The organism is Pseudomonas sp. FBCC-B545 (assembly GCF_059134095.1).
The window spans coordinates 3,023,371-3,078,189 of sequence record NZ_CP101441.1 but is presented as its reverse complement, the minus strand read 5'-3'; the positions used below and the strand labels follow the sequence as shown (position 1 = coordinate 3,078,189).

Below are 54,819 nucleotides of genomic sequence, written 5' to 3'. Positions count from 1 at the left end.
CATGGGCGGCACGCGCTTGATGGTCGATACCGGCGGTGTAGCCGATGTGCCGGTGCGCGGCTACGGCACGCCGACCCGCAGCAACGCCTTCGGCAAAGCAGTAATTGCCGATCTGAGCAGCTACCAGCGCACGGCGGCCAGCGTGGATCTGGAGCGTCTGCCGAAGAACGTCGAGGCCACCCAATCGGTCACGCAGGTGACCCTCACCGAAGGCGCCATCGGCTACCGGTCCCTGGAGGTGATTTCCGGTGAGAAAGCCATGGCTGTGCTGCGCCTATCAGACGGCAGTGCGCCGCCCTTCGGCGCGCAGGTCAAGAACGCCAAACAGCAGGACACCGGCATTGTGAATGATGGCGGCAGCGTCTACCTGAGCGGTATCCAGGCCGGCGAGCAAATGTTCGTCAGCTGGGGCGAACGCTCACGCTGCGTCCTCACACTGCCGCAGGCCTTGCCGGTCGATGGCTTGACCCATGCCCTGCAACTGGACTGCCGGATGGTAGCCACTGATCAAACCTTGTCCTCGCCGGCAGAGCTGACCGGCAAGCCCACCGCCACGGAGCACACATCCTCATGAGCCTTAACACCCGCCTTACCCTTTCGTCCCTCGCATTGCTGGCCCTCAGCCTGAGCCAGGGCACCAATGCCGCGATCGCGCTGGACCGTACCCGCGTGATCTTCGATGGCGGCAAGGACGCCACCAGCGTGAACATCACCAACAACAACACCCAGTTGCCGTACCTGGCCCAGGGCTGGATTGAAGATGAACAAGGCCAGAAAATCACCGCGCCGCTGATCGTCCTGCCACCGGTGCAGCGCGTGGAGCCTGGAAAACAAAGCCAGGTGAAAGTCCAGGCGCTGCCCGCGGCCAAAGCCTTGCCCCAGGATCGAGAGACGGTCTACTACTTCAACCTGCGGGAAATTCCGCCGCGCAGCGATAAAGCCAACACCCTGCAAATCGCGCTGCAGACCCGCATCAAGTTGTTCTACCGACCGCAAGCCATCACGCCGAGCCAGCAAGACCTGTCCAACCCCTGGCAGGAAAAACTGACCCTCTCCCGGCAGGGCGAACATTACCAGGTGAACAACCCGACGCCTTACTTCGTGACCCTGGTGGATGCGCGCAGCACCAAGGACGGCAAGACCGTTCCGGGTTTCGAGCCGCTGATGGTACCGCCTAAAGGCTCGCTGGCCCTGGGCCCGACGGCCAAGGCACTCGGCACCGCCCCTTACCTGGCCTACGTGAATGACTACGGCGGACGTCCGCTGCTGGCGTTCACCTGCAGCGGCGAGACTTGCAAGGTGAACCCGCAAGCAGCCCCGCTCACACAGTAACGCCCGCCGGAGTCAGTGATGAAATCGCATTATGTGAAGGTCTTGGGCGGCCTGCTACTGGCCGTTGTCGGCAGCGCACAGGCCCAGGACGAAGACGATATAGAAGGCATGAGCGGACGGCTGAATATTTCCGGGTCCATGCATGAAACCCCATGCAGCCTGGAGATGACCTCGCTGCATCAGACCATTGACCTGGGCGATGTTTCCACCAGCCAGTTGCGCCGGCCCGGGGACCAGGCAAGGGCGGTGCCTTTCCAACTGCGCTTTACCGATTGCAACCGCATCGCCGGCAGCATCCGCAGCGAACGCACGGGGAACCTGACCTGGAGTGCCTTTCAACCGGTGCTGTCGGTGGCGTTCCTGGCACCGGCCCACCCCGATGATCCACGCCTGGTCAAGGTGCAAGGCATCACTGGGATGGGCCTGCAGTTAACCGATGTGCTTGGGCGCGATGTCAACCTGGGCCAACGGGGCGAACCTTTGTTCCTGCCTCTGGGCGGCAACACCCAGACCTGGAAGGTTAGACCTACGCGCACCTCAGCGCCGTTGACCAGCGGGGCGTTCCGGGCAGTGGTGGATTTCAGGCTCAATTATGAGTAAGGGCAGAATAATGGCTAAGTCAAACGGCCCATGGGCCGTGTTTATGGGCGGCCTGCTGTGGGCCGCCAGCCAGGCGGTACAGGCCGAGACCAGCCTGACGATCCGCGCGGTGATCATTGCGCCACCGCCGTGTGTCATCAACAGCGGCAGTACGCTCAACGTGCCGTTTGGCAATGACCTGCTGACCTCACGGATCGACGGGGTCAACTACCGCCGCGGTGTGCCCTACACCGTCACCTGTGATGCGCCGTACAGCAATGCACTGACACTGGAGCTCAAGGGCACCGGCGCCGCGTTCGACAATCGGGTGCTGGTGACGCGCAAGCCCGATCTCGGGGTGAAGCTGTTCGTCAATGGCGCTGACTGGCCTTTGAACACGGCGGTGAGGTTTACCTATCCCAACTTTCCAGTGGTACAGGCTGTGCCGGTCAAACGCCCAGGCAGCAAATTGACCGGTGGCGCCTTCGATGCGACCGCCACCCTGGTGGTGGATTACCAATGAAGCCGATCAACCATGAAGAGAAACGCACCATGACTTTTTGGCCGCAGAGAACGTTGCTCGCCCTGTGTGCCATCGGCCTGTGCAATGTCGCCTCGGCCAACCTGACGTTCAGCGGCACATTGAACGAGCCGCCGCCCTGCACCATCGATGCCGGCAACACCATTGAAGTGGATTTTGGCGATGTCGGGGTAAAACGTGTCGACGGTGTGAAATACCGCCAGGGCCTCAGTTACACCATCAGCTGTGGCACCGATACCCTGCCCTGGATGCTGAAGTTGAGCGTCAACGGCACTGCGACGACGTTCGATGGCGCAGCCGTGCAGACCAGTGTGCCGGCGCTGGGCATCCGGGTGTTCCAGAACAACCAGCCGTTTGCCCTCAATACGCCGCTTGAAATCAGCCTGTCGTCGCCACCGGTATTGGAAGTGGTGCCGGTCAAACGACCCGGCGCAACCCTGACCCCCGCCCGGTTTAACGCGGTGGCCACGTTGTTGGCCGAATACCAGTAGGAGTTGGAGAACCATGGGACATACACCTATCCACAAGGGTTGGACCTACGCTGCACTGGTACTTGGTGTGGGCTTGATCGCCGACGTCGAGGCTGCGGACAACCTCAGTTTCAAAGGCAACCTGGTTGAAGAAGCTTGCACCATTCGTCCCGGGGACGAGGCCATCACCCTGGAACTCTGGGACCTGACCAGCAAGTACCTGTACCTCAACACGCGATCATTGGGCAAGGCATTCAAGCTTCACTTGGTGGACTGCGACACCTCGGTGGGCAATACCGTCACGATCACCTTCGGTGGCAGGGAAAACCCGGCGCTGCCGGGATTGCTCGCGCTCGATGGTGGCAGCGGCGCCTCCGGCATCGGCGTGGGTATCGAGACACTGGCTAACAAGCCTCTGCCCCTTAATACGGTGAGCGACAGACAGGCGTTGAGCGATGGCAACAATGTGATCGAACTCAAGGCCTATGTGAAGGGAGAGCCGCGGGCCATCCAGGACCAGACCATCGGGCATGGCGCATACACGGTGACATCCACGTTCACGCTGGACTATCCGTAGTCATTCCCAGGCTGAGAACAGCTGGGAAACCTTTGAATCTCTTCCGGGCGGCGCAACACGGGGCTGGATACCTGTGGTCGCTGTTCGGATAGAGGAGCAACGAGAGAAAACCATGAAACGACTCTACGGCGCTATTTTGCTTCTCGTCCTGCTGAGTGCTTCCACCGTCGCGCGAGCGGCTGATTGCCGCGTGAATGGCGGAGGTTGGCAATATGTCGGAGACGGCGGGATCCTGAATCTACAGGTTCCGGTCACTGTCCGCGTGGGTTCGGACAGTACCCGTCTGATCCTTGAAGGGGCATGGTTGGAGTGCCGATTCACCCCCTCGCCTGCTCACCCTACGCGCATTGACTATTGGGGAACATCTGCGCAAGCCGGCCCCCCTTGGGTGCCCGGCCCGAAATTTTCCCATCAAGCTACCGGCCTGCGCATAAACGGTGCGTTTCATAATACGCCTGTGCCTTTTAACATCCGGATCGCGACCATGCCTAATAACAGCGGGGCGTATCTCATCAATGTAGCTCCCTATATCCTGCTGCGAAACGACCCTAGCAACCCTATCGATGTTCGAATAGGGGATACCCTGGGCGCGTTGAATCTCCACCAGACCAACAATTACAGTTCGGGAAGTACGAGGCTCGTACTGACGTACACCGCCGCAAACAACTTCGACATCTCCCCCTCGACCTGCACGATTAACAATAACAACCCCATCGAGATCAACTTCGGCGATGTACCGCAGCGGGCGATCGGCAGCGATCCCTTGACAAGTGCCATCCGCACCAACCGCAGGCTTACCTACTCTTGCCCGGATGGCGGCATCACCACCCCTATAACCATTACCTACAAAGGCATCCCGTCGTCGTTCGACAACCGGTTGCTGACCATGACCAATCCGGACGTGGGGACCGCCTTGGTCCGTGCGGGGGCCGCCGTTCAAGTCAACGGTTCATTCCGTACCCAGATTACCAACAGCGTGGGCGGCGACGATGTGACGTTCGCCCTGGTTCGCCGCGCGGGATCACTCCCCACGGCAGGGGCAATGAGCGGCAGCGGCGTGCTGGTGATGGGTGTGCCATGAAACAGGCAAAAGAAGTGGGAATAGCCATAGTGGAGCAACGAGAGAACACAATGAAACGATTGCATGGAGCCGCTGGGCTTCTCATCTTCATGGGTACGATATCGAACGCGCTGGCCGTCGATTGCCGGGTCAATGGTGGCAACTGGCAGACGGGTAATCCCAACTTGCGCGTTCCGGTTATGGTGACCTTAAGCTCGGACCGTCAGAGGATCATGATGGAGGGTGCCAGGTTGGAATGCATGTATTCCCCTGGCCAGGGCCCTGCCTGGGGGGAGGATTACTGGGCAACGGGGAACGCCTCAGGGACACCCTGGACCCCCGGCCCTCTTTTCGGTAACGAAAGGGCCGGTTTGCGTATCAACGGATCGTTTCTGAACAATCCGGTGCCGTCGGGTATCCGCGTGGCGACAATGCCCAATAACCGTGTCGTTTACCCCATCAATATCACCCCGTACATTCTGATGCGCAACAGTCCGTCCAACCCGATCAACGTCGTCGCCAATGACCTACTCGGTATGTTGCGCATCAGCAGCTCGAACAACTGGGACAACACCCGACCGCAAGTGACCGTTACCTATATCGCTGCCAACAACTTCACCGTGTCGCCGTCGACCTGCACGATCAACAATAACAACCCGATCGAGATCAACTTCGGCGACGTCCCTCAGCGCGCCTTGGGCAGCGATCCCCTGACCACCCCCATTCGCGTCAACCGCAGGCTCAACTACTCGTGCCCGGATGGCGGAATTGACTCGCCCATCACCATTACCTACAAAGGCATACAGTCGTCGTTCGACAATCGACTGCTGATGATGACCAATCCGAACTTGGGAACCGCCCTCGTGCGTGCGGGCTCTGCGGTTTCGGTCAATGGCTCATTCCTCACTCGGATCACCAACAGCGTAGGCGGCGATGACGTGACGTTTTCACTGGTTCGGCGTGCGGGTTCCCTACCCGCCACCGGGGCCACAAGCGGCAGTGGAGTACTGGTGATGGGGGTGCCATGACGCACCGGTGGGGCTGAGGAAAAAAGGGGCGCGGGCGAAGATCTTGTATCAGGGACTGTGCACTTGGTGGCAGTTCGCTATAATCCGCGCCAACGCCCCACGACAGTGTCAGCGCCCTCCACTTCTCTTAACGATGACCCACTATGAACAAGATCCTGGCACTGACTGCGGTACTGGCGCTGGCCGGTTGCACCACCACATCCGACACCCTGCTGAAAAATGGCGAACAAGGCCTGACCATCGACTGTTCGGGCGAGGCCAACTCTTGGGCCAGTTGCTACGAGAAAGCCGACGCGTCCTGCGCGGGCACCGGCTACCGTATCGTCGGCACCAATGGCACGCCTGCCCTCAAGGAGAGTGACAAGACCCTGGGTCAGGATGTGGGCAATTTCAAGGGCCGTAGCGTCGTGGTGGTCTGCAAATAAGCCGGCGTGCTACAGATGCACTTCGGCGAACTTGATCCCCAGGCCACGCAGTATTTCGATCAGGTCATCCAGGCGCGGGAATGACTCGACTTCATCCTGGTCGTCCACCAGGAAGTAGCTGCGACCGCCGCTTTTCTTGAAGAATACAATCCACTCGCCCAGGTCGGCGGGGTTCTGGATGACATGGGTCGCCGCAATCTGACCTTCAGCATGGCGGGCTTTGACGAGTTCGCGTTTCATAACAGGCTTTCCAGAAAAAACAAATGCCGCTCAAACCCAAGGTCTGAGCGGCATCTTTATAGTGAATGCCCAACAGTTTAACGGATGCCCTGCCCCAAATGCATGTCGCCACTGACGGGTGATAGCTTTTTTATCGGCTCCGGTGCGCAGGATAGGCCTGGGGCTCAGCCAGAAATGCATTCTTCCCCGGCTTTCTTCACGTCGCCGGGACGAATCGGCACATTGGACATGCTCTCATAGAGCTTGATGCTGCTCCCACTGGAGCGGTCTTCGATTACGAAGATCGCCGAAGGATCCGCCGAGAATTTCTGCGGCACAATCACCTGAATACCGTCTTTATGGGGCTCGATCTGCGGTGGCCGGCGGGTCGCCTCCAATTTACGCACTACACACGCCGCATATTCCTGCGGCTTCTTGCCCGAGATGACCACCAATGTTGGCGGGGTCTGCTTGATATCTGCAACCGAAGCACACCCACCTATCGCCAAGGCCAGCACCAACACACTCCACTTCATACAAAAACCTCCGATAAAGACCCTACGACAGCGGGGATGGTAAATTTCTCCCACCAACGTAGGATTTATCTCTGATTACAGGGTAAATAACTGTTTTAAATTGTCGAAGACGTCGACGACGGCCCGATAATAAACGCGCTGGGGCTGATAAACTCCATCTTAACCTACGTATCATTCTGATTTTTCAGAAAAAGCCCTTCTGGAGACACCCCATGAAATTCATCCACCAGCGTGAGCACCTCAACGAGGGAGACATTGTCGTCATCGAATGCTCGCAAACCTGCAACATTCGCCTGATGAGCGACGCGAACTTCCGCAGCTTCAAAAATGGTGGCCGCCATACCTATCATGGTGGCGCATTCGATAAGTTCCCAGCCAAGATCACCGCGCCCAGCACCGGGTTCTGGAACATCACGCTCGATGTGGTGACCCGTCGTGCCATCAGCGTGACCCGCAAGCCGGCGCTGTCCCACAAGATTCGCATCGTTCGTCGCACCAGCACCAAGTTGAGCTGATCCGAACACCTGAAAGGAAGAAAGCTGTGACCTCTACAACCAAATACGTCATCAAGTACAAACTCAACGGCGAGCGCCGCTTTGAATTTGCCCAATTGCAAACCGACAGCGTCGACGAGGCCAAGCAAGCTCTGGCGAAAATTCATGATGCCAGTGACGAAATCACCGACATCAATGTGAGCAAGGCGCTGTAAGACATGTCGGGGCCGACTGCCGATTTATTCGCCGATGGCGCCCTGCAACAACCCCCAGGGCGCGAGCAGATTGGCGAAGAGTCCTACGTACTCCGGGGCTACGCCCTGCCCTGGATTGAGCGCTTATTGCCTGAACTACGGCGTGTCCTGGCGCAATCTCCGTTTCGGCAGATGGTCACACCCGGTGGTTTCACCATGTCGGCAGCGCTGAGCAGTTGCGGCGAGCTGGGCTGGACCACCGACACCCGCGGCTATCGCTACAGCCCCCTCGACCCGCGCAACCAACAGCCATGGCCCGCCATGCCAGACGCTTTGCTGCAGCTGGCGGTGTCGGCGGCAGCCGAGGCCGGTTTCAGCGGCTTTTTACCTGACGCCTGCCTGATCAATCGCTACGTGCCTGGAGCAAAGATGTCACTGCATCAGGACAAAAATGAGCGTTGCTACAGCGCCCCCGTAGTCTCGGTATCCCTGGGCCTGTCGGCTATTTTCCTGTTTGGTGGCCATCAGCGCAGTGACAAACCGCAGAAGATCTCGCTGTTCCATGGCGATGTGGTGGTCTGGGGCGGCGTTGATCGCCTGCGCTTTCATGGGGTGATGCCAATCAAGGAAGGCGAGCATCCCGTCATGGGCCCGCAACGCATCAACCTGACCTTTCGCACTGCCGGCTGATTTTGACCGCAAGCTTCGGAGTGTCATGGGCAACCGGCACGGTTAATCTGCTCGTGAACCGTCAAGAGTGCAGGCCATGAACAACGAACACGATCCGCGCTGGGCCGCCATCATTGCCCGCGATGCCAAGGCAGACGCCCTGTTTGTCTACGGCGTGAAAACCACCGGCGTATATTGCCGGCCCAGCAGCGCTTCGCGTTTACCGCGCCCGGAAAATATCGAATTCTTCGACACCCCGGCGCAGGCCGAAGCCGCGGGTTATCGTCCGAGCAAACGTGCCGCTGGCGACCGAACCCAACTGGCCGCCCATCATGCGCAGTTAGTCGCCAATGCCTGCCGGCAGATCGAACAGGCAGAAACGGCCCCGAGCCTTGAAGTACTGGCGCACCAGGCCGGGTTGAGCCCTTTCCACTTCCATCGTGTGTTCAAAGCCAGCACTGGCTTGACCCCCAAGGGCTATGCCCGTGCTCTGCGTTCGCGCAAGGTTCGCGACGGCCTCAAGGGCCAGCACTCAGTGACCGACACGCTGTATGACGCAGGTTTCAACTCCAACAGCCGTTTCTATGAAGCCGCCGATCAATTGCTCGGCATGAAGCCCCGCGATTACAAAAGCGGCGGTGCCAATAACACCATTCGCTTTGCCGTGGGCCAATGCTCGCTGGGGGCTATTCTGGTGGCACAGAGCCAACGTGGCGTGTGCGCGATTTTGCTCGGAGACGATCCGGACAAGCTGGTGCGCGACCTGCAAGACCAGTTTCCCAAGGCCGAACTGGTCGGCGCGGATCGGGGCTTCGAACAGCTGATCGCCCAAGTCGTGGGGTTTGTCGAAGCCCCTGCCCTGGGCCTTGATCTGCCCCTGGACCTGCGCGGCACGGCCTTTCAGGAGCGCGTGTGGCAGGCTTTGCGCGAAATTCCGGTGGGCAGCACCGCCAGCTATGCGCAGATAGCCGAGCGTATCGGCGCACCCAACTCCTTTCGCGCCGTGGCCCAGGCCTGTGGTGCCAACCACCTGGCGGTGGCGATTCCCTGTCATCGCGTGGTGCGCAGCGATGGCCAATTGTCGGGCTACCGCTGGGGCGTCGAGCGTAAGCGCCAATTGCTCGAACGCGAGACACCGCACTGAAACCCAACCCCCACAAAACACTGCATTCGTCCAGTGAATAAAACAGACTGGCCGGCTGCCAGGTGCCCTGTTAAAACAGCGAAACGCCCTACCAACGCTGGAGACGCATCCCATGAGCACCTGGCCAGACACTCGTATTCTCGACCTGCTCGGCATTGATGTGCCGATCATCCAGGCACCGATGGCCGGGGCGACGACCACCGCCATGGTGATTGCCGCCCAGCAAGCCGGCGCGCTGGGCTCCATGCCCGCCGCCGCGCTGAGCATCGAGCAATTGCGCGAAGCCCTGACCATTATCCGCCAAGCCAGTACGCACCCGCTGAACCTGAATTTCTTTTGCCACCAGCCGCCCGACGCAGATGAAGCGCGTGACCGCCGCTGGAAGGATTTGCTGCAACCCTACTACCTTGAACTGGGCGCTGATTTTGACGCGCCGACGCCTGCGTCCAATCGCGCACCATTCAACGAGGCCGCTTGCCAAGTGGTTGAGGAGTTTCGCCCTGAGGTTGTGAGTTTTCACTTCGGCCTGCCGGAAAAAACCTTGCTGGACCGGGTAAAAGCCAGCGGTGCCAGAGTGCTGTCCTCCGCGACCACCGTCGAAGAAGCCATCTGGCTGGAGGAGCACGGCTGCGACGCGATTATCGCCATGGGTATTGAAGCCGGTGGGCACCGTGGCCTGTTTCTCAGTGACGACCTCAACAGCCAGATCGGCTTGATGGCCTTGGTGCCGCAGATTGTCGACGCGGTCAGCGTGCCGGTGATTGCCGCAGGCGGCATCGGCGATGCGCGGGGCATTGTCGCCGCCATGGCTCTGGGCGCCTCGGCGGTGCAAATTGGCACGGTGTATCTGTTCACGCCCGAAGCCAGCATCACGGCTTCCCACCATCACGCGCTACGCCATGCACAAGCCAGTGAGACCGCACTGACCAACCTGTTCACCGGCCGCCCGGCGCGGGGCATCGTCAACCGCGTGATGCGTGAACTCGGCGCAATCAACCCGGCCGCACCGGCGTTCCCAAAAGCCGGCGGTGCGTTGATGCCGCTCAAGGCCAAGGATGAAGCGGGTTTCAGCAACCTGTGGGCGGGCCAGGCCCTGGGGCTTGGCAAAGATTGCTCCACCTATGACCTGACCTGCGAACTGGCCGAGCAGGCACTGGCCAGGCTCACGCGTAGCTGAGTCGGGCATAAATATGTGGGAGGGGGCTTGCTCCCGATGAGGGAGTGCCAGTGAAATACATCAGCGATTGACCCTCCGCCATCGGGAGCAAGCCCCCTCCCACATTGGCACTGTACCAGCAATGGTCGTCCGCTATATATTCACATACATAGCGTTTAAACCTTCTACCCGACCACGCCGTCCATCCCAAGGAGTTGCTCCATGATCACCCGCGTCTCACGCCTGGCCCCCCTGCTTGCCGTATTTGCCTTGGGTTCGGCCCACGCTGATGAAGTGCAGGTGGCGGTGGCTGCCAACTTCACCGCGCCGATCCAGGCCATTGCCGCCGACTTCGAAAAAGACACCGGCCACAAACTGGTCGCGGCCTATGGCGCCACCGGGCAGTTCTACACTCAGATCAAGAACGGCGCGCCGTTCGAAGTGTTCCTCAGCGCCGATGACACCACCCCCCAAAAGCTCGAAGTTGAAGGCGATACCGTCAAGGGCTCGCGCTTCACGTACGCCGTCGGCACCTTGGCGCTGTGGTCGGCAAAGGAAGGCTACGTGGATGCCAAGGGTGACGTGCTGAAGAAAAACCAATTCCAGCACCTGTCCATCGCCAACCCCAAAGCCGCGCCCTACGGGCTGGCCGCCACCCAAGTGCTGGCCAGGCAAGGCTTGACCGAACAGGTCAAGGGCAAGCTCGTCGAGGGCCAGAACATCACCCAGGCCTATCAGTTCGTGTCCACCGGCAATGCCGAGCTGGGCTTTGTTGCCTTGTCGCAGATCTATAAGGACGGCAATGTCACTCGCGGTTCAGCGTGGATTGTTCCTGCGTCGATGCACGACCCGATCAAACAGGACGGCGTGATCCTCAACAAGGGCAAGGACAGCGCCGCCGCCAGGGCCCTGATTGACTACCTCAAAGGGCCGAAAGCAGCGGCCGTAATCAAATCCTACGGTTACGAGCTGTAAATGCCCCTCTCGAGTGCTGATTTTTCCGCGATCTGGTTGACCATCAAGCTGGCGTCACTGACTACTGTGATCCTGTTGATCATCGGCACTCCGATTGCGCTGTGGCTGTCGCGCACCACCTCATGGTGGCGCGGCCCCATCGGTGCAGTGGTCGCATTACCGTTGGTACTGCCGCCAACGGTCATCGGTTTCTACTTGCTGTTGACCATGGGCCCCAACGGTTACTTCGGCCAGTTCACCCAGTGGCTGGGCCTGGGCACCCTCACCTTCAGCTTCGCCGGGCTGGTGATCGGCTCGGTGATCTATTCCATGCCTTTCGTGGTGCAGCCATTGCAGAACGCCTTCTCTGCCATCGGCACCCGCCCGTTGGAGGTGGCTGCGACCTTGCGCGCCAATCCGTGGGACACGTTTTTCACAGTGATCCTGCCCCTGGCGCGCCCGGGATTTATCACCGCATCGATCCTCGGCTTTGCCCATACCGTCGGCGAGTTCGGCGTGGTGCTGATGATCGGCGGCAATATCCCGGACAAGACCCGGGTGGTCTCGGTGCAGATCTACGACCACGTTGAAGCCATGGAGTATGCCCAGGCTCATTGGCTGGCCGGTGCCATGGTGGTGTTCGCGTTCCTCGTATTGCTGGCGCTGTACTCCAGCCGCAAAACCAAGATGGGCTGGAGCTGAACGCGATGATTGATATACGCCTGCGCTTGAAATACTCCGCCTTTGCCCTGGACGTCGACCTGCAATTGCCCGGCCGCGGCGTTACCGCGCTATACGGGCATTCCGGCTCCGGCAAGACCACCTGCCTACGCTGCATCGCCGGTTTGGAGCGCGCCGAAGAAGCTTTTGTGCAGATCAATGATGAGGTCTGGCAAGACAGCCACAAAGGGCTGTTTGTGCCTGCGCATAAACGCGCCTTGGGTTATGTGTTCCAGGAAGCCAGCTTGTTTCCCCACCTATCGGTACGGGCCAATCTGGCGTTCGGCCTCAAGCGCATTCCACGCCAGCAAAGGCGCGTGGACATGGCCCAGGCCACCGAGCTGCTGGGCATCGGCCATCTGCTCGAGCGTCAGCCACAACACCTGTCCGGCGGCGAGCGCCAACGCATCGGCATCGCCCGCGCCTTGCTTACCAGCCCCAGGTTGCTGTTGATGGATGAGCCCCTGGCGGCCCTGGACAGCCAACGCAAAAGCGAGATCCTGCCTTACCTGGAACGCCTGCACGACGAGCTGGATATTCCGGTGCTGTACGTCAGCCACGCCCAGGATGAGGTCGCGCGACTGGCCGACCATATCGTCTTGCTCAGCGAAGGCAAGGCCCTGGCCAGCGGGCCCATCGGCGAAACCCTGGCACGGCTCGACCTGCCGCTGGCCCTGGGCGACGATGCCGGCGTGGTGATCGCTGGCAGGGTGATTGCTTACGATGAGGACTACCAGTTGCTCACTCTGCAACTGCCCGACTGCCCGTTACAGATTCGCGTGGCTCACACGCCGCTGGCGTTGGGCCAACCGCTGCGGGTCAAGATCCAGGCACGGGATGTAAGCCTCAATTTGCAAGCGGAAGCACACAGCAGCATCCTCAATCGGCTCCCCGTCACCGTCACCCAAGACATTGGCGCGGATAACAGCGCCCATGTGCTGGTGCGCCTGGATGCAGGCGGCACGCCGTTGCTGGCACGCATTACGCGCTTCTCCCGCGACCAGTTGCACCTGCATCCGGGCCAAGCGTTGTGGGCGCAAATCAAGGCCGTGGCGGTGCTGGCCTAACCAATTGGCACGACCGAAAGATGCTGCGGTCAATCAGACATACCGGCCTGTTTTGTTGTCAAGGAACCCGCACTATGCCTGATTCTTCGTTGCCCGCCGACCTGCCCCGCGACCTGCATTACGTTGACGACACCCAGCCTGGCATTCGCCGCAAGAAGGTGAGGGGTAAGTTCCAGTACCTGGACGCCAAAGGCGAGCGCATCACCGATGCCGACGAAATCAAACGCCTGAACGCCCTGGCCGTACCACCCGCCTACACCGATGTGTGGATCTGCGCCGACCCTCAAGGCCATTTGCAGGCCACCGGCCGCGATGCCCGTGGCCGCAAGCAATACCGCTACCACCCACGCTGGCGCGAAGTGCGTGACAGCGACAAGTACTCGCGGTTGCAGGCCTTCGGCAACGCCTTGCCGAAATTGCGCAAACAGCTGGAAGCACAGATAGCCGAGCCGGGGTTTACCCGCGAAAAGGTCCTGGCGACGGTGGTGATGTTGCTGGATGCCACGCTGATTCGCGTCGGCAATACCCAGTACGCCCGCGAGAATAAATCCTACGGCCTGACTACCCTGCGCAACCGTCATGTGGATATCAAGGGCAACGAGATCCAGTTTCAGTTTCGTGGCAAGAGCGGTGTCGAGCACCAGGTCAGTGTCAAGGACCGGCGCCTGGCCAGTGTGGTCAAGCGCTGTATGGAGCTGCCCGGGCAGAACCTGTTCCAGTACCTGGACGAAGACGGTGAACGCCATACCGTCAGTTCCCACGACGTCAACGCCTATCTGCATGAACTGACCGGCGAAGACTTTACCGCCAAGGACTATCGCACCTGGGCCGGCACGGCCATGGCGTTGGCGGTATTGCGCGAGTTGGCGTGGCAGCCGGAGTCCGACGCCAAGCGGCATGTGGTGGCGATGGTCAAGGACGTTGCCAGGCAGTTGGGCAACACGCCTGCGGTGTGCCGCAAATGTTACATCCACCCTGCGGTGCTTGAGCATTTCAGCCTCGGTGAATTGTCGAAGCTGCCCAAGCCCCGAGTGCGCAAGGGCCTGAAAGCCGAGGAAGTGGCCCTGGCGATGTTCCTTGAGAAATTGGCCGAGGACTTGCCGCACAAAGCCAAGGTGGGTTAGCCTCTGCGTCCCTTCTTTAACGGGATGACCGCCGACGTGAACAACTAAGCCTTCCAAAATGTATCTGCAACGAGCCGCCTGGTGCGCTTGTTGGCCTGTTCGACATTTTTTTGGAGGTGCTGATGACTGACGTCACCCGGCTGCCCGTGCTTGTTTCCCTGCAACATGTGTCTTTCCAGTTCGCCAATGGCGAAACCTTGCTGGAGGACCTGAACCTGTCCATTGATCACACGCCCACCGGTATCGTCGGGCGCAATGGCCGTGGCAAAAGTATCCTGGCGAAGTTGCTGGCCGGGGTATTGCTGCCCTCCTCCGGCAGCTTGAAAAAGCCGTCCAGCGTCGTCTATGTGCCCCAGGCGCTGACGGTTCAAGCAGGCGCAACGGTCGCCCATCTCACCGCCACGGCCGATGCCTTGGCTGCCCTTGAGCGTATGGCCCGAGGTGAGGCCCGTGTCGGTGATCTGGAGTTGATCGACGATCGCTGGGACCTGGCCGAGCGCTTGCGCCTGGCACTGGACGCGGCGGGTTTGCCAACCCTCAGCGCCGGCACCCGGGCTGATCAACTCAGCGGCGGCCAGTTGGCTCGGGTCGCCCTGATCGGTGCGCTACTGGCGGCACCGCAGTTGCTGATTCTGGACGAACCGAGCAACCACCTCGACAGTGCCGGGCGCGCTTGGCTGCGACGGGTGCTGGCCGATTGGCGCGGCGGCCTGGTGGTGATCAGCCATGATCGACAGCTACTCAACGCCATGGGTCGCATCATCGAATTGTCACCCCTTGGTATCCAGGTTTACGGGGGCAACTACGACGCCTATCGCCAGCAACAGCAAACACAGCAGCAGGCCGCCATCGCTGCGTGGGAACATGCGCGCCAGACACGTAGCCGTGAGCGTCGACGCCTGCAAAAAGACCATGACAGCCTGCAGCGCAACGCCGCACGCTCGCGTAAAAATGCCGAGACCGCCAACGTCGACCGCTTCACCAAGGCACGCTGGAAAGGCGCCGCTACGGAAATTGTCAGCACTGTACGCAGCGCTCATCACGCGCACAAAAAACAGCTGGATGACCAGGTGCGTCAAGCCTACGAGCGCGTGGTGGACGAAGCGCCCACCCTGCTCGCCTTGCCAGGCTCGACGGTGCCCAACGGCCGGCAAGTGCTGACGCTGGAGGGTGCGCAGTTGCCCTGGCTCAATCCACTGGCGCCCTCCAGCTATCTGACCATTAACCTGGCGGGGCCCGTGCGCGTTGCCGTGCGCGGGCCTAACGGTTGCGGTAAATCCACCCTGCTCAAATTACTCGCCGGCCAATGGCAGGCCGTGAGTGGCGAGTGCCAGGTGGCGGTGTCCAGCGCTTATCTCGATCAGCACCTGGCACTGCTGGATGATCGGCTTTGCATCATCGAACAACTCAACCTGCTCGACACCCCGCTGGCTGAAGCTGAGCTGCGTACGCGCCTGGCGTTACTGCAACTGGATGCGTTGCGGGTCACCCAACCGGTGGCGCAACTCAGCGGCGGCGAACGCCTGAAAGCCGCGATGGCTGTTGCCTTGTGGCGTGCTATCCCCGCACAACTGCTGCTATTGGATGAACCTACCAATCACCTGGACCTGGAATCGGTGCTCGCCTTTGAGCAAGCGTTGAAAAGCTTTAGCGGCGCGATGCTGGCTGTCTCCCATGACGAGGCTTTTCTACAGGCGATTGAACCGACTCATCATTTGACGTGGCACAGTACCGGCTGGCAACTGGAGTATGCCTGAGGTCATTGCACCCGCACGCAAAGCGTCCTACGGTAGTGGCCGGATAATCTCACCGAGGAAACCGGCCCCATGCTGCCTTCGTCCCGCAAGCCTTACACCAACGTTACGCTCGCCCATCGACAGCGCTGGCGCGGGCGGGTGGGTATGATGCTGGTGGCGTGCCTGTCGGTGCTGGCCGGCATGACCGACGCCATTGGCTTTATGGCCAGCGGCGATTTTGTCTCGTTCATGAGCGGTAACACCACGCGGTTGGCGGTGGCCATCAGCGCCGGCGACCTTGGGCTTACCGGGCGCCTGGTGCTGTTGATCGCGACCTTTGTACTCGGTAATGCTTTGGGCGTGATGGTCAGCCGCTTCAGCAAGCGCCACGCGTTGCCGCTCTTGTTGTGCATCGGCACCTTGCTCTGTGGTGGGGCGCTATGGCCGTCGACAGCGACCTTACCGGCTTTGCTGGCGGCGATTATCGCCATGGGTATGCTCAACGCGGCCGTCGAGGAAGTGAATGGCTTGCCGGTGGGGCTCACCTATGTCACCGGCGCGCTGTCGCGCTTTGGGCGTGGGCTGGGGCGCTGGCTACTTGGCGAGCGTCGCAACGGTTGGCGCGTGCAATTGGTTCCCTGGGCCGGAATGTTTATCGGTGCGGTGATCGGCGCGCTGCTGGAACAGCAGATGGGCCTGCGTGCGCTGTGGGTCAGCGGTGCATTGGCGGGGCTATTGGGGCTGGTGACACTGATGATCCCGCGGCGCTGGCACCTGGGTTTCATGCCGCGTTGAGGCGGGACAAAGAGGTGCTCGTCCGACGTTTAGGCCTCGACATCCGTGTACCGGTAAAGAGCCATCACGTCGAGCGAGCGAGTGAATCATAAGACAATGCCCGGCGGCTGTCCCGCCAGGCGTTTCGCAATATGACTAAGGCAAGGTATTACAGACAAGTGGCGAGCGCAGCCAGGCGGCGCTTGGCCGGCATATTGTCTTCAGCGGCGTAGTACTTGACGCTAGAGCCCGCACCCGTGCTTTGTACGTCGACAAAGTAGTCGCCACCGGTGGTGTAGACTGTGAAACCACCGGCCTCGGTAGCCTCCTTGAAACCGCCGGCGTCGACGCCAAACACGCTTTCATCCTGCCAGCCGAACTGGATGCACTGGGCAACCACCAGGGTGGCCTTGTCCGATGCCAGGGTCTTGTAGGGGCTGCCGGCACGGGCCTCTTTCATCTTCGAGCCCGCGCAGCCGGCCAGTGCTGCCAGTACCAATGCGCCAATTACCAGCTTGTGCATGCCATTGCTTCCTTGGAAAAACCGTGACTCTACCATTGTGCCGGGGTCAACTGACGCGCCCATGAACTTTGTTTCACTGTGAACGGCATACTCGCCGCCTATAGTGGCCAAGCTCATTTTCAAGAAGCCTCCCTTATGCCCGCCCTCCCGCGGGCGTTTTTTTGCCTGGGTATCAGAGCCACCAGCGAAACAGATAGAACAACGCCATGCTCGACAACACGGTGATCAATACGCTGCGCGTCCAGAACATCAACGCCACGGCGCAAATGGCGGCCAGCAAGTAGGGGTTGGTCGGGCTCAGGTTGAGTTGATGGTCCGCCAGGAAAATAATCGGCCCGCAGATTGCTGTGAGCATGCCCGGCACAGCGAACCCCAGGAACTCACGGGCGCCGCGATTGAGCCGCACGGGCAGGCGCGGTTCGAGAAACACATAGCGATTGAAAAAAACCACCAGGCCCATGGCCACAATCATCAAGTAGATCATCGTTGCCCCACTCCCAGGCGCTTGCAGGCAAACCCTGCGCTCATCCCCAATACCCCCGAGACCACCACCGCCGATTCCCAGTGCAGATAGCTCAGCCACACCGAACACAGCAACGAAACTGCCACACATACCACCGTGGGCACATCGCGCACCACGGGGGTAATCAGGGCGATAAAGGTGGCGGCAATCGAGAACTCCAGCCCCAACTGGTCCAGGCCGGGAATGCTCTTGCCCAGCACAATGCCGGCCAGGGTGAAGAGGTTCCAGATGATATAAAACGTCAGGCCGACGCCCAGGGCGTACCAGCGATTGAAGGTCTGACGGTCGTAGTGGTTGACCAGGGCGAAGAACTCATCGGTCAACAAGAACCCCAGGCTCATACGCCAGCGGGTGTTGAGCGCCGACAATGTGGGGCGCATATGCATGCCGTAGAGCAGGTGCTGGGAGGTCAGCAGCAAGGTGGTCAACACGATAGAAATCAGGCTGGCGCCGCTCTTGACCATGCCGATGGCGACCAACTGCGCCGCACCGGCAAACACGATGGCAGACAGGCCCTGGGCTTGCAGCGGGGTAAATTGCGCATCGATGGCCATGGAGCCGGCGAGCAACCCCCAGGGGGCGCAGGCCAGGGACAAGGGAATAACGGCGATGGCGCCGCGGGTGAAGGCGTAATGAGGTAATGCAGTGGGCATGGAAACGGCTCATCGACAGACAGTCGACAAGCATGCCAGCGCAATCGGGGGGCTTGTCTTGAACGATCTTGCTCAGGCGAGCTTCACCGAAACCAGCTCCACCGAATCCCGCGCTTCACGCAATTCGTAAGCATCCTGGTTCAACCGGTGGATGGTGTTGAGCAAGCGCTGGCGCAGGACCTCATCGCCGAGTTTTTCCACGGCGCGCATCAGGTCGAACGCCGCGGTTTCGTTATTTTCCGCGACGGAATCCAGGGTCTTGCGCAGGTTGCGAGTGGCACGGGTCACGCGGGTTCTTCCTTCATCAGCAATGGGCAGGCACTTTAGGACCTTTGTGTTTCATTTTAATTTCAAACAGTTGTGGCTGTTTCCAGGGCATTTGATCCATATCAAATGAAACAAGATTTGACCGAAACATATGGAAATACGTATATTCGAATAACCATATATACAGGCAATGGCCATGTCCAATTTCCTCTCTCCTCCCACCCTGTTCAAATGCCTGGCTGACGCAACTCGCGCACGCCTGGCGTTATTGATCCTGCGCGAAGGCGAACTTTGTGTGTGCGAACTGATCCATGCCTTGGACGATAGCCAGCCCAAGATCTCCCGTCATCTGGCGCAACTGCGCAGTTGCGGGCTGCTGCTGGACCGCCGTCAAGGGCAATGGATCTACTACCGCATCAATCCGGCACTGCCCGCCTGGGTGACTCAGGTGCTGGACACCACCTTACAAGCCAACCAGCCATGGTTGCAGAACGACGCACTGCGTCTGGATGCAATGGGCAATAGACCACAACGGGCAAGCACCTGCTGCTAAGCCATCGGAGCCTTTATTCATGCTTGTCGCAATTGCGATTTTCCTCGTCACCATCGTGCTGGTCATCTGGCAGCCTAAGGGCCTCGGCGTGGGTTGGAGCGCCACCCTGGGGGCGATCCTGGCCCTGGCCTTTGGGGTAATCAGCCTGGCGGACATCCCGGTGGTGTGGCACATCATTTGGAACGCCACCGGTACCTTTGTCGCGCTGATCATCATCAGCCTGTTGCTCGACGAAGCCGGGTTCTTTGCCTGGGCCGCCCTGCATGTAGCGCGTTGGGGCCGTGGCCGCGGGCGGCGCTTGTTTGCCTATATGGTGCTGCTCGGCGCGCTGGTGTCGGCGCTGTTTGCCAATGACGGCGCGGCGCTGATCCTCACCCCCATCGTAATGTCGATGTTGCTGGCCTTGCGTTTTTCTCCGGCGGCAACCCTGGCATTTGTCATGGGCGCCGGGTTTATCGCCGATACGGCGAGCCTGCCGCTGGTGGTGTCGAACCTGGTCAACATCGTCTCGGCGGACTATTTCAAGATCGGCTTCAACGAATATGCCGCGGTGATGGTGCCGGTGAACCTGGTCAGCGTCGCTGCGACCCTGGCAGTGCTGTTGTGGTTTTTCCGCCGCGATATTCCCCAGACCTACGACCCGGCCGACCTCGCAGACCCTGCCAGTGCCATCCATGACCGAGCGACCTTTCGCGCCGGCTGGTGGGTACTGGGCATTCTGCTGGTCGGCTGTTTTGCCCTGGAGCCACTGGGCATTCCCATCAGTGCGATTTCCGCGGTATGCGCGGTACTGCTGCTGGTGATTGCCGCCAAGGGTCACAAGATTTCCACGCGCAAGGTCCTCAAGGAAGCGCCCTGGCAGATCGTGATCTTTTCCCTGGGCATGTACCTGGTGGTGTATGGCCTGCGCAATGCCGGCCTGACCGACTACCTGGCGACCTGGCTCGACACCTTCGCCACCTACGGTGTGTGGGGCGCCGCCATGGGTACCGGCGTGCTGACGGCACTGCTCTCATCGGCGATGAATAACCTGCCGACGGTGCTGATCGGCGCGCTGTCCATTGAATCCAGCCATGCCGTGGGCGTGGTCAAGGACGCGATGATCTACGCCAACGTGATCGGCAGCGACCTGGGCCCGAAAATCACCCCCATCGGCAGCCTGGCGACCTTGCTGTGGCTGCACATCCTGGCGCGCAAAGGCATCACCATCACTTGGGGCTACTACTTCAAGGTCGGCATCGTGCTGACCTTGCCGGTGCTGTTGATTACCCTCGCCGCCCTCGCCCTGCGCCTGAGCGTCTAAAGGAGCCTGCAATGAAAGTGCTGTTCATGTGTACCGCTAACAGTTGTCGCAGTATTTTGTCCGAGGCCATGTTCAATCACATGGCGCCTGAGGGCTTCGAGGCGATCAGCTCCGGCAGTTTTCCCAAGGGCCAGGTTTTGCCCCGCAGCCTGAGCACGCTGCAGGCGGCGGGCATCAGCACCGAAGGTTTGTACAGCAAGGGCAATGACGCTTTTGAAGTTAACCCGCCGGATGTGGTTATCACGGTGTGCGACAACGCGGCCGGGGAAGCTTGCCCCGTGTATTTCGGCTCAGCGGTGAAGGCGCATTGGGGGTTGCAGGACCCTTCCCACGTGCAGGGTGATGAAGCCCAGGTAGACGCTGGATTCAAGGCCACCCTCGACATTATTGCCGCTCGCTGCGAGGCTTTTTTCGCGCTGCCATTTGCCAGCCTCAGCTCGGATGAATTGAAGGTTGAGCTCGAGCGTATAGCCTCAATGTGAGAGTGGGCTTGCTCCCGATAGCGGAGGGTCAGCTACAGATGAGCTGACTGACACACTGCTATCGGGGCATGGGTATCTACACAACTTCTGGTACGCCGCAGTCCCCTGTGGGAGGGGGCTTGCTCCCGATGGCGGCCTGGCAGCCCACCTGGATGTTGGAGTTTGATCGAGTACATATCCGTTATTTGGGTAACGGCCACTATTGGTTCCGCCCGTACATGCCCCACCACTCGGCACCTCGCTTCGGCTCGGTGTGCCCAAATCCCTGTCGAATTCCGGCCAGCGTGGTTTAACGGGGCGCCTGAGATCAAAAGCAGATCAAGGGCGGCTCGCTTCGCATCGTGGTTACGGTTGGGTCGGCTGATATAAAGTTGTGTAGATACCTACGGCTATCGGGAGCAAGCCCCCCCCACATTTGGATCGTGGACCATGCAAATCTGCATGGTTTCTTAACCCTGCGCTGACGTATGCTTTCGCACTTTCCTGGAAGGACGCGGGCATGCTGACGATCTTTTTCTACGCACTGGTTTTCGGTTTCGTGTTTTGCCTCTCCCCCGGCGCCGTACTGGCGGAGACCCTACGCCGCGGCTTGCTCCACGGTTTCACACCGGCGCTGCTGGTGCAGTTCGGCTCACTGGTGGGTGACGCCGTTTGGGCCGTGATTGGCCTCACCGGTATCGCGCTGCTGATCCAGCATGACGCGGTGCGGGTGCCACTGACGATCGTCTGTGCGCTGTACCTGGCGTGGCTGGGCATCCGCAGCCTGATCGACGCCTGGCACTTGCCCGCACCCAGCGACGCACCGGCCAGTACCCGACAAAATGCACTGGCCGTGGGCGCGGCGATTTCCCTGGCCAACCCGAAGAATATTGTCTATTGGGGCGCGCTGGGTAGTGCGCTGTCGGGCATCGTCGGCACCACGCCCAGCCAGGGGCAAACCCTGATGTTTTTTGCCGGCTTCATGCTGGCGTCGGTGCTCTCGTGTTTCCTGGTTGCCGCACTGGTGAATTTGTTGCGCAAGAACGCATCACCGACTTGGCAGCGTGTCAGTTATGCCGCATGCGGTTTGGTATTGATCTACCTGGCGATACTCGCCGCCCAAGGTATATGAAGTTATATACCCAGCAACTTGCGCACGCCTCTTGTCTGAATGAACTCTGAACGCAGGTTGATTTAATTAATCATGCGTTGACATTCTGACATGGCCTGAGTAGATTGCCCGTGCCCGCAACTGGGGCCTTTTTTAAACCTCACAAAAGAAGCCAATGGACACAGTATCTAGTCGCTGTCCGAGCACCGCATCCGCGGGCATCGGGCGCCAAACCCAGAATATGACAGGACTCGCCTTCCAGGTCCGGTAAGCTGCGCTAGAGCTCGATGCTCCACCGTAACTGCCTCACCGGTCGGGTGTCCGGTCCCGAGGTGTGTTATGACCTTCCAACTCATTGCTTTGCCCGATGTACGCACGCTGGCCGCCGCCCTGCGCGCCAAGCTGTGCCGCGATCCCGTGGGCTTTTCGCCTACCCGCTCAACCTTTGCGGCACCCTCCCCTCAAGCCCGCCCGGCACCGCCGTTGGCGCACTGGCGTATCTGCCCTGACAGCGGACAACTGGTGCAGCACTGGGACCACGCCGACCCTCAAGACCCGCAGAGACCCAAGGTTTTCAGCCTGGCACAAGCCAGCTTGATGCTCTGTGTTTATGTGAGCGCTCGCGCCGCCTGACTTGGCTGGAAACTGCAACTTTCTTATTAATACCCTGGAGTTCTTTATGAATACGTCCAGTAGTAGCCCGCTGCGCGCAGATTAACTAACGCGCTGTTAGCGGGCACCCTAGAAGTTATCTGAACACATTATTGAAACCGATCGCGAAGTCCGCGGCTCGGCATGCTTTCGCTCGCCTCTATGCAGGTAAGTACCGGGTATGTTTTGTCGAGAATTGGCGACAGGAGTACAGACAATGAGCGCCGTAAAAAACCCGCCTCTGCACAAGAAAAATGGCACCGCTACCGACACCAAACTGTCGATGCGCGCCGCCCGTGAAGCCCAGAACGGCCTGGCGGCTACCCTCGCCAACGTACGTGCCACCCAGGACGGCCTGACCGAACTGGACGCCTCGGCGCGTCTGCAACGCGAAGGCTACAACGAAGTCGCCCACGACAAGCCGCCACACGCCATGGTCCAGTTCCTGCAGGCGCTGAACAACCCTTTCATCTACGTACTGCTCACCCTGGGCGGCATCAGCTTTGTCACCGACTGCTGGCTGCCGATGCAAGCAGGCGAAGAGGCCGACCCGACCAAGGTCATCATTATCATGACCATGGTGCTGCTCAGCAGCCTGCTGCGCTTCTGGCAGGAGCACCGTTCGGCCAAATCCGCCGAGGCGCTCAAGGCCATGGTGCGCACCACGGCCACCGTGCTACGCCGCGAGCAGGTCGGTGCCCAACCTACCCTGCGCGAGGTGCCGATGCGCGAGTTGGTGGCCGGCGATATCGTGCAGCTGTCGGCCGGTGACATGATCCCTGCCGACATCCGCCTGATCGAATCCCGCGACTTGTTTATCAGCCAGGCCGTCCTGACCGGTGAAGCCTTGCCGGTGGAGAAGTACGACACCCTCGGCGATGTCACGCAAAAATCCGCCTCCAGCCTGGCCGCCGATCAGGGCAATCTGCTGGACCTGCCGAACATCTGCTTCATGGGTACGAACGTGGTCAGCGGCCGCGCCAAGGCTGTAGTGGTCGCCACCGGGCCGCGCACGTATTTTGGCTCCCTGGCCAAGGCGATTGTCGGCTCGCGGGTGCAAACCGCCTTCGACCGTGGAGTGAACAGCGTCAGTTGGTTGCTGATCCGCTTCATGCTGGTGATGGTGCCCATTGTGTTCTTCCTCAATGGCTTCTCCAAGGGTGACTGGGGCGATGCCTTCCTGTTTGCCCTGGCGGTGGCCGTCGGCCTCACTCCGGAAATGCTGCCGATGATCGTCAGCGCCAACCTGGCCAAGGGCGCCACGGCCATGGCTAAGCGCAAAGTGGTGGTCAAGCGCCTCAATGCGATCCAGAATTTCGGCTCGATGGACGTGCTGTGCACCGACAAGACCGGCACCCTGACCCAGGACAAGATCATTCTCGAGCATCACGTCAACGCCTTCGGCCGGCGCGATGATGCAGTGTTGTCCCTGGCCTGGCTGAACAGCTTTCACCAGAGCGGCATGAAGAACCTGATGGACCAGGCCGTGGTGCAGTTTGCGCAACAAAACCCCAAGTTCCAGGTGCCATTTGCCTACAGCAAGGTCGATGAATTGCCGTTCGACTTTGTCCGCCGCCGCCTATCCATCGTGGTCAAGGACGCTGCCGGTGATCATCTATTGGTGTGCAAGGGCGCCGTGGAGGAGATGCTGAGCATTTCCACCCACACCCTGGAAGGCGGCACCGCCGTACCCCTGGATGATCGCCGCCGTCAGGAGCTGCTGGCACTGGCTAATGACTACAACGAAGACGGTTTTCGCGTGCTGGTGGTGGCGACTCGTAATATTCCCAAGGCATTGGCACGCCAGCAGTACACCACCACCGATGAACGCAACCTGGTGATCCAGGGCTTCCTGACCTTCCTGGACCCACCGAAGGAAACCGCAGGCCCGGCGATTGCTGCGCTGCAACAAATTGGCGTGGCGATCAAGGTGTTGACCGGCGACAACGCCGTGGTCACCAGCAAGATCTGCCGCCAGGTCGGCCTGGAGCCGGGCCAGCCGCTGCTGGGCGTGGAAATCGAAGCGATGGACGACGCCACCCTGCTGCGCCGCGTGGAGGAGCGTACGGTATTTGCCAAGCTGACGCCGCTACAGAAATCGCGGGTACTCAAGGCGCTGCAAGCCAACGGCCACACCGTCGGTTTCCTCGGCGACGGTATCAACGATGCGCCGGCGCTGCGGGATGCCGACGTGGGTATCTCGGTGGACAGCGGTACGGATATCGCCAAGGAATCAGCCGACATCATCCTGCTGGAAAAGAGCCTGATGGTGCTGGAAGAAGGCGTACTCAAAGGCCGCGAGACCTTCGGCAATATCATGAAGTACCTGAACATGACTGCCAGCTCCAACTTCGGCAATGTGTTCTCGGTGCTGGTAGCCAGTGCGTTCATTCCGTTCATGCCGATGCTGGCGATCCACCTGCTGCTGCAAAACCTGATGTACGACATCTCCCAGCTGGCCCTGCCGTGGGACAAGATGGACAAGGAATACCTGGCCAAGCCGCGCAAGTGGGATGCGAAAAACATCGGCCGCTTCATGATCTGGATCGGGCCTACCTCCTCGATCTTCGACATCACCACCTTCGCGCTGATGTGGTACGTGTTCGCGGCCAACAGTGTGGAAATGCAGACCCTGTTCCAGTCCGGCTGGTTTATCGAGGGGCTGCTCTCACAAACCCTGGTGGTGCACATGCTGCGCACCCGCAAGATCCCGTTCTTCCAGAGCACGGCTGCCTGGCCGGTGCTGATGATGACCTGCATCGTCATCGCCCTGGGTATCTATGTGCCGTTCTCGCCACTGGGCACCCTGGTAGGCCTGCAACCGCTGCCGATGGCGTATTTCCCATGGCTGGTGGGCACCCTGCTGGCGTACTGCTGCGTGGCCCAACTGATGAAGACGATCTACATCCGCCGCTTCAAGCAGTGGTACTGATCACCCCGCCGTTCAAACGGTGGCGGTCGCCCGGCCGTCACCGTGCAATACAAGGATGCTCCCTATGCGCGTCTTGATCTGTGCAGGTCGTCATTACGCCGACACCAAGAAGTCCCGCCATGTGCTGGACGCCTACCACCGCCTGCGCCCGGTGCAGGTATTGATTCACGGCGGCAACCAGTTCCTCGGCAGCGAGATTGAGGAATGGGCGCGGGACATCGGCATCGACGTGGTGCGTTACCCACCCAATTGGCAACGCCACGGCAAACAGGCGGAACGCCAGCGCAACCACTTCATGCTGGCCGACAGCCGCCCCGACGTGATCATCGCCCTGCCCGGTGGCGACGACACCTTGGAGCTGGTGTGCCAGGCCAAAGCCCGCGGCATTTCGGTGCTGACTGTAGAAAGCTGAATTCAAACGAGGTGCATCATGCACAAACAACACACCCCAAAGCGGCAGGACGGCTTTGCCAAATACCGTGCCCGCCACTATCGCGGTGCCCGCCACACTTTGCTGCTGTTGCCACCGGCCAAGCGCCGTGCATTGCAGCGCAACCTGATCTTTATCGGCGTGAGCCTGGGCGCTGTCTTGCTCATCGCGCTGTTTTCCAAAGCCCATGCCGCAGGTGGTGCTTACGTGGTCGATGACGGCGCCATCAATGCCCCGGGCGAATGCAATGTCGACGCTTGGTACAGCGCCGATCGGCACGCGGGCAGCACCCATAACGCCACCCTGTCGCCGGCTTGTACATTCAGCGCCATGCCATGGATGCAATGGGGCGCGACGTTATCGCGGGCCGCTGACGCGGGAACGGGCGAAACTCAAGTCAGCCCACAGGTGAAGGCACAATTGCTGTCGCGAGAAGACCTGGGGCTGGAGCTGGCAATCGCCGCCGGGGCGCACATTGCCCTGGATCGCCAGCACGCATTCGACGGCGCGGACTTCAACCTGCCGTTGACGTGGCAGGCCATGGATGCATTGCGCCTGAACCTGAATGCCGGCTGGAACCACGCCTATAACGACGGCGCGCAACAGCATCGCCTGACCTGGGGCACGGGGTTCGAATATCAGTTGGCGGAGGGACTGACCCTGATCGCCGAACGCTACGGCCAGGCAGGCGGTGAGCAAGCGTGGCAGGCCGGGCCGCGATTCCACATCTTCAAACTGTTCGATGTGGACGTGGTGGTCGGGCGCAGCCTGATTGGGGAACGCGCCCAGTGGCTGACCACTGGGGCGACGCTGAGGTTCTAGGCTTTTGCCTGCTGTTCCAGGTGCAGCTGCAACTGCGGATCGATTTGCAGCTGCCCGGCCAGATCGTCGAGGTAATTGCGCTCGGCGTCCTGCTGATCATTGACCAGCATCACGCTGGCCAGGTAAATCTCCGCGGCGAGCGCCGGGTCATGGGCATACTCGGCAAAATCCGAGGCATCCAGAGGCTTGGCGACTTCGGCGTCGAGCCACTGCTGCAACTGGGGGTCGTCGGTATGGCGGCCGATCTCTGCAGAGATCATCTGCTGCTCTTGCGCATCGATAGCCCCATCGGCCTTGGCCGCCGCGATCAGCGCACGTAATACGCCATGGCTATGGGCTTCGGCTTGCGCCCCTTCAAGCTGGTCAACGGTCTGGATCGCCTGCTGTGGGGCTGTGGCCTGCTGGCGTTGCCAGGCTTGATAGGCCTGGAAAGCCGCCATCCCCAGGGACGCCAGTGCCGCGTAATTCATCCCGCCGCTTTTACGCGCCTGAGTGCCGCCGCCGGCCGGTGCACCGCCCAACAAGCCACCCAGGCCACCCAGCAAGCCACCCAAGCCACCGCCAGCTGCAGCACCACCGGCACTGGTGCCCTTCAATAAACCACCGAGCAACCCGCCCAGACCGCCGCCCGAAGCGCCGCCGCCTTGCTGCCCTGCACGCAACAGTTGTTCCAACAGATCGCTGGTATTCATGGTGTCGCCCTCCCCGGGCGCAAAAGTGGCGTTTATCAAACATAGTCCGCCTGCGATGGAACACCATGACCGCCGGGCGGGCAAGCTTTATGATGGCGCCACTACACCGCCAAGGGAGAAAGTATCGGTGAACCGCATCGAGCAGATCACGCTGATGGCCAACTACAACCAGTGGATGAACCGCAAGGTCTATGACGCCGCCGGCACGTTGACCGACGCGCAATTAATCCTGGACCGGCAGGCGTTCTTCGGCTCGATCCTCGGCACTTTGAATCACCTGATGCTGGGCGACACGGTCTGGCTCAAGCGCTTTGCCGAGCATCCGGCTGACTTTTCGGCACTGGCGCCGTTGAGTGCCATCGCTACCCCCGCCGACCTCAAACAACTGGCCTTTGTCGATCTTAGTGAACTCTCGGCCCATCGCGCCTGGCTGGACCAACTGATCATCGATTGGGCCTACAGCCTGCAAGAGTCCCATCTGGACCAGCATCTGCGCTACCACAACATGCGCGGTGTGGCCGCCGAGAAACCCTTCTTCGGGCTGCTGGTGCATTTCTTCAACCACCAGACCCACCACCGGGGCCAGGTGACAACACTGCTGACCCAGGCGGGGGTGGACGTGGGTACTACCGACCTGCTGGCGCTGATTGATTGAGCGCGGCGTAGGCTTGCGCTAATGCCGATCAGTCAAGGCTTTTTGTAGGAGCGAGCCTGCTCGCGAAACACTCACAGACACTGCGCTCATTCAGGAAGCACGCGTTATCTTGACGTTTTTTCGCGAGCAAGCTCGCTCCTACAGAGGGCGAGGTACGGCTTGCCCCGGCACCCGCCTCGCACGGGCCCTGTACCCCGGCAGCGCCGCAGCATACGCCAGCGCCTGCTCGCGGGAATTGAAGGACGCCAACCTGTCGTTGTGAGTGCACACCCGCCACGGCCCGAAGTTGACCTGCACGATGTCATAGCCATTGAGTTGCAGTTTTTTCAACATTGAAGCGCTCATAGTCACCTCGCTTTCCTGAGATTTTCTGGCGTTACAGCTCCAACCTTACACCCGCATTCGGCGCCGTGACTGACCGCGTGTCGCACGGCCAGGTCACTTCACCTTGTTGCTCAACGTCTCAACGCTGCGTTTCAGATCATCCAGGCTGCGTTTAAGGCCGTCGATCTCGCCTTTCTGCCGGTCTATCGTATTTTTCTGCTCATCCACCGTGCGCTTGAGACTCGACAGCTGACTGTCACTGCTGCTTGAACTCGACCCGTCCTTACGCTTGAACTCGTCAAATGCCCGATCCTGACCATCCACTTTGGTTTTCAGACTTTGCAGCTCGCTCTCGCTACGCTTTTGCGCCGCTTGCAACGTCTCGATATCGCCAATGGAAATACTCGACGATTTCAGCACATAGGTATTGCCAGCCTCTATCGAGGCGCCCGTCAATCTATCTGTCGACGATGCACTGAACTCTCCCCAACGCACCGCACTCGCCGCCTGCGTCGGGCTGGCCATGGCCGAACCCAGCAGCCCCGCTACACCAAAAGCCATCATCCAAGAATGCTTACGGACACTGAGCATCAACTGATTCCTTCGCAATTTGCCGGGATGGCATATCGCTATGACTGTCATTTATGAGGCTCGTTCCTGTGCCGCATAAATTGATCAGAACTTAACTCGGCAGACATGTAGATGACTGATCTGCCACGCTTTTTCATGCATACCTTCGTGCACGAATGCGTGTTTCGAGGTTGCGCCGAAGCGACAGGATCTATATATTCCCAACCCTGCTACACCGCGCTACCGCCCGAATGGCGAAACTGGTAGACGCATGGGACTTAAAATCCCCCGCTCGTAAGGGCGTCCCGGTTCGATTCCGGGTTCGGGCACCATAGATATCAAGGGCTTGCCAGGGAAACCTGAGCAGGCCCTTATCTTTTCCGCTCCGCAATTTTAGAAGCCGCTCCGCAATTCCCTTCCTCCGGCGTCCTGCCGACCGATCTCCCAACTCAATAATTTGCCTGCTACGCTGTTCGCTCCACGGAGGAACAACGATGCCGAACTCAGACCTAATCCCTTCCCTGCTTTCCAAACTCTACGAAAACCAACTTGCCCTCGAAGCGTCCATCCTGGAGCTGTCAAATTGGGTTGAGCAACGTGGCTCCGCCGAGGTGGCAGACAATGTGCGAGGCGCCCTTTTCACAATCGGCCACAATGAAGAATTCATCAAAATGTCGCTGGCTGTCCTTATGACGGAGGAATGAGCACTACTTGCAGGCCACCGTCCAGAGTTGGTCCAGCTTAGTGGTATAGCTCTGGCTCATCATCTCTCGACGCATACCCCAGTCGGGGTTGGTAGGTACGCTGGCAGATCGAAGCGTTCCCTTTCCCCAACGTTCATTGATCTGATCAAGGACAGTCATGACCTGGGTTGCCTCGGTCGGCTGCGATATTGCAAAAAGATCATCGGTGTATTCGCCTGGCTGGCACAGGTTGAGCAGCATTACCTCGGCCTTGCTGTATTTGAAACCCGGCCGGAAAATCCTGTCGAGCGCATCGACGGCGGCTTTCGTGAGCAAGCGCACGTCATCGGTGGGGTACGGCATATCGACCACCACGCCGTTGGCATACTTCGCCTCCTCGGGGTTGAACATGCCTGTGCGGATGCAGACGCGGACCTTTTTACAAAGTGAGTTTTGGGCGCGAAGCTTTTCTGAGGCGCGCATCATGTAGGTGGCCACCGCCTCCTTGATCGGCGGCAGATCGGTCAGCCGTTTGCCGAACATCCGGCTGCAGAATATTTCTTGCTTGGGCGGGTCGGGCTCGTCAAGTTCCAGACACGATGTGCCGGCCAGCTCCCGCGCCGTCTTTTCGATCACTACGCTGAATTTCTTACGGAGCGTCCGAGGATCTGCCCTGGCCAGGTCCATCGCTGACTTTATGCCCATGGCGTCGAGGTGGAGCTTCATTTTGCGGCCTACGCCCCACACTTCGCAGACGTCAGTATTACGCAGGACCCAATCGCGCTTGACCGGATCGGTGATGTTCACCACACCACCGGTTTGAGCTTGCAATCGCTTTGCCGTGTGGTTGGCCAGCTTGGCCAAGGTCTTGGTGCTCGCTATTCCAACTCCCACCGGTATGCCAGTGCAGCGCAATACCCGCGCCCGGATCTGACGCCCCAAAGCATCCAGCTCGGAAATACCCGACAGGTCAGCAAACGCCTCATCGATACTGTAAATCTCAACGGCAGGAACCATCGATTCGATCAGGGTCATCACTCGCTCGCTCATGTCGCCATAGAGCGCGTAGTTGGATGAGAAAGGAACGATGCCATGCTGTTTCAGCTTATGTTTGATTTGGAAATACGGCTCGCCCATCTTGATGAAAGGCTTGGCGTCGTAACTCCGGGCAATGACGCAACCGTCGTTATTGCTCAACACCACAATGGGCACCTTTGCCAGATCCGGACGGAAGACACGCTCGCAACTTGCATAGAAGCTATTGCAGTCAATCAGTGCGAAGACCGGCGCGTTAGACATGACTGCGCACCGTGCTTGTGATCACACCCCAGATCGATAGCTCGTCACCCTCCAATACATACCGCGCTGGGTATTTCGGATTTTCAGATAAGAGAATCACCTCTTTGCCGCGCTTGCACAGGCGCTTGCAGACAGGATCGTTGTTCAAAAGAGCTACAACGACGTGTCCGTGGGCCGGCTCAATTGACCGATCCACAACTGCCAGGTCTCCCTCAAAAATCCCCGCACCCTGCATACTTTCGCCAGTAATCGCGATCAGATAGACGTGTGGCGCCCTGATATTTAGGACCTCATCCAATGAGATGTGCTGCTCGATGTGATCGGCTGCCGGTGATGGGAACCCAGCAGGTACACGAAACGAGCAGAAAGGCAGCTTCGTGCCGCCCTCGGATATAGGACCTAAAATGGTAAAGCTCATGATGCAGCCTTCTACAAACACTGTACGAATGTACAGTTAACTTTGCAGCCGGCTTGCGGTCAATTTTTCTGTAGGGGATTTCGACAGACGGAGCGGTGCCTATGTGCGCAAGGCTTTCACAATGTAGCGACATGGTGCTGCATCAGGGCGAGCCAACCGAGGTATTCGAGTGGTTCAAGGTCAATACGGCCGTGGGCAACGTGATATCTTTCTGACACGCCGGTTTTTATTGACGGATGGGGTGGGAATAAAAATCCCGAAAATCAGGCGAGTTCGGGTTTTCGACTGGTCATGGCGATAGTGCGAAAATGATTAGGGGCCGCGGCCGCCTCCCAAAAAAACAGCCCTACTGCGATTGAAATGGAAAAGTGATAATGAGTAACTTATATCGTAGCCTGCTAATGAATAAAACAACCTCAGCGCCAATAAAATATTTAGTAGGCCTTTCAGCCTTATTCATAAGCAGTTTAATGTATGCGAACGCCAGCGCATCGTTGACTGATGACAACCTCGATATGTACGACGTCCCAAAACTCATAGAGCAGGGAAAGTACAACGAGGCAAGAACCCTACTACTAAGAGAAGAAAAAACCATAACCGATATTAGCAAACTATGCTCTATCTACAGCTCAATGCTAGGCCTGGCCTCAATAAGCGACAATAAGGAAGAAGGAGCAAAATACGCTAGCTTATTTCAAAAATGCTATAAAGAAAACAGTAACCCTTATGCTTTTCTTGGTGCCACGACCCTCTACTTTAAAGGAGAGCACGAAAAAGCAATAGGCATTATGGACAAACTCTTAGTCAAGATAAACCATGAGCTTTCCGAAGGGAAACAATCAGAATTCCAAGTTTTTGCGGACAAGAATTTAATCTCTGCCATTTATAGGCTTAAAGCCTCCGACCTCCTGAGCCGCCAAGACCCACAAAAAGTAAAACCTATGATTATTTCGTTCGCGGAAAAATCTTACGAAGCCACACCATTTGGTGAAGCTGAAGCTTTCTTAGCTGCCATCTATAAACTGTATGGCGATACTGAGCGTTCAAAATTAATTATAGAAAAAAGTGACGGAAGAACTACTGAGGCACACACTGTTGACGTAATATTAAACTCGATCAAGCAGAAAACAGATAATGCTTCAGTCTCGCCTTAGGACGGTTGACCAAGCAGGTATCAACTGAAACCCACACGTGCCGCTCTTACCCAATCCGCTGCCGCCGCTCTGCTAGCACAGCCCGAACCTTAACTGCCAAGCTGTCGGATGTCTTGAGCCCGGCGGCTGCCCAAGGCCGCACCTCCACCCGTACAGTGCGTACCGCCGGTTCGCTCCCGCAATAGCTGATGGCTGCCGCGCAGTCGGGCTGGACCCCTCTTGCCGGTGGTTTGTGTAACGCTATCAGTTCTTTGGCTTCTGGGAGATCCCAATGCCCATGAAGACAATACCAGGGATCCAGAAACCGGGGATCGAGGTGGCAAGGCCTACGGCTAGCAGTGACGCGCCCACAATGAACATTGGTCGTTTGATTGTGTTGTCCATAACTCACACCCTCCATTAAGAATTCCCATCATTTAACCATGAGTCAGCCGCTATGACCCTAAGTCGGGGGCTATGGGCAAAAATCCCCGAGGCTATCCCGCGCAATTTGAACAGCATATTCAAGCAATTCAAGGGGAACACTTGGCTCAAATAGGGTGACCTCGAAACGCAGCGTTTCGTCATTCCGGAAGATCTCGAACATCTGAGCCCTCTGGCCTTCCCAGCACTCTAAAGCCAAGCCGTCATGACCTATGACGACGCTTGAAGCACGGCAAAAACGGTATTCAATTCCATGTACGATCACATCTCACCTCCATTTCTAAGGAGGCAACGATACCTCTGCGCTCGATGAATTTGATAGCCGCTATAGCGGCAAGGACGAAGTCATGCCTGAAAAAAACACAATCCCCGACGAAACCTGGTCAGTCAATGAAGAGCTGGTCAATTGCGACAGTTTTGATGAGCTACTGGCCGAGAACGACGACCTTGAAGTCGGGGCAACCGTTTGGAAGGGAGAGAGATTCCCGGTAGACCGACCTCCAGAAACGCAAAAGCCCCGCATTCGCGGGGCTTTCGTGTAAATCTTGGCGGGAAACCAGGGATTCGAACCCTGGGAACGCTATTAACGTTCGCCGGTTTTCAAGACCGCTATGCAAATGCAAGCGGGCTGCGGCCTTGAATGTCTTAGGCGTTCCATTACTCGTCTTCACCGAGCAAGCTACAGGCCGCATTCTACAAGGGGTGCGATTTTAGTTTTGGAACTCTTTTCACCCTTCTCCCGGCGTCCTGCCGACCAAATTACTCCTCTGCTTTATTCACAACGTTTCCATGCTCATCTACTTGATACGGTGTATCAGCCTTTACACCGTTTATGCCAGTGTTGACTACTTTGTTGGTATAGCGCTTCCCGTCCCAGCATCTGAAAATCAGTGTTGAGTTCTCCCCGCCAGTCAGCGTAGAGCCGAGACTGCCGATGAGCCTGCTGCTGGCACCCGCTGTCAGAACGCTATTCTTACCGGCAGTGAGCGTGCTTCGGTCTCCGGCCATGAGCACACAATCGTCGCCGGCAGTCAGTTTGCTGCGATCTCCAGCGGTGAGATAGCTGTTGCTGCCAGCCAATAGTTTGCTTCGGTCGCCAGCAGTCTGCGTGCTGTCTTTACCAGCAATAAGCTTGCTTCGCTCACCGGCCATCTGGATGCTACCGGCGCCGGCTATCAGCGTGCTGCGGTAGCCCGCAGTTTGCGAGCTACCCTTGCCAGCGATCAACATGCTTTTGTGCCCAGCAATTTGGGTGCTTTCATGGCCCGCAATCAGTGAGCTCCGATGACTCGCAATCTGGTTGCTACCGTATCCGGCAGTCAGGCTGCTGTGCATTCCGGACGTCAAGCTACTGCCATATCCCGCCGTCAGTACGCTACGAAGCCCGCTAATCAAAGTGCTCCCGTAACCCGCGGTCAAGAAGCTGCGAATGCCACTAGTCAAAGTGCTGCCATAACCCGCAATCAGTGAGCTGTCTTGGCCTGCCGTTCCGGTGCTCCCGTAACCGGCGGTGAGCGTGCTATCGCGCTCTGCCGTCTGCGTACTACCATAACCCGCCGTCAACGTGCTCTCGTAGCCCGCGGTCTGGGTGCTGCCATAACCTGCGATCAATGAGCTGGAAAATCCAGCTGTTTCAGTACTGCCGTAGCCAGCGGTGAGCGTACTGCTGTCTTGGGCGGTCAGCGTACTGCCATAGCCTGCCGTCAATGTGCTCTCATAGCCCGCGATCAGGGTACTTCCATAACCTGCGACCAGTGAGCTGTCATAGCCGGCGGTAGACGTACTGCCGTAACCAGTCGTCAAACTGCTGTTGTAGCCAGCCGTTTGAGTACTTCCGTACCCTGCAATCAAAGTACTGCTATAGCCAGCGGTTGAGGTACTACCATAACCAGTGGTGAGCGAGCTTTCTTCCTGGGCAGTTTGAGTGCTGCCGTAGCCTGCAGTCAGTGTGCTTTTGTAGCCCGCCGTTTGAGTACTTCCGTAGCCAGCAATAAGTGAGCTTTCGTAGCCGGCTGTTGAAGTGCTGCCATAGCCCGCAGTCAGGGTGCTGTTGTCCTGGGCGGTTTGAGTACTGCCATAACCGGCAGTCAGGGTGCTTTCATAACCCGTCGTCTGGGTACTACCGTAACCTGCGATTAGAGAACTCTTGAAACCTGCTGTTGAAGTACTGCCATAGCCAGCCGTGAGTGAACTGCTTTCCTGAGCAGTCTGGGTACTACCATACCCGGCTGTCAGAACACTCCGGTAACCAGCGGTTTGGGTGCTGCCATATCCGGCAATGAGAGTACTGTCATAGCCGGCTGTTGAGGTGCTGCCGTAACCCGCAGTGAGTGAGCTGCCTTCCTGAGCGGTCTGTGTACTGCCATAACCTGCTGTCAGTTTGCTTTCATGACCCGCGGTTTGAGTACTCCCATAGCCTGCAATAAGAGAACTGTACGGGCCAGCGGTCCCGGTACTGCCGTAGCCAGCAGTAAGCGAACTCCCTTCCTGCGCCGTTTGCGTACTGCCGTAGCCCGCGGTGAGATCGCTGCCCTCCTGAGCTGTCTGTGTACTGCCATAACCCGCCGTCAGCGAGCTTTCTTCTCCAGCGGTTTGTGTACTGCCATAGCCGGCGATCAGTGAACTGTCGGAACCAGAGGTGCCCGTACTGCCGTAACCGGCGGTGAGATCGCTGCCTTCCTGTGCCGTTTGCGTGCTGCCATAACCCGCTGTTAGTGAGCTATCTCCCCCGGCAGTTTGCGTACTGCCGTAGCCGGCAATGATGGAACTGTCGGAACCAGAGGTGCCCGTACTGCCGTAACCGGCGGTGAGATCGCTGCCTTCCTGTGCCGTTTGCGTGCTGCCATAACCCGCTGTTAGTGAGCTATCTCCCCCGGCAGTTTGAGTACTGCCGTAGCCAGCTATGATGGAACTGTTGGAACCAGAGGTGCCGGTACTGCCATAGCCGGCGGTGAGATCGCTGCCTTCTTGAGCTGTCTGCGTGCTGCCATATCCCGCCGTCAGCGAGCTTTCTTCTCCAGCGGTTTGGGTGCTGCCGTAGCCGGCTATGATGGAACTGTCGGAACCTGAAGTTCCGGTACTCCCATATCCCGCAATCAGGGTGCTGCGATCTCCAGCGGTTTCAGTACTGCCATAACCGGCGATGAGCTGACTCTGATTCGCGCCGGTGAGCGTACTGCCATAAACAGCTGTCTCTAGCGTTTGCAGAGTTTGAACTGAAGCCGCAGGCGGCCTGAGAGAGTCCTCGTTCATTTCCGGTCGCGCTTCAGGAAAAGCAAATGACTCAACCAGATCTGCTGAATATGACGCATAGTTTGAAACGTTACTCGAAATGTACCCTAAAGCACTATTTCGTGTTCCGACATGAACCACTTCAGCACGGTGAAATTTAACGCACCCCTCTATATCAAGACGAATAATATCGTCAATCGCAACTTCACAGACCACCCACCTAGCATCGGCTTGCATATTTAATTGGGCGCTCGCCCCCTTTCCCCAGAGTAAGCCAGACAGCCCATTCTCGAGCCTTCTCGTAGGCTCCCAAAATTTGCATTCCACGACACCCGAAACGGGCCAGATAAGGCCGCAGTGATCGCCCATGTTATTGGAGCAGGTACGTAAAACTAAAACCTTCACATCATTCATTTCAACATCCTCGTGATATTCTTACTAAGAAATAGCGTCGTCCGCTTTTAAAAAATAACACTTAAAGAATGCGAAATTACTATTTATAATTTCATGGAAGGACAGACTTGGACGCCTTACAAAACAACAACACTAAGCTGCTTCTTTTTTTCAGCCCCCTGTGTCAGCCTATTGTAATTTTATAGGCCACAAACTTCAGACGCTTGCAATTAGTCACTTTGACTTGAGGGACAAAGAGGATCGAAGAACTTATTAAAAATCCTTCAATAAACTCAATGTTCTGCCTCAACACCAATAAGGTTTTTGCAGATATTGTAAGTATCGGCCGTGGCAGGCGGCTCCACGACCAATAACAAATATGGTTTTATTGTTACTTAATATTAAATAGAGCGGGCCGCTCTCACTTATATACGGGAGCGTCTCTTGGTAGCACATAAGAGCGCCAGCGTATTAGAGGAAACGTTGAGAGCGCACTCAAACAAAAGCAGGCGCGTGCTAAATCAGAATCTCGCACGGAGCGCGAACGGCCATTACGGGCCCGAAGGAGCTAATGGCGAAAGACCGCTTTTTTCTGAGCCGGACATTTATAATTTTGGAGCGGGCCTCCCAGTGCCAAATGCTACGCTGTTCAATCTCTGGAGGAGCACCAATGCCGAACTCAGATCTGATCCCTTCCCTGCTTTCAAAGCTCTACGAAAACCAGCTGGCCCTCGAGGCTTCCATCATGGAGTTATCGAACTGGGTGGAGCAGCGTGGCTCCGCCGATGTGGCTGAGAACATCCGTGGCGCCTTGCACACCATCGACGAGAACGAAGAGTTCATCAAACTGACTCTAGCAGTCCTCATGTCGCCCGACTAATCGTCGGGTAACCCTGCAGTTCGTCGCTTCAAACCTTCCGCCTGACTAAATCCAGATTACTGTACGCACATACAGTATCCGAGATTCACGCTATGAACGTTGACATGGACACCGATGATTGGCTCGGCTGCCCCACTCCGTTGGATATGTACCAGCATCAGTGCTCAATCCTCGTAGATGAACTGGCGGAGACAGAGCGCATGCTGAGTCGAGCACGGGCGAACATCACTGGCCTGGTCCAGATGAATGACCTGCTCATGACAGGCAAGGCCGACGCCGAAGGAAAGCTTGCCGATGCGCTGGATAAGATAAGTCTGCTGGAACAGCAGCAGTCGTTTGGCTCGGTGCAAAGCGTGAAGATTGTTACCGAGCAGAGGGACTATCTGTTCAGGGAAAATCAGCGGCTACTGGCAGAGCTAAAAGCACTGCATGAGCTTCACCCAAGCTCATCCCCGTAGGCTGCTACGGCTTCCTCGGTAAGCTCCCGCCACTCGTTATCATCAATTAGGCCCTGCTGCTTCAAGTCGTCCGCCAGGGCCAGCCGCGTTTCGTAGCGCTCCTCAGGAGTGACCGATATGAATGCGGGATCATTGCGTAGCGCAAACCACGCCTCCATTGCGGTGACTTGTTCAATGTTGATCGCCATGACGAATACCTCGGACCAGTGTCTACAGTGTAGAGATTGGCCGGGGACCGGCTGTTCATTGGCGCCGACGAGCGGAGATGCTTATGTGCGGACGACTATCACAGTACAGCGGCATCCATGACTTCGTTGCAGCGCTGAGCATGCCAAACGCTCTGGCGAACTCCTTGGGTGATCAGCCAATTGAGCGGTACAACGTGGCACCCACGACCGCGGTTGCGCTGCTACACCTGCAGGGCGACCTGCTATATGCTGACTTGGTGCGCTGGGGTTGGCGGCCGCACTGGGCGAAGGACCGGGCAGCACCCATCAATGCCCGCGTGGAGAAAGTCGCCCACGGCCCCTTCTTCCGGGCGATCTGGCCGCATCGTGCAATTACGCCCATCGACAACTGGTTTGAGTGGGTGGATGAAGGTGGCCCTAAGAAGCAGCCCTACCTCATCCGCCGGCGGGATGGTGCACCGATATTCTGTGCTGCCATCGGCCAGTTCCCGGATACCGATGAAGGCCCAGGCGAGCATGACGGCTTCGTGATCATCACCGCCGACAGCGCGGGCGGCATGGTGGACATTCACGACCGCCGACCCGTGGTGCTGACGCCAGACCTGGCCCGGGAATGGTTGGATCCCGCCACGCCCAAGGAGCGTGCCGAGCAGATGGTGCTTCACCAGGGTGAACCGTCCGAGATGTTCGAGTGGTTCAAGGTCGATACGGCCGTGGGCAATGTGCGGAACAAGGGGCCCAACCTGATACAGCCTGCACCCTAAAACAGCCCACCGAGGTCAGCAGGTTTCCAATTCATGATCACAAGCTCGCCGCTGACCTCGGCTTTCCCCTGGCGCTGATTGGTAGTGCTGTAGCGGATGTCCAGCGTTTCAAAGTGGAACCCTTCAAACACCCGCCGAATATCAGGATGGTCGTTGATACTCACCATGACCTTGCCTTTGCAGCGGCGCATGAAGTCGGCCATCCGCTCATAGTTTTCGAACGGAAAGTCCACCCCGTAGCCTGCGGTCTGCCAGTACGGTGGGTCCATGTAGTGGAAAGTGTGGGGCCGGTCGTAGCGCTCGGCGCATTCGAGCCATCCTAAGTTTTCGACATAGGTTCCGGAAAGGCGCTGCCAGGCTGCGGAAAGGTTCTCTTCAATCCGCAACAGATTAATAGCCGGGCCCGTAGTGGCAGTGCCGAAGGTCTGGCCGCTGACCTTCCCGGCGAAGGCATGGTGCTGCAGGTAGAAAAAACGGGCAGCTCGCTGGATATCGGTGAGGGTTTCCGGTCGGGTCATCTTCTGCCACTCAAACACTTGGCGTGAGCTCAGCGCCCATTTGAACTGGCGCACGAACTCCTCCAGGTGGTTCTGCACGACCCGGTACAACGTCACCAGGTCGCCATTAATATCGTTGAGAACTTCGACCGGGGCGGCCTGAGGGCGCATGAAGTAAAGCGCAGCACCACCAGCAAACACTTCAACGTAGCACTCGTGCGGTGGGAACAGAGGAATAAGGCGATCAGCCAAGCGACGCTTGCCGCCCATCCATGGAACGATAGGGTTTGTCATTTTTGCAATCCTTTGCAAAGTGGGTGTTTATTGGGTCATGTTAATTTTTGCGACCGGGAATGTAGGTCAGGGCGCAATGGCCCTGACATACGCCTGGCACGCCCGCAACGCGATCAATCCTTGGTCGCCGGCATCGGTGATGGCGATAATTCGTTGAGCATGCGCTGGGTCAAGTTGGGCTCGACGGGCTGCATGAACCACGCCGACGGCGCCGGTGGCGGTAGGCACGTTGCAGCTACTGGCTGAATCCTCGGCAATGAGGACTGACAGCCGGACATCGGCAGTAGCAAGGCGATCACGCAGGTGAGCTTGGTTGCGCTGGGCATCGGATAACTCCTTGGAGTGTTGTTGGTCGGCGTTGGTGGCGCGATGTTCGGCAGCCAAGCGTTTTTCCTGCTCGGTGCTGACCTGGGCGGCGGCGGCCATGATGATCCTGGCCAGGTCGTCCTTGTGCAGGCCGGCCTGCTCGGCGAGCTTCTTGCCCATGCGCCAGTCTTGAACCTGCCAGGTAACGCCGGCGGCACCGGACATCAACAGCAGGATCAGCACCACCAGGCCGACAAGCTTCTGTGCCGGCGTCATGCCAGAACCTCCAGCGCTTTGTTATAGAAGGAAACACGCTCGGCCAGGCCATTGAGCCCACCGTTAATGCACCGAGTTATCATCTCGAGCGACCCAGAGTCAGCGAGCTTGTTCAGGTCGCGGGAGTTCCAGAACCACGCGGCAGACTTGGCCGCCCACTCTGCCTGCTCGAGCAGCTCAGGGGTGCGCAGCAGGCGGTCATCACCGAACAGGGCCTTACTGCACGCCAGGTAGTTATCGTGCCCAGTGATCTGGATCAGCCCTCGACCTCGGTACTTCTGGCCGTCACCGTCAGCATCTGGTGTATTGCCCAGGCGCTTGGCCAGGGTGCCAGTGTCGTATTTACTCAGGTACCGATCGCCGCCCAGTTCCCGAACGTAGCGGAGTTGGCCCGACTCATGACCGACCTGGGCAATGAACGCGGCCATTCGTAGACGGGTATTGATCTGGTATTTGTCCATAGCCAGATCCAGCGCAGACGCAAAAACGCCGGCATTGCGGCCGGCGTTCGGGAGGATCTGCAGCAACTGCTGCTCAGTGATCGACATGTTTTTCTCCAGGCGAAAAAAAGCCCGACTCATTAGCCGGGCGAATAAATTGCTTTTTCAGCACCTTCAATGACACAGGGCAGCGTTCGCTTGTAGAATCGCAGCCATAAGCAACGACCAGCACGCAAGCGAAACGAAAACTCGCCCAGCCAAAAAAAAAAATAAATTAAAGGATTCACAAATGTCAGACGCAATTAGGAAGCGCATTGTCTTCTTGGATTACATGCGGGTTTTTGCTTTTGTCAGCGTTCTTATAGGCCATAAGTTCATCGACCTTCTTACACAGCTAGCAGTAGCTCCGGACCAACACGTTAGCATCAGGCTTTTTGCACAAGCTATTCTCCCACTCTGCGAAGGCGGCGCTGCCGGAGTCGTCGTATTCTTTTTGACTTCTGGCTACATCATCACCCACGTGCTACAAAGTGAAGCACCTGGCGACTTCCTGTTAAAGCGAATATTCCGCATCTACCCGCTATACATCTTTGCAGTTGCTATGGAGCTTTCATTCCACGCGGCAAGCGGCGCGGCAGTTCCGGATGCAATAACGATAATTCAGCGAATGTTATTGATCGGTGATTTCTTCAACACTCCATATGGCCTGGTCGGGGTGGAGTGGACATTGCGCATCGAGGTAGCTTTTTACCTGCTTATGTTCCTGATCAAGGCATCGGGACTCATGAAGAATCAGTGGGCTTTACCGGTGCTGTATCTTGCAATCGCCGGGGGGCTTTTTTCGGCCCCGGCGTTCCCTAACGGCATGGGATGGAGCAACGGATATTTCAATATGTACGCGATGTTTCTGCTATGCGGATCGTGCATCTATCTCGCTCAGAATTCGTTAGCAAATAGATCGGTTAGCGTCATAGCCATCATATTAATGCTATTTATGTTCTTGGCTTTAACGGTAAAATTTCAGCCAAACTGGAAGGAAAGTAACTACGCAACGCTGGCGGTAGGTATTTTTCTCTTATGCTTTTTCTGCCGAGAATTCCTGCTAGAAAATAAAGTGGTTGGACTTCTTTCCGAACTAACCTACTCAGTCTATTTGTTTCATAACTGGCTATGGGGATACATTTATTCGGCGGTATCAATGATTACGGTACGGCCTAGCGTGGCCTTGCCGCTGACCACGCTAGCCTTACTCATATTCTGCTATATCACCTACAAAACCGTGGAAATGTACGGGGTAAAGGCTGGGTCGGCAATTCTGCGCAGGATCAAAACGCGTCACCAGCCAGCCTTACACACCTGATGCTTTCACTCAAATCTCAATAGTGTGAAGCTCGAACGATGCCGACTTAATAGTCATGTCTCCGAATGTGTCGGAAATGTTCAGGGTGTAGCTACTGGCGGGAATCCATGGGCGGCAGCGTATCGACCTTGGGCATTTCAAGCCGCACATCGATCCAGCTGTTCAGCGGCACATCCATCGGCGCGCCTCTACCAGGGAACATTTCGCCATCGTCGGATAGCGTCCAGCGCTTCTTGAAAAGGCGGATGATCACAGTGCCATCTTCGGACTGCTCGCTTTCGGTAACGCCCAGCGTACGACCGCCATCAGGAGAGCATGGATCCTGGGTTCGCCACCCTTCAAAGGCCAAGCCAAGGCTTCCTGCAATCTTGTATTCGCCCACGCTAACGCGCTCCACGGTGACACCGCGGGCCTCGCTGTTCACCACTCCCCATTTACCAGCAGGCGCGAAGGTTTCTTCCTGAAGGTCGCGGCGCTCGCTGGTGGCCACACAGGCAATCCGCATGATTGGCGAGGCAGCAGAAAGCACACCGCCTGAGCCCCGAGTGGTATTGCCCGTGTGATAAACGAAATTGAAGCTTTCTGTACCGTAGTCGCCACTGCGGAATCCAAGGGTTTTTCCTGGTGAGGTCCCCATCCAAAGCTGCGACCCGAGGTTTCCTTCCCCCGGAAAAGCCAGGTTGAGTAGCGTGCCGTAAGTCACAGGCCTAAATTGCGTGCCATCTGCAATTACGCCGAATCCGGTTTCCCAAACGTTCATAGATGTATAGATGGAGCTATTGCCAATGGTCGCTCGCGCGCCAAGGCCAAGCATCGGAGCGGTGAGGGCCTGCCCATTCTGAGTCCCGAAAGCCGCAGTTGCCACGGATCCAAGACCTAAATTCACCCGGGCAGCGGCTTGCGTGGTTGCCCCCGTTCCTCCTTTCGCAATCGGAACGACATTCTCAGTCGAGACAGTGCCAAGCCCCGCTAGCGTGGCGCCCCATTGCTGAACCATCAGGTTCACTGCATCGGCCAAAGCCTTTGGGTAACCGTTAACAGGGACAATTCCGTATGCGGCGCCCGCTGAAGTGGGGCCCCGATACGCTGGGCAGATAGAGACAGAGGTATCGCTCGATGGATTGATCACCTGATATATGCCGTTATCTGGGCCAACGAACATGTCACCGGCCCGACAGTTTGAAAACTTTGTGCCGACGCCATTTACGACGGCATTGCCGTTTGTAACGGTTACGGACCCTTCTGAAAACCAAGAAGCCATAGTTACTCTCCAAATCAGTAAATGCAGGGCATCTACTGAATTCAGTTAAAAGGAAATGGAAGTCCCGCAGTTTTGATAACCAGGGCAGATGGAAACCTACTTGTTGGCAGGTTTATGTAGGAATAGCCCACACCGGTATTAGTTGTCGGCCAATAATCTTCGGTAGTCCTACCTGGCGGGGCAAAGAAGAAACTAATACCCCCGATTCTTCCAAAGGCGCCCTCAGTCATGCCATAAACCATCGGCGCCCCACCATCCGAAAACGGACTAGCATCAATAATCCCACAAGACCTGCTCCAAGGGAGGAACGCGGCATATTCGGTTCCCGCATCTAGATTAATATTAACCAAACTATGAGCTATCGCAGAACCAGCTTGTGATAGAAATGCAATCCTTTCGTTTCTCCCTCCCATGTAAGTGAATGCTGGTCTTCCGAAACGATCCAGCGGCCCCGGATCGGGTGCGCGTATTGAAGCAACAACGTTCATGGGGTTTTGATTTGAGTTGAACGTAATTTGCCCCGAGTCTCCGGATCTCGTTTTTAGCCAAGGGCTAGGCAGCCCATCATTCCGCATCAGGTCAAAGCAGTAGTATTTGGTTGCCGTAGTCGCTCCAGCATACAGATAGGTTGTTGTATTCCCGGAGACGGTAACACCAGTGGCAGTGCCTCTTCCGACAAGAAAAACTATAGGAGACTGAGGATTATCGATTGTAAATCCGTACTGGTTATCTCCCGAAATGCCGGACTCGCCCCAGCTGCTCGCTAAGTTTGGATCCACGTTAATAAACCTGAGCCGCCACCTCCTCCAGTTTGAATTGTAAGATAAGTATCCGCTCTTCACTAAGCCGTAACTAATATTGCCCGTATCATAGAGCAGCGTTCCATCTGCCTTCTTTACGACAAGTTTCGCTTTGGACATCAGTAATACCCATAGGAAATGCGACAGTTCGCAGAGAAGAAACCCCACCCCGCTGTATTGTACGAATACACCCAGGATAGGGCTGTACCGCTTAAAACAACGCCTGGCCGCTTCCCTTTATCCATTTGCAAATCCACAAGCGGCGACACTGTAAAGAACAATGTCCGACCCGCTGGCGGTGCTGGAATTTGGATCTGCCCGTCCTGCCCGTTCGTCTCTACTGAGCCAGTCGTCTGGCTTATGAAAGTTGTCATATCAATTCTGACGGCGCCGGTATTTTTATCCCTAATTACTAGTCCGACCATTTTAAAGACTCAAGTCAATGCCATCGACACCATTGGCATAAGTGAATTTTATACCGCTGCTATTAAGCACCGACGTATTGCCATCCTTGACACCGCGCAGAGCGAACGAGCCTGTTGCCATATTCAGCTCAATCAGCGGGTTTCCATAAGCGTCTACAGCAGCTGAGCGCAGACTCATACCGAGAACTATCTGCTCAATAAATGCCTTGCTGATAATCGCTGTATTAAATATGGCTTGGCCGTTTTCAATGACAAACATCGGATCAACCTTGCCGTCGATCTCGTTCACGACCGCCATCCGTTGAGCCATGATAAGGAACTCCGACTGCGACCCGTTTGAGCCGAAGGCGAGACCGGTAGTAACTCGCTTGCCGCCGACGATGGTTTGCGCCTGTAGCGTGACCTGGGCAGAAACCTTATTGTCGAGACCAACCACTGTCTCGCTCACCGATCTTACGGATGCACTCGTTTCTCCGATGCTCGACTGCAGCGTTTCGGAAACCTTGGCCTGGGCCTCGATTTCAGATGCGCGCACCTTCTTCTCGGTGCTGATGGCTGCGGTGGACTCCCATGCCTTGAGAGCGCCCGCCAAGTCGCCAGAACCATCGTCCCCACGAACGGAAGCCCGCAGCGCTTCATTGCTGGACGCCTGAGAGATGATCTTCCCGTCCAGGTTGGTGACTTTTGTATCAAGGCTGGTGAGCGCTTGAGCAGTGCCGTTTGCCTTTTGATCGACCGCCGACAGATCGCTGTTCAGTTTGGTGATCTGCGCTGCGGACGTCTCGCGGTTCGATGCAACCACCTGCTCCAGAACAGTCAGCGATGACTTGTTGTCGCCGACCTGCGCGCCCAGGGTGAGCAGCTGCTGGGCCATTGCATCGTTTTCGCTGGCTCGGGTTTTTCGCTCGACAGCAAGATCTGCTGTGGACGTCCATCCTTTAATCGCGTCAGCCAGATCGCCGGCGCCGTCACCACCGCGAGCAGCGGAGCGCAACGCCTCTACCGAGGTAGCAGTAGCCACGATTTGGCCGTCGAGTTCCTCGATCTTTGTCTCGATGATCTGCACCTGGGATGCCAGCGCGTTCGCTGTTTCCAGGATGGTGCCGATGTCTGTCCAATAGTCCGTGTCGGGCGGCGCCTCTCCCACGGGCACCGGGCCTTTTGCTTGGTAGAGACGTTGATCAAGCCGGACTATGTCACCCTTCAGATAAGGCTTCGCAGGATCGTAGGCGAGCGCATCGCTTACCTGCTTGATCAGATCTTCCAGTTCCTGCTTGGCTTCCTCGAGGCGTTCATTTACTGAGCCTGGGCCGTCGCCGGTGATCAGCTCGATCTCTTCCCGCAGACTCTGGTACAGGGCGCCCTTGCCGATCTTCTCGGCGTAGTACGCCTCATAATCGCTCTGCTTGCTGCTGGCCTGACCGTTGACGGCGCCGGGTACAGGGAAGAACGGGCCTACGTTGCCAGTCCGGTCGACCAGGCGCGCCCAGAAGAACAGACTCGCCCCTGCCAACAGGCTGTGCATTTCGTGCGAGGCCTGCGGGTAGCTGAAGTCGCTCAGCTTTATCGCGGTCGTCAGGTCTGCCGATTCGCTGTACCAGAGTTCCGTCCGCTGCGTGTCCTCGGCACCTGGTGGGAATCCCCATTGAATCCCGATGCCGTAGATCAGGCTGGTAGTGGTCAGGAACGACACCGCCGGCGGCAGGCCGGTCTTGCCTTCCAGGTTGGTCAGGCTGGAGTTCTTCCATATCGACGAGATTTCGAACGCACTCACCGCACGTACCCGGGCCAGGTAAGCACCTGAGTAGATGCCGGTGACGTCCACGCTCGTTGAGCCTGTGCGCTGCACCTTGATCCAGTTGCCGCTGTCCTTGCGCCACTCCACGTCGTAGGCGACGGCGCCAGCAACAACGGGCCACGAGATATTCATGGTGCTGATGGCAATACCCTGGTTCACCGCGTAACTCGACGTCAGGGTGACGCTGGCCGGCGGCGGTACCACGGTGATCGGGATAACGCTGATCGGGCGCTCTTCCAGACGAGCTCCCGTATCAATGTGCGCAAACTTGCTCGGGTCGTACTGAACAGCCGAGATTTCGAACACGCCAGGCTCTGGCCGGGCCACGCTGACCACTCGGTATTGTGGGATGGCCAAGTCGTCAGCATCCAATGCCCAGACCAGTTCCGGCTCAGGCGTCACGGAGTAAGCCACGGTAACCGTAACCTGCCGGCCACTGACCAGTTGCACGGTGCGCCCCTCACACTTGCCGTCTGGCAGGTTGAGGATCAGCCGGTCGCCGGGCTTGGCCCGGGTGTCGCGATCCAGCTTGATGACCTTGCCGTTTACCGCAGAGATACGCCCGCCCACGGGCCGGCCAGCCAGCAGTTCGTCAGCAATTGGGATCACGTAACCAGGCAGCGGAATACGGCCGTCCAAGCCGACCTTGAACGTTACGGCCCGGTCCTTGGAGTTAGTCAGCAACGCCCACTTACCGCGGCGCTGGGCCTCGGACTCACGGGTGCAGCCGATAGCGCTGATCTCCAGCGGGTTGTCACCGTAGCGCCGCTGCAGCTTCTGGTCTGTCACTGCGGTGACGTCCGTGTCGTAGTTGTTCAGCGGGTTGTCGTAGCTGACCAGTGCACGGGTGTAGCGGGTGCGCTCAGACGCGCTCGAGTAGGTGAACTTGCCGTCGAAGACGTTGGCCCGGGTATAGGCGAAGTCGAAGTCAGTGGCACGCGGCATATCCGACAGGGTGAAGACCTGGCCCTGGGCCCAGTAGGTCATGCCTCGGTAGATCGCCGAGATGTCACGCAGCAGTGACCAGGCGTCGGCTTTGCTTTGCAGATTCAAGCTGCAGATGAAGCGCGGCTCCTGGCCACCCTTTCCGTCCGGCACCAACTGGTCGCAGTATTGCGAGATCCGGTACAGCTCCCACTTGTCCACCATCCATGGCTTGATGCGCCGACCAAGGCCGAATCGGTCAGCGGTGGTGATGTCGTAGGTCATCCAGACAGGGTTGTCGGTCCATGCCTGCTTGAAGGTACCGTCCCAAACGCCACTGTACGAACGCGACACAGGGTCGTAGTTGCTCGGCACCTGCATCTTCTTCAGCTTGGTCTCGACCGTCACGGCCGGGATGCTGCGGAACTGTTCGGCTGAGAACTCAATGTAGAGCAGTGCGGTATTCGGGTAGCGGATCTTCGCGTCGATCACCTCGGTAAATCCGGCGATCTGCATGGTGTCCGAGATTTTGTTGTTGTTCTGGTTGAGCGTGATGCGGGTGATACGCATCAGCCAGCCGGTCGTGGCTTTGGGTAAGTCGATACGGCGCGTGCGCTCGTACACACTGGTGGTCTTGCCATCGACAGCCTCGCTCAGCACCTGCTGGTATGCGCCCCCATCAGTGGCCAGCTCAACCTTGTATTCGATCCTGTACCCATTGATGTTGCCCCCGGCGTCTACGGACTGGAGCGCTGGCCAGGCAAAGCGTACGCGCACGGCGGAAAGCTGGGTGTTATTGATCGCCCTAATCCAGGGTGTACCGCTGCGCAGCTCGGTGCTGATGGTGGTCTCGTTCTCGACCGACGGGATTCCCTGGATATAGGTCTGGTCCACGGCCCCGGTGCGCCACTCCCACTTCACGTTCGGGAAGTTCATGTTCCCCTGGGGGTCTTGCAGCGGAGTGTTGTCGAGGTAGATGTCACGGGCCGTTGGCGTCCCTTCGAACTCACCCTCGCCCACGGCGATCAGCATTTTGGCGATGGCGACCGAGCGCAGACTATCCGGGGCTTCTGTCGGCGTTTTTGGTTTCTCCTCGCCGCCCTTGGCGCCGTGGATGTCGATCTTGCTGTCGTCGCCCATCTTTTTCTCCAAGCAATAAAAAACCGCCTCGTGGGCGGCTGCGGTGCTGCAAATATTGGCTACATCTGGTCTTCGGCGTAGATAGCGGCGCTGATGATTGCCCCGCCCACCCGGCGCTTTCCGTAGCAAAGCGGTACCGGGTTGCCGGATGCGGTGGTGTTCTTCGCACTGCCGAAGGCGTAGCCTGGCGTGTTCTCGGGCGCGGCGCTGGTCTTGAGCCCGCTGGCCTGGGGGCTGAGCATTTGAATTACACCGCCGGCGACAAGGCCGATGCCCGCCGGCGCGAGATAAGGCGCGGTGACCGGGAATACGTAGGAGATGGCTAGCAGCACCACGCCAACAATCGTTTGAAGGATCCCGCCTCGCTTGCTTCCTGTAATGACTGGGGCGATTCGGATATCACCCTCGCCTCTGTAGCCGAGCTCCCCGGCGCCGATGTTCTTTCTTCCCCTGAAAACAGCGAATTCAATTCCCCTCGACTTCGCGTTTGACAAAAATCGCTCGAAACCAGGAATTTGCACGCAAAGCGCCTTGATTGCCTCTCCTGGCGTTCTAACCGATAACTTGAAGGACTTTCCAAACTGACGTAGTTGGCCAAAAAGCAGGACCGTGGTGAGAGGCTGATATTCGATTGCGAAAGCGGCCATTAAAAACTCCAGGCGTAAAAAAACCGCCCGTAGGCGGCTTGATGTAGTTGTTCGTTAAAGGCAGTCCCGGACTGCATTTTCAATGGCTGATCGACCGTAGCCGGGCGCCCAGGACAATCGCTGATACAGTGCAACGCTGCTGCCATTCGATGACCGATTAACCTCAAGAAGCTCCTCAGCCGTCGAGTCTGTTGCAACGATAAGCCTGTAACCCTTTTCGGTTTCAGTCATCGTGGCGCCTGAGCGAGCATCCTGCCATTTCGGCATCACGCAGAGAGCGTATTGCTTCGGTGCCTTACTCGACGACGCGTTGATGGACGCCCTTCCGCTTTTTAGGTCTCCAGGTGTGGTACACCCCCCCAGCATCGCCACCGCTACCGCCGCTATAAAAATCCGCATGTCGTTCCCTCTTTGGTTTGGCGGGACTGTAGCACTGGCAAGGAAGGAGGCACAGATGTAAGCCTACGGCTTTATGGAAAAATGAGACTTTGCAAGCCAATAATCTGCCCGCCATACCACTGTTATCGCCCTGCCTAATTATGGAATTTATGCCATAGTGCTCGCGCCGAATTTCGGTATTTCAGCTCAGACAAAGGAGAAGGAAATGAGCATAGAGGAAAAGCTGGAGTTTCAATTGGAAGCACAGAGAGGTGTCAATACAGCATTTTTGTCGATTGTTCGCGGCATGGCCACTTTAATGGCCGCTGAAAAATCACCACTACAACTTGAGGCCCTTAAGCAAATTTTCGCAGAGTATCAAGATCATGATGCAGGGTTTGCGAAGCTCAACGAAAATGAGTTACTTGGTTACAACGATATTTACGGCGTATTTCGCGAGTGCCTGACTAACTTTGCAGAAGGTAAGCTCAGCAGATCCAAAAGCAGCTGAAGTATTTTTGGGGGGGCGAAGAGCGCATCGTGCGCATAGCCAACTACCCAGTTCTGAAATAGGTTTAGTGTCGCCGTAAAGAGCAATCATGCAGCGGCACTAATCTATTTATCTCACCTAGCATTGGCGCAATATTAACCTAGCCCTCTCCGCCCAGGGCCCACCGTAGACGATGATCTCGGACGGCCTGCCGTATAGGTGGTGCAGCAGGAATGGGCCTGGACCGAACGTGCCCGACTCTTCGCCTGGTAGCGCAGGATCCGTGCCCAGGTAGATCCCGGCGTGGTTCGGGTGAACCGTTCGGCCAACCTGCATAACGATCATGTCACCGCGCTGAGGACTGTCTACGCGCACGAAGCCAGCAGCCTCGTATTGCTCTTCGTAGAGACTGGCGTTTTCTGATCGCTCCCACCAGCCATCGGCGCGCTGGAAGGCTTCAAACTCAAGCCCCCACTCGCGCTGATACCAATCTGCGCAGACCTGCCAGCAATCCCAGGCGCCGTGTACGAACGGGCGTTTGAGCAGCGGCGTGCTGCCGGTCGGCGTGATTGTTCGCAGGTCGCCCTCGGGCCAGGACAAAATGTGCCAGGGCAGCGCCGTGGCCTCGCACATGGCCAGGTCGTGAGGTGACGGCCGGCTGGTGGCGTCCGGGTGGGAGTGCACGATGCCGATCACCTCGCCCAGATCTTCCGCTGCAGCATAGTCCTCTGGATCAAGCCTGAACTCTTCGTTCGGCTCCATGGCGATGTTTCGGCAAGGGAAATACTTTTGCTTGCGACCGTTTACCAGCAACAGACCGCAGCACTCTTTCGGGTACTCGGCGGCAGCGTGCGCCTGGATCGCCGCAACGATGTGCTTGCGCATGGTCAGCTCCGGGCAATCAAGGAAACGGCAGGAAATCCACCGAATGAGTTTTCGTTGTTCTCACCGAAGCGCAGCTTGCAGGACGATAGGCAGCCCTTGCATTGGTCCCTGGCGGGGTCGGTAGTTGGGTTGTCCTCGTCGTCAAACATGGCTGGGCCGGTATAGCCGCAGTCCGGACCGCGGTAACCGTTGGTCATGGCCCAGTGGCAGAAGGTCGTCATCTGTCGCCCAGGCAATCCGTGGTTGTCGATCTCGCCCGGTGAGGACAACTCCCAGACCACCGCCTCGCCGTCCTCGCTGGTTTTCTGGTCGATGTACCAGATCTCCAGAGCTTCCTGGGTAGGGTCGGCAGTTGGGTTTCCTTCGGGGAAGTTGGCCGCATCCAGGTACTGGGCCAGGGTCTCGCGAACCGTCAGCTTGAACTTCAGCAGGTCCTCGAAGGCCAGGCACAGCGCTGTGACACGCCCATTGATGTTGCCGGCGGCGAACGTCGGGCGAGAGGCGGTGCCGTCGCTACTGGAAGAAATCCCTTCGATCTGAACTGGCCAGGCCGCGTACTCCTGGCCCTGCCAGATAATCGACTTGGCGGGCAGCTCATCATCCGAATGCTCGTAGGCCAGCAGTTCCTCGGGCGTGTGCGGAATCGCGTGCCCGTGAAATCGCAGGTAATCCGCGCCGTATTCGGTCCCGTCGACTTCAAACAGGCGAATCTCGCCGCCGGGCTCCAGTTTCTGGATGTCCGTGATCAGTGCCATGGGCGGTTATCTCAGGGATGAAAGGTTTGTTCGAAGGTGGCGGTGATGGCGTAGACCTGGCCCCCGCGGTGCACTGGCTTGTAGCCGTTGCACTTGTAGAGGCCAAGCTCACCAAGGGGCGGCTCCCAGAGGAAGCCCTTCGCCCCTTTGTGTCGGTTGATGAAGTCCATAATTTCCTTGATGCGCGGCTTCAGGCCGGTAAAAGTCACCGGCCACGATTGCGACCGGTTGTTGATCCCATCCTCGACCGACTGCTCGTAACCGTCGCCGAACTTCTTGGAGCGGACGCGCTGGGCTATATCGCCCTCCGCGCCCTTCTCCGTCGCCCAGGTGAATCGTTCGATAGCCATCATCGCCCCTTGATTGCTTTGTTGATGACTCCGCCCTGACGCATGTCCTTCGAGCGCAGTTCTTGATACTTCTGCTCTACGAAGGTCGCCAGCTCTTTGCCGAATAGGTCGTAGCCAGGTGCGTCAGCCGTGGACGATGCGTTTCCATCACCATCGATGTGCACCTCGACGTTGATTTGCGTTGCGCCAGCCCCGCCACCGCCCATAGCCATCACGCCCAGCTTGCCGCTCGACGTTCGGGTCAACGGCATGATCGCCTCTTCCCCGGCCTCGCCCATGACACCGGTTTTGCCGTTGGCCATACCGAACGCTGTTGGCTTGCTTACGATCGAGTTGGTGAAGGCGCCGCCGTCGGCGAACATCTGCACACCGCCCGACCAGGCGCCACCCATCGCCTGTGGGAAGTACGAGCCCGAGTACCCGCCAGCCGATGCGCCAAGATTCGACGATGCCGCACCAGCGGATCCCGCGGCCAGTCCGTTACCTCCAGCAGCGCTGCCACCAAAGTAGCTGGCCGCCGCTCCCACCAGGCTACCCAGTAACGCCGAGCTAGCCTGGCGGGTGGCAATGCGCGCCATGTCAGCCAGGATCGATTTAGCGAAGTCCGAAAACGACGCCTTACCGGTCATGGCAAAATTGACGATAGAGTCCTCCATGGAGCTGAAGGCGTCGCCGAAAAGGCTCTTGGTCTGGCCGGCGATATCCTTTGCCGAATCCAGGTAGTTTTCCCAGGCAGCCGTTGCGCCCTTCGTCCAGTCACCCTGGGCGTTCTCCACGTCTGCGTAGTTCTGACGAATCTGGTCGGTAGCGGCCTTGTTCGCGTCGGCGAGTGCCTGTGACTTCCGCTTGAACTCTTCCTCCGACATGTTCCGCGACGGATCAGAACGCTGGTTTTCCAGCTCCAGTGACTGCTGAGCAAACCTGTCTTGCTGGCTGTTCAACTGCCCGCTCAGTGCATTCTGTCGGTCACCCTGGCCGACGCCCAATACGGCACGCTGCCCGGCAAGCTCCAAGGCCCGCTGTTGCTGCCCCAGCGCCTGCACGTACGAGCTAATCGCCCTCTCCTGCTTGGCAAGCCGCCCGCTCTCGTTAGTCGCCAGCACTTCAAGCTGACTATCGGCATCCTTCTGCGCCTTGACCATGCCAGCGCGTGCGTCGGCGATCTTTTGGTCGAGCTGGATGCTTTGCGCCGCTGAGGTCGTCTTCTTAGCCTTGGATGCTTCCAGGGCTGATATCTCGGCCTCGTAGGCCGCCGTCACCTGGTCAAGCTCGTTGCCGATCAGCGCCTGGCGACGGAGCAGGTAATCTTCCTCGGACAACAGACCGGCCTTCTGCGCCGCTTCCAGTTCCTTCTGGTAGTTTTTGTAGGTGTCGGTGATGGCTGCCAGGTCGTTCTTGGCGTTGTTGAAACTGGTCAGGTCGACCTGAGTGCCGGCGGCTTTCGGGTCCTTGAACTTGTCGTTGATATTGGCAATGTTTTTGTCGACAGTTGCCTGGGCCAGGCGAGGATCGTTCGGCGCTACCTTGCGGATATCGTCGAGTTGTTTTTTATAGTCCTTGAGTGCGTCGGCCCGCTTTTGCTCATTCGTCCATGAGGACTTGGTGAGCGCATCAACCTTTTGCATCGAGGTGACAGCGGCTTGCTGGGCCTTCGCCTGATCGCCTTCCAGCTTTGCGATTTCAGCCTGCGCCGCCTTCTGGTCCTCAAGCATGTTCAAGCGGTTTTGATAGAGATCAATCATCTCCTGCTTGTTTTGGAATAGGCCAACGTCGCCGGACTGCGCACTCGCGAGGTCTCGGCGGGCCTGCTCAATGTCGCCACCGATATCCGGGCGCCCTATATTGCTTAGGCTGTCGGCAGCTCGCGCAACGGCGTTGTAACCTTTCTCCCAGAAACTCAGGTTCTCCAGGATCTTCGGCGTACGCTCGTTGATCGCGTCGGCGTACGACTCGGTGGCCAGCTTCACGGCGCCGGCGTGGTCGCGCTGCTCTTCCAGGGCGGCGATCTGCGAGAACACCGAGGCCGTCAAATAGTGGTACTGCTCGTTCAGCGCCGCGGATGCCTTAACCGGGTCGTCCGCCAGCTTCACGAACTCGGCGACTGTCTCGCTGACAGCTTTGCCAGTGGCTTCCTGCATCGACACGGCGGCTTGGGTGATGCTGGTGAAACTCTCGCCGGCAATCTTGCCATTGTCCGCCAACTGGGCCAGAACTGCCGCCGCCTGCCCGGTTGTGCCGACAGTCGCACTGACCTGGCGTGCCATGTCGCCCAATTGACCAGCGCTCACGCCAGCGTAGTTGCCAGTGAGGATCAGCGACTTGTTGTAGCTGTCCTGTTCTTCGCTGCCTTTGTGGTAGGCGTAGGCCAGGCCGCCCACGGCTGCGGTGGCCAGGGCTAGCGGCGCAAGGATAGCGAGAAGCCCAGCAGCACCTGCCCCAGCACCGGCGCCCAATTGAGCCACGGCACGCACGCCGCTGCCCCAGTCACCCGACGATAGCGCGTTACCAAGCTGAACAACGTTTTCCTGAGCCTGGCGGGTACCGAGGCGCAGCTTGTCGAAGCCGTTTGTAGTCTTTTCGAGCTTTGCGTAATCCTTGTCGATCTTGCCCAGGGCGCTGTTGTACTGATCCTG

General features: G+C 58.2%; 62 protein-coding genes and 1 tRNA gene (2 of these 63 cut by a window edge). 38 read left to right on the top strand and 25 right to left on the bottom strand.

Features of this window, described 5'->3' with window-relative positions:
• The 9 genes from NMB39_RS14420 to NMB39_RS14380 form a co-directional block, all read left to right on the top strand.
• Positions 1–574, top strand: partial view of an outer membrane usher protein gene (locus NMB39_RS14420; protein WP_198719025.1) — the 3' portion only. 2,036 nt of this gene lie to the left of the window's left edge; only the last 574 of its 2,610 coding nucleotides appear in the window; its start codon lies beyond the left edge, outside the window; its stop codon occupies positions 572–574.
• On the top strand, positions 571–1,332 hold the full coding sequence (locus NMB39_RS14415) for a fimbria/pilus periplasmic chaperone (protein WP_057023927.1): 762 nt from the start codon (positions 571–573) through the stop codon (positions 1,330–1,332). Before NMB39_RS14420 ends, NMB39_RS14415 begins: the two co-directional genes overlap by 4 nt.
• An 18-nt stretch (positions 1,333–1,350) precedes the next feature.
• Positions 1,351–1,932, top strand: coding sequence for a fimbrial protein (locus NMB39_RS14410; RefSeq protein WP_494338984.1), 582 nt, complete (start codon positions 1,351–1,353; stop codon positions 1,930–1,932).
• Positions 1,933–1,942: 10 nt separating this feature from the next.
• A complete protein-coding gene (locus tag NMB39_RS14405; protein WP_057023928.1) occupies positions 1,943–2,434 on the top strand; it encodes a fimbrial protein in 492 nt (163 codons plus the stop codon).
• Between the two features lie 29 nt (positions 2,435–2,463).
• Positions 2,464–2,943 (top strand): fimbrial protein, encoded by a 480-nt coding sequence (locus NMB39_RS14400; RefSeq protein ID WP_057024097.1) that lies wholly within the window; start codon positions 2,464–2,466, stop codon positions 2,941–2,943.
• 13 nt (positions 2,944–2,956) lie between these two features.
• A complete protein-coding gene (locus NMB39_RS14395) occupies positions 2,957–3,499 on the top strand; it encodes a fimbrial protein (protein WP_057023929.1) in 543 nt (180 codons plus the stop codon).
• A gap of 112 nt (positions 3,500–3,611) precedes the next feature.
• Complete coding sequence (locus tag NMB39_RS14390) at positions 3,612–4,580, top strand: fimbrial protein (RefSeq protein WP_494338985.1); 969 nt, start codon at positions 3,612–3,614, stop codon at positions 4,578–4,580.
• Between the two features lie 50 nt (positions 4,581–4,630).
• Positions 4,631–5,587: a fimbrial protein gene (locus NMB39_RS14385; RefSeq protein WP_046068226.1), complete on the top strand. Its 957-nt coding sequence runs from the start codon at positions 4,631–4,633 to the stop codon at positions 5,585–5,587.
• A gap of 143 nt (positions 5,588–5,730) precedes the next feature.
• Positions 5,731–6,012, top strand: a complete 282-nt coding sequence (locus NMB39_RS14380; RefSeq protein ID WP_005788201.1) for a hypothetical protein — start codon at positions 5,731–5,733, stop codon at positions 6,010–6,012.
• Between the two features lie 9 nt (positions 6,013–6,021).
• On the opposite strand, the gene NMB39_RS14375 is transcribed toward NMB39_RS14380, so the two are convergent.
• Together NMB39_RS14375 and NMB39_RS14370 are read right to left on the bottom strand one after the other, a co-directional pair.
• Complete coding sequence (locus tag NMB39_RS14375) at positions 6,022–6,252, bottom strand: hypothetical protein (RefSeq protein WP_043051522.1); 231 nt, start codon at positions 6,250–6,252, stop codon at positions 6,022–6,024.
• 164 nt (positions 6,253–6,416) lie between these two features.
• Positions 6,417–6,767 (bottom strand): hypothetical protein, encoded by a 351-nt coding sequence (locus tag NMB39_RS14370; RefSeq protein ID WP_057023932.1) that lies wholly within the window; start codon positions 6,765–6,767, stop codon positions 6,417–6,419.
• A 212-nt stretch (positions 6,768–6,979) separates the two neighbouring features.
• Here NMB39_RS14370 and NMB39_RS14365 point away from each other — a divergent pair, with 212 nt between their 5' ends.
• The 11 genes from NMB39_RS14365 (at position 6,980) to NMB39_RS14315 (ending at position 16,820) form a co-directional block, all read left to right on the top strand.
• Entirely contained in the window at positions 6,980–7,282 is a 303-nt protein-coding gene (locus NMB39_RS14365) for a DUF1883 domain-containing protein (protein ID WP_003173824.1), read from the top strand.
• Between the two features lie 26 nt (positions 7,283–7,308).
• Entirely contained in the window at positions 7,309–7,476 is a 168-nt protein-coding gene (locus NMB39_RS14360; RefSeq protein WP_198719026.1) for a hypothetical protein, read from the top strand.
• A gap of 3 nt (positions 7,477–7,479) precedes the next feature.
• Positions 7,480–8,145, top strand: coding sequence for a DNA oxidative demethylase AlkB (gene alkB, locus NMB39_RS14355; protein ID WP_494338986.1), 666 nt, complete (start codon positions 7,480–7,482; stop codon positions 8,143–8,145).
• Between the two features lie 76 nt (positions 8,146–8,221).
• On the top strand, positions 8,222–9,268 hold the full coding sequence (gene ada, locus NMB39_RS14350; RefSeq protein WP_057023934.1) for a bifunctional DNA-binding transcriptional regulator/O6-methylguanine-DNA methyltransferase Ada: 1,047 nt from the start codon (positions 8,222–8,224) through the stop codon (positions 9,266–9,268).
• A 112-nt stretch (positions 9,269–9,380) separates the two neighbouring features.
• Positions 9,381–10,445 (top strand): NAD(P)H-dependent flavin oxidoreductase, encoded by a 1,065-nt coding sequence (locus NMB39_RS14345; RefSeq protein ID WP_494338987.1) that lies wholly within the window; start codon positions 9,381–9,383, stop codon positions 10,443–10,445.
• Positions 10,446–10,646: 201 nt separating this feature from the next.
• Complete coding sequence (modA, locus tag NMB39_RS14340; protein WP_494338988.1) at positions 10,647–11,399, top strand: molybdate ABC transporter substrate-binding protein; 753 nt, start codon at positions 10,647–10,649, stop codon at positions 11,397–11,399.
• Positions 11,400–12,080 carry a molybdate ABC transporter permease subunit gene (gene modB, locus NMB39_RS14335; protein WP_057023937.1) on the top strand — a complete coding sequence of 227 codons (681 nt, stop codon included), beginning with the start codon at positions 11,400–11,402 and terminating at the stop codon, positions 12,078–12,080.
• 5 nt (positions 12,081–12,085) lie between these two features.
• The gene (gene modC / locus NMB39_RS14330) at positions 12,086–13,165 is read left to right on the top strand and encodes a molybdenum ABC transporter ATP-binding protein (RefSeq protein WP_057023938.1); all 1,080 of its coding nucleotides are present in this window, start codon (positions 12,086–12,088) and stop codon (positions 13,163–13,165) included.
• Positions 13,166–13,239: 74 nt separating this feature from the next.
• Positions 13,240–14,289, top strand: coding sequence for a DNA topoisomerase IB (locus NMB39_RS14325; protein WP_057023939.1), 1,050 nt, complete (start codon positions 13,240–13,242; stop codon positions 14,287–14,289).
• Positions 14,290–14,411: 122 nt separating this feature from the next.
• Positions 14,412–16,046, top strand: a complete 1,635-nt coding sequence (locus tag NMB39_RS14320; RefSeq protein ID WP_494338989.1) for an ABC-F family ATP-binding cassette domain-containing protein — start codon at positions 14,412–14,414, stop codon at positions 16,044–16,046.
• Between the two features lie 69 nt (positions 16,047–16,115).
• On the top strand, positions 16,116–16,820 hold the full coding sequence (locus NMB39_RS14315; RefSeq protein ID WP_057023941.1) for a YoaK family protein: 705 nt from the start codon (positions 16,116–16,118) through the stop codon (positions 16,818–16,820).
• A 148-nt stretch (positions 16,821–16,968) separates the two neighbouring features.
• Here NMB39_RS14315 and NMB39_RS14310 read toward each other — a convergent pair whose 3' ends face one another.
• The 4 genes from NMB39_RS14310 to NMB39_RS14295 form a co-directional block, all read right to left on the bottom strand.
• Complete coding sequence (locus NMB39_RS14310) at positions 16,969–17,322, bottom strand: hypothetical protein (protein ID WP_056847811.1); 354 nt, start codon at positions 17,320–17,322, stop codon at positions 16,969–16,971.
• 172 nt (positions 17,323–17,494) lie between these two features.
• On the bottom strand, positions 17,495–17,806 hold the full coding sequence (locus NMB39_RS14305) for an AzlD domain-containing protein (RefSeq protein ID WP_057012487.1): 312 nt from the start codon (positions 17,804–17,806) through the stop codon (positions 17,495–17,497).
• Positions 17,803–18,498 carry an AzlC family ABC transporter permease gene (locus NMB39_RS14300; RefSeq protein WP_057023942.1) on the bottom strand — a complete coding sequence of 232 codons (696 nt, stop codon included), beginning with the start codon at positions 18,496–18,498 and terminating at the stop codon, positions 17,803–17,805. Before NMB39_RS14300 ends, NMB39_RS14305 begins: the two co-directional genes overlap by 4 nt.
• 72 nt (positions 18,499–18,570) lie before the next feature.
• Complete coding sequence (locus NMB39_RS14295; RefSeq protein WP_046068240.1) at positions 18,571–18,786, bottom strand: hypothetical protein; 216 nt, start codon at positions 18,784–18,786, stop codon at positions 18,571–18,573.
• Between the two features lie 175 nt (positions 18,787–18,961).
• Here NMB39_RS14295 and NMB39_RS14290 point away from each other — a divergent pair, with 175 nt between their 5' ends.
• From NMB39_RS14290 to NMB39_RS14255, 8 genes are all read left to right on the top strand, one after another.
• Positions 18,962–19,318, top strand: coding sequence for a metalloregulator ArsR/SmtB family transcription factor (locus NMB39_RS14290; RefSeq protein ID WP_057024099.1), 357 nt, complete (start codon positions 18,962–18,964; stop codon positions 19,316–19,318).
• Between the two features lie 19 nt (positions 19,319–19,337).
• Positions 19,338–20,621, top strand: coding sequence for an arsenic transporter (locus NMB39_RS14285; RefSeq protein ID WP_057023943.1), 1,284 nt, complete (start codon positions 19,338–19,340; stop codon positions 20,619–20,621).
• Positions 20,622–20,632: 11 nt separating this feature from the next.
• Complete coding sequence (locus NMB39_RS14280) at positions 20,633–21,103, top strand: arsenate reductase ArsC (RefSeq protein ID WP_306957991.1); 471 nt, start codon at positions 20,633–20,635, stop codon at positions 21,101–21,103.
• 499 nt (positions 21,104–21,602) lie between these two features.
• Positions 21,603–22,214, top strand: coding sequence for a LysE family transporter (locus NMB39_RS14275; protein WP_306957992.1), 612 nt, complete (start codon positions 21,603–21,605; stop codon positions 22,212–22,214).
• A gap of 318 nt (positions 22,215–22,532) precedes the next feature.
• Positions 22,533–22,826 (top strand): hypothetical protein, encoded by a 294-nt coding sequence (locus tag NMB39_RS14270; RefSeq protein ID WP_057023946.1) that lies wholly within the window; start codon positions 22,533–22,535, stop codon positions 22,824–22,826.
• A gap of 235 nt (positions 22,827–23,061) precedes the next feature.
• Positions 23,062–25,776 (top strand): magnesium-translocating P-type ATPase, encoded by a 2,715-nt coding sequence (mgtA, locus tag NMB39_RS14265; protein ID WP_494338990.1) that lies wholly within the window; start codon positions 23,062–23,064, stop codon positions 25,774–25,776.
• Positions 25,777–25,840: 64 nt separating this feature from the next.
• Entirely contained in the window at positions 25,841–26,188 is a 348-nt protein-coding gene (locus NMB39_RS14260; RefSeq protein WP_057023948.1) for an SLOG family protein, read from the top strand.
• Positions 26,189–26,206: 18 nt separating this feature from the next.
• Complete coding sequence (locus NMB39_RS14255; protein WP_494338991.1) at positions 26,207–27,028, top strand: PA4824 family protein; 822 nt, start codon at positions 26,207–26,209, stop codon at positions 27,026–27,028.
• Here NMB39_RS14255 and NMB39_RS14250 read toward each other — a convergent pair.
• Entirely contained in the window at positions 27,025–27,720 is a 696-nt protein-coding gene (locus NMB39_RS14250; protein WP_046072468.1) for a tellurite resistance TerB family protein, read from the bottom strand. The genes NMB39_RS14255 and NMB39_RS14250 overlap by 4 nt on opposite strands.
• Before the next feature lie 127 nt (positions 27,721–27,847).
• Between NMB39_RS14250 and NMB39_RS14245 the strand changes: the two genes are divergently transcribed.
• Positions 27,848–28,375: a DinB family protein gene (locus NMB39_RS14245; RefSeq protein WP_494340590.1), complete on the top strand. Its 528-nt coding sequence runs from the start codon at positions 27,848–27,850 to the stop codon at positions 28,373–28,375.
• Between the two features lie 138 nt (positions 28,376–28,513).
• On the opposite strand, the gene NMB39_RS14240 is transcribed toward NMB39_RS14245, so the two are convergent.
• Positions 28,514–28,720, bottom strand: coding sequence for a hypothetical protein (locus NMB39_RS14240; protein WP_057023951.1), 207 nt, complete (start codon positions 28,718–28,720; stop codon positions 28,514–28,516).
• A 93-nt stretch (positions 28,721–28,813) separates the two neighbouring features.
• Entirely contained in the window at positions 28,814–29,290 is a 477-nt protein-coding gene (locus tag NMB39_RS14235; RefSeq protein ID WP_057023952.1) for a hypothetical protein, read from the bottom strand.
• 224 nt (positions 29,291–29,514) lie between these two features.
• On the opposite strand from NMB39_RS14235, the gene NMB39_RS14230 reads away from it, so the two are divergent.
• Positions 29,515–29,601 (top strand) — tRNA-Leu (locus tag NMB39_RS14230).
• A gap of 162 nt (positions 29,602–29,763) precedes the next feature.
• A complete protein-coding gene (locus NMB39_RS14225) occupies positions 29,764–29,973 on the top strand; it encodes a hypothetical protein (RefSeq protein WP_034135893.1) in 210 nt (69 codons plus the stop codon).
• A gap of 3 nt (positions 29,974–29,976) precedes the next feature.
• On the opposite strand, the gene umuC is transcribed toward NMB39_RS14225, so the two are convergent.
• Complete coding sequence (gene umuC, locus NMB39_RS14220; RefSeq protein ID WP_494338992.1) at positions 29,977–31,251, bottom strand: translesion error-prone DNA polymerase V subunit UmuC; 1,275 nt, start codon at positions 31,249–31,251, stop codon at positions 29,977–29,979.
• Positions 31,244–31,669, bottom strand: a complete 426-nt coding sequence (locus tag NMB39_RS14215) for a LexA family protein (RefSeq protein WP_034135895.1) — start codon at positions 31,667–31,669, stop codon at positions 31,244–31,246. Before NMB39_RS14215 ends, umuC begins: the two co-directional genes overlap by 8 nt.
• 374 nt (positions 31,670–32,043) lie before the next feature.
• Between NMB39_RS14215 and NMB39_RS14210 the strand changes: the two genes are divergently transcribed.
• Positions 32,044–32,823 (top strand): hypothetical protein, encoded by a 780-nt coding sequence (locus NMB39_RS14210; protein WP_494338993.1) that lies wholly within the window; start codon positions 32,044–32,046, stop codon positions 32,821–32,823.
• Between the two features lie 46 nt (positions 32,824–32,869).
• Here NMB39_RS14210 and NMB39_RS14205 read toward each other — a convergent pair whose 3' ends face one another.
• Positions 32,870–33,013: a hypothetical protein gene (locus NMB39_RS14205; RefSeq protein WP_420902467.1), complete on the bottom strand. Its 144-nt coding sequence runs from the start codon at positions 33,011–33,013 to the stop codon at positions 32,870–32,872.
• Positions 33,014–33,593: 580 nt separating this feature from the next.
• Here NMB39_RS14205 and NMB39_RS14200 point away from each other — a divergent pair.
• On the top strand, positions 33,594–33,788 hold the full coding sequence (locus NMB39_RS14200) for a hypothetical protein (protein ID WP_494338994.1): 195 nt from the start codon (positions 33,594–33,596) through the stop codon (positions 33,786–33,788).
• Positions 33,789–34,005: 217 nt separating this feature from the next.
• Here the strand turns inward: NMB39_RS14200 and NMB39_RS14195 are convergent, their stop codons facing one another.
• On the bottom strand, positions 34,006–36,891 hold the full coding sequence (locus tag NMB39_RS14195) for a beta strand repeat-containing protein (RefSeq protein WP_494343367.1): 2,886 nt from the start codon (positions 36,889–36,891) through the stop codon (positions 34,006–34,008).
• A gap of 649 nt (positions 36,892–37,540) precedes the next feature.
• Here NMB39_RS14195 and NMB39_RS14190 point away from each other — a divergent pair.
• Positions 37,541–37,750 (top strand): hypothetical protein, encoded by a 210-nt coding sequence (locus NMB39_RS14190; RefSeq protein WP_494338995.1) that lies wholly within the window; start codon positions 37,541–37,543, stop codon positions 37,748–37,750.
• Positions 37,751–37,842: 92 nt separating this feature from the next.
• On the top strand, positions 37,843–38,208 hold the full coding sequence (locus NMB39_RS14185; protein WP_494338996.1) for a hypothetical protein: 366 nt from the start codon (positions 37,843–37,845) through the stop codon (positions 38,206–38,208).
• On the opposite strand, the gene NMB39_RS14180 is transcribed toward NMB39_RS14185, so the two are convergent.
• Entirely contained in the window at positions 38,187–38,396 is a 210-nt protein-coding gene (locus NMB39_RS14180; protein WP_494338997.1) for a hypothetical protein, read from the bottom strand. The genes NMB39_RS14185 and NMB39_RS14180 overlap by 22 nt on opposite strands.
• 83 nt (positions 38,397–38,479) lie before the next feature.
• Here NMB39_RS14180 and NMB39_RS14175 point away from each other — a divergent pair, with 83 nt between their 5' ends.
• Complete coding sequence (locus tag NMB39_RS14175) at positions 38,480–39,160, top strand: SOS response-associated peptidase family protein (RefSeq protein WP_494338998.1); 681 nt, start codon at positions 38,480–38,482, stop codon at positions 39,158–39,160.
• Here NMB39_RS14175 and NMB39_RS14170 read toward each other — a convergent pair.
• From NMB39_RS14170 to NMB39_RS14160, 3 genes are all read right to left on the bottom strand, one after another.
• Positions 39,157–39,951, bottom strand: a complete 795-nt coding sequence (locus NMB39_RS14170; RefSeq protein WP_494338999.1) for a DNA adenine methylase — start codon at positions 39,949–39,951, stop codon at positions 39,157–39,159. The two genes, NMB39_RS14175 and NMB39_RS14170, sit on opposite strands and share 4 nt — an antisense overlap.
• A 66-nt stretch (positions 39,952–40,017) precedes the next feature.
• The gene (locus NMB39_RS14165; RefSeq protein WP_494339000.1) at positions 40,018–40,533 is read right to left on the bottom strand and encodes a lysis system spanin subunit; all 516 of its coding nucleotides are present in this window, start codon (positions 40,531–40,533) and stop codon (positions 40,018–40,020) included.
• Positions 40,530–41,081 carry a glycoside hydrolase family 19 protein gene (locus NMB39_RS14160; RefSeq protein WP_494339001.1) on the bottom strand — a complete coding sequence of 184 codons (552 nt, stop codon included), beginning with the start codon at positions 41,079–41,081 and terminating at the stop codon, positions 40,530–40,532. Before NMB39_RS14160 ends, NMB39_RS14165 begins: the two co-directional genes overlap by 4 nt.
• A gap of 181 nt (positions 41,082–41,262) precedes the next feature.
• Here NMB39_RS14160 and NMB39_RS14155 point away from each other — a divergent pair, with 181 nt between their 5' ends.
• Positions 41,263–42,333, top strand: a complete 1,071-nt coding sequence (locus NMB39_RS14155; RefSeq protein WP_494339002.1) for an acyltransferase family protein — start codon at positions 41,263–41,265, stop codon at positions 42,331–42,333.
• 91 nt (positions 42,334–42,424) lie between these two features.
• Here NMB39_RS14155 and NMB39_RS14150 read toward each other — a convergent pair whose 3' ends face one another.
• The 4 genes from NMB39_RS14150 to NMB39_RS14135 form a co-directional block, all read right to left on the bottom strand.
• Positions 42,425–43,594 (bottom strand): phage tail fiber protein, encoded by a 1,170-nt coding sequence (locus NMB39_RS14150; RefSeq protein WP_494339003.1) that lies wholly within the window; start codon positions 43,592–43,594, stop codon positions 42,425–42,427.
• A 41-nt stretch (positions 43,595–43,635) separates the two neighbouring features.
• Positions 43,636–44,514: a hypothetical protein gene (locus NMB39_RS14145; protein WP_494339004.1), complete on the bottom strand. Its 879-nt coding sequence runs from the start codon at positions 44,512–44,514 to the stop codon at positions 43,636–43,638.
• Between the two features lie 306 nt (positions 44,515–44,820).
• The gene (locus NMB39_RS14140) at positions 44,821–48,681 is read right to left on the bottom strand and encodes a TipJ family phage tail tip protein (RefSeq protein WP_494339005.1); all 3,861 of its coding nucleotides are present in this window, start codon (positions 48,679–48,681) and stop codon (positions 44,821–44,823) included.
• A 59-nt stretch (positions 48,682–48,740) separates the two neighbouring features.
• Complete coding sequence (locus tag NMB39_RS14135; protein ID WP_494339006.1) at positions 48,741–49,328, bottom strand: tail assembly protein; 588 nt, start codon at positions 49,326–49,328, stop codon at positions 48,741–48,743.
• Between the two features lie 604 nt (positions 49,329–49,932).
• Here NMB39_RS14135 and NMB39_RS14130 point away from each other — a divergent pair.
• Positions 49,933–50,217 carry a hypothetical protein gene (locus tag NMB39_RS14130; protein ID WP_494339007.1) on the top strand — a complete coding sequence of 95 codons (285 nt, stop codon included), beginning with the start codon at positions 49,933–49,935 and terminating at the stop codon, positions 50,215–50,217.
• 117 nt (positions 50,218–50,334) lie between these two features.
• Here NMB39_RS14130 and NMB39_RS14125 read toward each other — a convergent pair whose 3' ends face one another.
• The 4 genes in view from NMB39_RS14125 to NMB39_RS14110 are tightly spaced (at most 11 nt apart) and all read right to left on the bottom strand, a layout consistent with a single transcriptional unit that may run on beyond the window.
• Positions 50,335–51,081 (bottom strand): C40 family peptidase, encoded by a 747-nt coding sequence (locus NMB39_RS14125; RefSeq protein WP_494339008.1) that lies wholly within the window; start codon positions 51,079–51,081, stop codon positions 50,335–50,337.
• Positions 51,082–51,083: 2 nt separating this feature from the next.
• A complete protein-coding gene (locus NMB39_RS14120) occupies positions 51,084–51,836 on the bottom strand; it encodes a phage minor tail protein L (protein ID WP_494339009.1) in 753 nt (250 codons plus the stop codon).
• 11 nt (positions 51,837–51,847) lie between these two features.
• On the bottom strand, positions 51,848–52,186 hold the full coding sequence (locus NMB39_RS14115; RefSeq protein ID WP_274354678.1) for a phage tail protein: 339 nt from the start codon (positions 52,184–52,186) through the stop codon (positions 51,848–51,850).
• Positions 52,186–54,819, bottom strand: partial view of a phage tail tape measure protein gene (locus NMB39_RS14110; protein WP_494339010.1) — the 3' portion only. It continues 420 nt past the right edge of the window; 2,634 of the gene's 3,054 nt are visible here — the last part of the coding sequence; its start codon lies beyond the right edge, outside the window — the gene reads right to left on this strand; it ends in the stop codon at positions 52,186–52,188. The genes NMB39_RS14115 and NMB39_RS14110 overlap by 1 nt, the downstream gene beginning before the upstream one ends.

What these genes read in the sequence shown, in the direction of transcription:
- NMB39_RS14415 (WP_057023927.1), top strand. Translation starts at nt 571, where the DNA reads ATGAGCCTTAACACCCGCCTTACCCTTTCGTCCCTCGCATTGCTGGCC.
- NMB39_RS14165 (WP_494339000.1), bottom strand. Translation starts at nt 40,533, where the DNA reads ATGACGCCGGCACAGAAGCTTGTCGGCCTGGTGGTGCTGATCCTGCTG.
- modC (WP_057023938.1), top strand. Translation starts at nt 12,086, where the DNA reads ATGATTGATATACGCCTGCGCTTGAAATACTCCGCCTTTGCCCTGGAC.
- NMB39_RS14120 (WP_494339009.1), bottom strand. Translation starts at nt 51,836, where the DNA reads ATGGCACTGATCACGGACATCCAGAAACTGGAGCCCGGCGGCGAGATT.
- NMB39_RS14275 (WP_306957992.1), top strand. Translation starts at nt 21,603, where the DNA reads ATGCTGACGATCTTTTTCTACGCACTGGTTTTCGGTTTCGTGTTTTGC.
- NMB39_RS14210 (WP_494338993.1), top strand. Translation starts at nt 32,044, where the DNA reads ATGAGTAACTTATATCGTAGCCTGCTAATGAATAAAACAACCTCAGCG.
- NMB39_RS14260 (WP_057023948.1), top strand. Translation starts at nt 25,841, where the DNA reads ATGCGCGTCTTGATCTGTGCAGGTCGTCATTACGCCGACACCAAGAAG.
- mgtA (WP_494338990.1), top strand. Translation starts at nt 23,062, where the DNA reads ATGAGCGCCGTAAAAAACCCGCCTCTGCACAAGAAAAATGGCACCGCT.
- NMB39_RS14395 (WP_057023929.1), top strand. Translation starts at nt 2,957, where the DNA reads ATGGGACATACACCTATCCACAAGGGTTGGACCTACGCTGCACTGGTA.
- NMB39_RS14130 (WP_494339007.1), top strand. Translation starts at nt 49,933, where the DNA reads ATGAGCATAGAGGAAAAGCTGGAGTTTCAATTGGAAGCACAGAGAGGT.
- modA (WP_494338988.1), top strand. Translation starts at nt 10,647, where the DNA reads ATGATCACCCGCGTCTCACGCCTGGCCCCCCTGCTTGCCGTATTTGCC.
- NMB39_RS14365 (WP_003173824.1), top strand. Translation starts at nt 6,980, where the DNA reads ATGAAATTCATCCACCAGCGTGAGCACCTCAACGAGGGAGACATTGTC.
- NMB39_RS14140 (WP_494339005.1), bottom strand. Translation starts at nt 48,681, where the DNA reads ATGGGCGACGACAGCAAGATCGACATCCACGGCGCCAAGGGCGGCGAG.
- NMB39_RS14320 (WP_494338989.1), top strand. Translation starts at nt 14,412, where the DNA reads ATGACTGACGTCACCCGGCTGCCCGTGCTTGTTTCCCTGCAACATGTG.
- NMB39_RS14405 (WP_057023928.1), top strand. Translation starts at nt 1,943, where the DNA reads ATGGCTAAGTCAAACGGCCCATGGGCCGTGTTTATGGGCGGCCTGCTG.
- NMB39_RS14125 (WP_494339008.1), bottom strand. Translation starts at nt 51,081, where the DNA reads ATGCGCAAGCACATCGTTGCGGCGATCCAGGCGCACGCTGCCGCCGAG.
- NMB39_RS14215 (WP_034135895.1), bottom strand. Translation starts at nt 31,669, where the DNA reads ATGAGCTTTACCATTTTAGGTCCTATATCCGAGGGCGGCACGAAGCTG.
- NMB39_RS14115 (WP_274354678.1), bottom strand. Translation starts at nt 52,186, where the DNA reads ATGGCTATCGAACGATTCACCTGGGCGACGGAGAAGGGCGCGGAGGGC.
- NMB39_RS14385 (WP_046068226.1), top strand. Translation starts at nt 4,631, where the DNA reads ATGAAACGATTGCATGGAGCCGCTGGGCTTCTCATCTTCATGGGTACG.
- modB (WP_057023937.1), top strand. Translation starts at nt 11,400, where the DNA reads ATGCCCCTCTCGAGTGCTGATTTTTCCGCGATCTGGTTGACCATCAAG.
- NMB39_RS14180 (WP_494338997.1), bottom strand. Translation starts at nt 38,396, where the DNA reads ATGGCGATCAACATTGAACAAGTCACCGCAATGGAGGCGTGGTTTGCG.
- NMB39_RS14255 (WP_494338991.1), top strand. Translation starts at nt 26,207, where the DNA reads ATGCACAAACAACACACCCCAAAGCGGCAGGACGGCTTTGCCAAATAC.
- NMB39_RS14280 (WP_306957991.1), top strand. Translation starts at nt 20,633, where the DNA reads ATGAAAGTGCTGTTCATGTGTACCGCTAACAGTTGTCGCAGTATTTTG.
- NMB39_RS14250 (WP_046072468.1), bottom strand. Translation starts at nt 27,720, where the DNA reads ATGAATACCAGCGATCTGTTGGAACAACTGTTGCGTGCAGGGCAGCAA.
- NMB39_RS14410 (WP_494338984.1), top strand. Translation starts at nt 1,351, where the DNA reads ATGAAATCGCATTATGTGAAGGTCTTGGGCGGCCTGCTACTGGCCGTT.
- NMB39_RS14150 (WP_494339003.1), bottom strand. Translation starts at nt 43,594, where the DNA reads ATGGCTTCTTGGTTTTCAGAAGGGTCCGTAACCGTTACAAACGGCAAT.
- NMB39_RS14195 (WP_494343367.1), bottom strand. Translation starts at nt 36,891, where the DNA reads ATGAATGATGTGAAGGTTTTAGTTTTACGTACCTGCTCCAATAACATG.
- ada (WP_057023934.1), top strand. Translation starts at nt 8,222, where the DNA reads ATGAACAACGAACACGATCCGCGCTGGGCCGCCATCATTGCCCGCGAT.
- NMB39_RS14270 (WP_057023946.1), top strand. Translation starts at nt 22,533, where the DNA reads ATGACCTTCCAACTCATTGCTTTGCCCGATGTACGCACGCTGGCCGCC.
- NMB39_RS14235 (WP_057023952.1), bottom strand. Translation starts at nt 29,290, where the DNA reads ATGCTCAGTGTCCGTAAGCATTCTTGGATGATGGCTTTTGGTGTAGCG.
- NMB39_RS14200 (WP_494338994.1), top strand. Translation starts at nt 33,594, where the DNA reads ATGCCTGAAAAAAACACAATCCCCGACGAAACCTGGTCAGTCAATGAA.
- NMB39_RS14170 (WP_494338999.1), bottom strand. Translation starts at nt 39,951, where the DNA reads ATGACAAACCCTATCGTTCCATGGATGGGCGGCAAGCGTCGCTTGGCT.
- NMB39_RS14370 (WP_057023932.1), bottom strand. Translation starts at nt 6,767, where the DNA reads ATGAAGTGGAGTGTGTTGGTGCTGGCCTTGGCGATAGGTGGGTGTGCT.
- NMB39_RS14315 (WP_057023941.1), top strand. Translation starts at nt 16,116, where the DNA reads ATGCTGCCTTCGTCCCGCAAGCCTTACACCAACGTTACGCTCGCCCAT.
- umuC (WP_494338992.1), bottom strand. Translation starts at nt 31,251, where the DNA reads ATGTCTAACGCGCCGGTCTTCGCACTGATTGACTGCAATAGCTTCTAT.
- NMB39_RS14380 (WP_005788201.1), top strand. Translation starts at nt 5,731, where the DNA reads ATGAACAAGATCCTGGCACTGACTGCGGTACTGGCGCTGGCCGGTTGC.
- alkB (WP_494338986.1), top strand. Translation starts at nt 7,480, where the DNA reads ATGTCGGGGCCGACTGCCGATTTATTCGCCGATGGCGCCCTGCAACAA.
- NMB39_RS14325 (WP_057023939.1), top strand. Translation starts at nt 13,240, where the DNA reads ATGCCTGATTCTTCGTTGCCCGCCGACCTGCCCCGCGACCTGCATTAC.
- NMB39_RS14225 (WP_034135893.1), top strand. Translation starts at nt 29,764, where the DNA reads ATGCCGAACTCAGACCTAATCCCTTCCCTGCTTTCCAAACTCTACGAA.
- NMB39_RS14185 (WP_494338996.1), top strand. Translation starts at nt 37,843, where the DNA reads ATGAACGTTGACATGGACACCGATGATTGGCTCGGCTGCCCCACTCCG.
- NMB39_RS14190 (WP_494338995.1), top strand. Translation starts at nt 37,541, where the DNA reads ATGCCGAACTCAGATCTGATCCCTTCCCTGCTTTCAAAGCTCTACGAA.
- NMB39_RS14175 (WP_494338998.1), top strand. Translation starts at nt 38,480, where the DNA reads ATGTGCGGACGACTATCACAGTACAGCGGCATCCATGACTTCGTTGCA.
- NMB39_RS14300 (WP_057023942.1), bottom strand. Translation starts at nt 18,498, where the DNA reads ATGCCCACTGCATTACCTCATTACGCCTTCACCCGCGGCGCCATCGCC.
- NMB39_RS14145 (WP_494339004.1), bottom strand. Translation starts at nt 44,514, where the DNA reads ATGTCCAAAGCGAAACTTGTCGTAAAGAAGGCAGATGGAACGCTGCTC.
- NMB39_RS14400 (WP_057024097.1), top strand. Translation starts at nt 2,464, where the DNA reads ATGACTTTTTGGCCGCAGAGAACGTTGCTCGCCCTGTGTGCCATCGGC.
- NMB39_RS14305 (WP_057012487.1), bottom strand. Translation starts at nt 17,806, where the DNA reads ATGATCTACTTGATGATTGTGGCCATGGGCCTGGTGGTTTTTTTCAAT.
- NMB39_RS14155 (WP_494339002.1), top strand. Translation starts at nt 41,263, where the DNA reads ATGTCAGACGCAATTAGGAAGCGCATTGTCTTCTTGGATTACATGCGG.
- NMB39_RS14390 (WP_494338985.1), top strand. Translation starts at nt 3,612, where the DNA reads ATGAAACGACTCTACGGCGCTATTTTGCTTCTCGTCCTGCTGAGTGCT.
- NMB39_RS14290 (WP_057024099.1), top strand. Translation starts at nt 18,962, where the DNA reads ATGTCCAATTTCCTCTCTCCTCCCACCCTGTTCAAATGCCTGGCTGAC.
- NMB39_RS14135 (WP_494339006.1), bottom strand. Translation starts at nt 49,328, where the DNA reads ATGGCCGCTTTCGCAATCGAATATCAGCCTCTCACCACGGTCCTGCTT.
- NMB39_RS14345 (WP_494338987.1), top strand. Translation starts at nt 9,381, where the DNA reads ATGAGCACCTGGCCAGACACTCGTATTCTCGACCTGCTCGGCATTGAT.
- NMB39_RS14285 (WP_057023943.1), top strand. Translation starts at nt 19,338, where the DNA reads ATGCTTGTCGCAATTGCGATTTTCCTCGTCACCATCGTGCTGGTCATC.
- NMB39_RS14375 (WP_043051522.1), bottom strand. Translation starts at nt 6,252, where the DNA reads ATGAAACGCGAACTCGTCAAAGCCCGCCATGCTGAAGGTCAGATTGCG.
- NMB39_RS14310 (WP_056847811.1), bottom strand. Translation starts at nt 17,322, where the DNA reads ATGCACAAGCTGGTAATTGGCGCATTGGTACTGGCAGCACTGGCCGGC.
- NMB39_RS14160 (WP_494339001.1), bottom strand. Translation starts at nt 41,081, where the DNA reads ATGTCGATCACTGAGCAGCAGTTGCTGCAGATCCTCCCGAACGCCGGC.
- NMB39_RS14240 (WP_057023951.1), bottom strand. Translation starts at nt 28,720, where the DNA reads ATGAGCGCTTCAATGTTGAAAAAACTGCAACTCAATGGCTATGACATC.